The following is a 55,867-nucleotide window of genomic DNA, read 5'->3' on the forward strand; positions in this document are numbered from 1 at the left end:
TCTACCCGTTCGTGTTCCCGACGCACATCGGCGAGGAGTCCGCGCCTGCCGTCGTCGGCGGGCCGACGTGCGACAGTGACGACATCTTCTTCCAGGGACGGCCGGTGGTGCACGTGCCCACGTCGATCCGGTCCGGCGATCCAGTGTGGATTCTGTCCAGCGGCGCCTATTCGATCAGCTACACCACGGTCGGCTTCAACGGTTTCCCGCCGCTTCCGGCGACGTTCGTGCGCCCGTTGGAAGGAGTGGCGTGCTGATCCGTGCGGTGGCCGACGAGGATTGGGACAGCATCGCGACTCTGGAAGCCGGTGCCTACCAGGACCTCGGGCTCTCCGAGGACCTGTCGGTGCTGAAGTCACGCGCGCAGACCGCCTTCGTGCTGGAGCTCGACGGGACGACGGCCGGGTACGTCCTCGCGTTGCCCTGGCGGCCTTTCCACTGCCCTGATCTGGGCCGTCCGGAACGGGAAATCGTCGCTTCCACGAACCTGCACCTGCACGACATGGTGGTCGCCGACGAGCACCGACGGCGTGGGCTGGGACGGCTTCTGCTGTCCCGGCTCGTGCGGGCGGCCAAGGACGCGGGGTACGGGCGGATCTCGTTGGTGGCGATCGGGGGACGCGAGAAGTTCTGGTCGGCCAACGGTTTCCGGCCTCACCCGCAGATCACCGTGCCGAGCTGTTACGGCCCGGGCGCGCTGTACATGTCCACGGCGATATAGGAAGTGGTTCCCATGACACGGCAGTCCCTGCGGGCCGAGATCGCGGTGGCCGCGTTCTTCCTCTGCCTCGGTTTCCAGTACGCCACCTGGACGTCGAGGTTGCCTGCCATCAAAGACACCTTGGGGCTGACCACCGGCCAAACCGGACTGCTGATCCTGGCGTCCGGAGCGGGCGCGGCGGTGTCGTTCCCGCTCGTGACGGTGTTGATGCGCAAGCTCGGTTCCCGGAGCCTGGCAGGCGTTTCGGCGATCACCGTGGCGTTGTGCCTGATTCCGATCGCCCAAACGCCGCCGTACCCGGTGATGCTGGCGATCCTGTTCGTCAACGGGATTGGCTGCGCCTGTCTTGACGTCGCGATGAACGCACAGGGCGCGCTGCTCGAAGAGACCTACGAGCGGACCGTCATGTCCCGGTTGCACGCCGTTTTCAGCGGTGGCGGACTGATCGGCGCGCTGGCGGCGGCCGGAGTCAGCAGTGTGACCCCGAACCTGACGGTCAACTTCGGGATCGCGGCCGCCTTCATCGTAGTGCTTGTCGCGTACGCGTGGCCGCGGCTGTCGCCCGGTGATCTCGCGGGCCAGACGCGATCGTCCGAAAAGGTCAGACGCGGATTCACCCTGCCGACCCGCCTGGCTTTGCTGCTGGGCTTGGCAATGGCTTTCGCCACCGTTGTCGAAGGCGCGATGACCGACTGGTCTGCGGTGTATCTCAAGGATGTCGCCGGGGCGTCCGCCGAACTCGCGCCGATGGGCGTCGCGGTGTTCTCCGGCACGATGCTCGTGGCCCGGTTGTTCGCGGATCGCTGGCGGAGCCGTTGGGGGGACCGGCAGGTCGTCATGGTCGGGTGCACATTGGCTGCCATCGGGTTGTCGATCGGCCTTGTGTTCGGTGGCATCGTGCCGATGTTGGCCGGTATCGCGTGCGTGGGCCTCGGTGTGGCCGCGGCTGGTCCGTGCGTGTATGTCGCGGCGGCCAAGCAAGGTCCGGACGCCCTGACGTTGGTGGCCGCGACGGGCATCACCGGAATGCTGGCCGGGCCGCCGGTCATCGGCTACCTGGCCGAATTCAGCAGCCTCACGTGGGGCATGACGGCGGTCGCCGTCGCGGCGTTGCTCGTGGTGTTCTGTGCCACGCGGATTCCGTGGCCGGTGGCGGAGAAGCAGGATGCCCGAAGCTAGAAACGGCCGATCAGTCGAACTCCCTTCTGTACAACGTTCTCAGGCAAACGTCAACCTGTGGCCGAAGTGCGCCAGGTCCCGGTGTGGTGCAACTGTTCAATCAGACAGTTGAACCCCGGCGGCCGTGCGTCCCGGAAAGTTGCGTGGCCGTAGGCGGCTCGGGATGATCACCGCGGCTCTGGGCGAGCCGGCGCGTCCCGAGAAGTCCGACACGACAGGTTTGGGGAGTTCGGCTGTGACGTTTCCTGGTGCGAAAACGGAGATCCTGGTGTGCAGCCCGCATCCGGTGATCAGGGAGGGGCTCGTCTCGATCATCGACCGCGATCCCGTGCTGACCGTGGCGGGTGATGCCGGGACCGGTGACGCACTGGTGGAACTCGCCAGGACGCTGCGGCCCTCGATCGTGGTGACGGCCCACGTACCGCCGGCGCTGGACGCGATGCGGATCAGCGCGGCGCTCGGCCGGGGCACCGATCCCCGGGGCCGTCCACGGGTGGTCGCGCTGGTCGGCGACCTGGACCACCGGGAACTGCTGGAGATGATCCAGGCGGGAGTGCGCGGGATCGTGCTGGAGGACATGATCTCCAGCGAGCTGACGTCGGCGTTGCGCACTGTCGCGTCAGGACTGATGGTGCTCGGTGTGCCCGCGATCGACAGCACGTTCCAGCAGATCCTGATTCACATGCCCAGTGACGTCCGGGGCCTCGCCGAGGAGTTCCGGATGCTGACCAAACGGGAGCTCGAAGTGCTCGCGCACGTGGCCAGGGGCAAGTCCAACCGCCGGATCGCCGCCGATCTCTGTGTGAGCGAGGCGACCGTGAAGTCGCACCTGTACCACATGTGCCGCAAGCTGAACGTCACAGACCGGGCCCAGATGGTCGTGATGGCGTACGAGTTCGGCCTGGTCAGCCCGGCGAAAGCGGCCGCGTGCTGACCGCCCGGCGGGACATCAGGCCATCAGTCCGGCCGCGACGGTCGCGCCGAGTTCCCAGCACGCTTCCAGGTCTTGTTTGGACGGTGCGCCCAGGACGTTGACCGCGTTGGTGGCCTTGGTCCAGCCGAGCCCGGCGGTGATGGATTCGACCGCGCGGATCGCACCTTCGGTGCCTTCGTTGCCGTGCACGTAGAGACCGTACGGGCGGCCTCGGGTGGAATCGAGGCACGGGTAGTAGATCAGGTCGAAGAACACCTTGAGTGCGCCCGACATGTACCCGATGTTGGCTGGCGTGCCCAGGATGTACGCGTCCGCTTCCAGTGCGTCCGGGACCGAGGCGGCGAGCGCGGCGCGGCGCTCCACCGTCACGCCTTCGATCTCCGGCGCGGTCGCGCCGGAGACGACGGCTTCGAACATCGCCTGCATGCCTGGTGACGGCGTGTGGTGCACGATCAGCAGGCGAGGCATCTCAGGCTCCCAACAGTTCCGTGATCACCGTACGCAGCTCGGTCAACCGTGCTCGGGCCGTTTCGCGTGCACTGTCCAAGCCGGACGACACCGGCTCGACAACCTCCAAGTACGCCTTGAGTTTCGGCTCGGTCCCGGACGGCCGGACGACCACTCGCAGACCTTCGCCGGTGAACCTCAGGACGTCTGCCTGTGGCAGCAGGTCTTCCGAGGTGACGGTCACTCCGGCGAGCGTCGTGGGCGGAGCCGACCTCAGCTGGGCCATCAGCCTGCCGATCAGCGGCAGTTCGGTGACCCGCAACGAAACCTGATCGGTCAGGTGCACGCCGTGCGTCACGGCCAGCTCGTCGAGCACGTCCAGCAACGTGCGGCCGGAGGCCTTGAGTGTCGCCGCCAGATCGCACGCCACGACGGCGGCGGAGATGCCGTCCTTGTCGCGAACGTACGACGGATCGACGCTGTTGCCCAGCGCTTCCTCGTACGCGAAGACAAGGCCGTCGCCCGCGCGGACCAGCCACTTGAAGCCTGTCAGCGTCTCGGCATAGCGGGCGCCGTAGGCCGCGGCGATCGAGCCGAGCAGCGATGACGACACGATCGTCGTGGCGACCAGAGCGTCCGGTGTGCCCAAAGTGGACAGGATGTGGTTGCCCAGCAGGACGCCGGTTTCGTCGCCGCGCAGCATCCGCCACGTGCCGTTGTCGTTCACGCCGAGTGCGCACCGGTCGGCGTCCGGGTCGAGGGCGATCGCCAGATCGGCCGACGACTGCTCGGCCGCGGCGAGCAACAGGTCGGCGGCGCCGGGCTCCTCGGGGTTGGGGAACGTCACCGTCGGGAACGCCGGATCCGGGTCGGCCTGCGCGGAGACCAGTGACACGTCGGTGAAACCGGCTCGCTGCAAGGCTTCCAGTGCCGGTTGGCCGCCGACGCCGTGCATGGGGGTCAGCACGACCTTCACGTCACGCGAGGTGCCACGCGGCAAGGTCGCCACCCGGGCGTAGTAGGCGTCGACGACGTCCTGCCGGGTCGAGGTGGGAATCTCGGTGCGGGGGATGGACACCGCGGCGGGGGCGTCGCGGATCGCGGCCTCGATCAGCCGGTCGTCCGGTGGCACGATCTGTGTGCCGTCCGCGTCGTAGAGCTTGTACCCGTTGTCCGCGGGCGGGTTGTGCGAAGCCGTGATCTGGATTCCCGCGACAGCGCCGAGATGACGTACGGCGAACGCTGTGATCGGCGTCGGCAGCGGCCCGTCGAGCTGGCACACCTGGAATCCGGCGGCGGTCAGGACCGCCACCACGTCACGGAAGAACTCCGCCGATCCGGTGCGGGCGTCCCGCCCGACCACGACGAGCCCACCTCCGTGTCCCTTGTGGACGAGCCAGGACGCGACGCCGTACGTCGTCCGGACGACCACGGACCGGTTCATTCCGTTGACGCCCGCCCGGACCGGGCCACGCAGGCCCGCGGTGCCGAACGTCAGCGGACCGGACATCCGGTCCGCCAGCTCGGTCAACGCGTCCGGCGACCCGCCCATGGCCTGGGCAAGCACCTGTTGCAGCTCGGTGCGGGCCGCCGGATCGACGTCGTCGGCGATCCACCGGAACGTCCGGTCGCGCAGCTCCGACGTGAGCCTCACGCGCGAACCACCAGCTCACGCAACAGCTTGCCCATCTGCGTCGCCGCCTTGCGGCCGGCTTCGAGCACTTCGAGGTGGTTCAGCGGCTCACCGGTCAGCCCGGCGGCGAGGTTGGTCACCATCGACAGGCCGAACACCTCCATCCCGGCCGCGCGGGCGGCGATCGCCTCCAGCACGGTCGACATGCCGACCAGGTCCGCGCCCATCGTGCGCAGCATCCGGATCTCCGCCGGGGTCTCGAAGTGCGGCCCCGGCAGGCCCGCGTACACGCCTTCCTGCAGCGATTCGTCGATGCCACGGGCCACGTCCCGCAACCGCGACGAGTACAGGTCGGTCAGGTCCACGAACTCGGCGCCGACCAGCGGTGACGTGGCGGTCAGGTTGATGTGGTCGCTGATCAGCACCGGCTGTCCGACCCAGTACCCCTCCCGGATGCCGCCCGCCGCGTTGGTCAGCACGACCGTCTGGCAGCCCGCGGCGGCCGCGGTCCGCACGCCGTGCACGACCTGGCTGACCGGGTGCCCTTCGTACCGGTGTGTCCGGCCGAGCATGAGCAGCACGCGCTTGTCGCCGACCTCGACCGACCGGATGGTGGCGCCGTGCCCGGACACCACCGGTGCCAGGAAGCCGGGCAGTTCGGCGACCGGCACCTCGACCCCGCCGGAGCCGATCTCGTCGGCCGCGGGCCGCCAGCCCGAGCCGAGCACGACCGCCAGGTCGTGCGTGGCCGAGCCGGTCCGCTCGGCCAACGCCGTTGCCGCCGATTTCGCGAGGATCTGTGGGTCTTGTCGAGTACCGGTCACGGCCGCGAGCCTACGTCAACCGGCACACCCCGCTCTCCTTTGTCGACGGTCACCGTCCGCACCGCGAGGAACAGCAGGAACCCGATGGGCGCGAGGAGGATCGTGACGAGCAGTATCGGCGCCATCACCAGCGGGTGGACCCGCGAACGCGACTCCAGGTACATCCATCGCCCGACGAAGAGGTCGAAGGCGATGATGTGCGCCCATACCAGCGTCGCGGCGCCGCCTTCGGCCATCGCCTCCTGGAGGCCGGGCAACGTCGGCCCGGTCACCAGCGGCAGCACCTCGGCCAGCCGGGGAATCGCGATGACCAGGTAGAGCACGGCGATCGGGGCGATGATCAGCGGCGAGCCGATCACCCGCCTGGTCACCGACCACCCCGGCGCGAGGATCATCAGCGCCCAGAACGGCGCTGCCAGGGAGAAGCTCAGCTGGAACAGGAAGTCCATCAGACCGACACCTTCTCCTTCGTCCGCAGAGCCGTGGCCCACGCGCCCGCGCAGCCGATCGTCAGCGCCGCCAACACGCCGAGCGTCATACCGTCCGGGGCGATCAGCGACTGACCGCGCAACGCCTGCCACAGCACCAGAGCCAGCAGGCCCGTGTAGAAGATCCCGCCGATGAGGACCAGCCGTGTGCGGACGATCTCCTCGTACCGCCGCCGCAGCACCAGCGCGAGCAGCGGAAGCGCTTGCATGGCATGGATTCCGACGAAGTGCGCGATGCGCAGGTCGCCGCCGACCGTGCTCCAGCCGGTGATCGGCATGCCCGGGCCGCCGTCGGCGACACCGACCGAATGACCGCCGATCAGCGCGGGCTCGACGTCATTGCGCAGCAGTTCCAGCTGCTCAGGCGTGGGCTGCGGCATCAGGAACGCCACGGCCATGCCGACGAGCGCGAGCACGAGGCCGATCCGGATCGCCCACAGCATCGGCGCGTCGAGCACGCGCTGGCGCATCAGCAGTACCGCGACCACGACGTTCGACGTCCACAGCACCACGATCGCGATGCCCATCACCGCGAAGGCGAGCCCGTCGAAGCCCGGTGAGTTGTTGAAGTGGCTCGGCACACCGCGGACGGTCTGCAGAACCAGCACGACCATCTCGACCACCATGGTCACCGTGGTGATCAGGGCCATCCACTGTGCGACGCGCTTCCCCTTGTGCAGCAGGGACGTCATCCACGCGAGGGTGGCGGCGTAGACCGCGATCGACACGCCGAACTTGAACGGCTTGAGCCAGATCGGGTCGCCGATCAGGACGCGGTCGTCGAACAGCAGCCCGCCGGTCGCGATGACCGTCTGCGCCACGGCCAGACCGGCGAGCACGAGTAATGGCCTGTTCCACGTCCGGATTTCTGTTCTCAACGCCATCGTGGGTCCCCTCTGAACGACTGGTAGATAGTGAAGCTATCCGCTATCGATAAGTACACTATCCATCCTGAGATGTTCTAAGCAAGTGTCGGGAGGCCGCGGGATGCGGATGGCTGAGCTGAGCAGGCGGACCGGGGTGCCGGTGCCGACGATCAAGTACTACCTGCGCGAAGGCCTGCTGCTGCCCGGCGAGCGGACCAGCCCCAACCAGGCCATCTACGACGAGTCACACGTGCGCAGGCTACGGATGATCCGCGCGCTGGCCGAGGTCGGCGGCCTGTCGATCGCCAAGGTCAGAGACGTGCTCGACGCGGTCGACTCACCCGACGAGCCGTTCGAGGTGCTGGGCGCGGTGCAGCGGAGCATCGAGCCGCCGGTCGGCGCGACGGACGGCGAACACTGGGCACAGGCACGGGAACGGGTGGCGAAACTGCTGCTGGAACGGGGATGGCGGGCCAAGATCGGCAGCCCGCCCGCGCAGACGCTGATCGCGGCGCTGGCCTCGCTCTACGACGTCGGCCGCGAGGATCTGACGGATCTGCTTGAGCGTTACGCCCCGATGGCCGAGAAGATCGCCGAAACAGACGTCGAGCGGGTCACCCGGGGCCAGGGCATCGAGGACACGATCGAAGGCGTCGTGATCGGCACCGTCATCGGCGAAACCATGTTCGGCGCGCTGCGCCGCCTCGCCCACCAGCACGTCACGGCGATGACCTTGGGCGTGGTCGAGGAGTACGACTTTGGCCCAGGCACAGCCGGAGGCTCAGGGAGTCACCTTGAATGACGGCGCGATCCGGTCGAACAGCGCGCCCTTCCCGGTGTCCTCCTCGACCGTCGGCACGGTCACGCTGACCACCCACAGGTCGACGGTCAGCGGAATGATGTTGCTGTAGGTCGTCCGCCGCAGCGACCCGGCGTCGACGGTGTTGTACTTCCAGTACTGGCCGGGCTCGGGCCCGGTGCCGAACGGCTGCGCCAACGGGTCGCCGCTGACGAACGCGTCCTTCGGCCACGTCGCCTGCACAGCGTCCTTGTACTGGCTGACCTTGTGCCTGTCGAAGAAACCCGGGAACCGCTCGACGGTCAGCGCGTACCGGCCGTCCGGCGACAGGTAGTGCACCCGCGTGCTCGCGGGCAGGTTCTTCGGCTGCCGTTCCTCGACGAACGTCTCCCAGCCGGGCGGCACGTTGATGGTGAACACGCCGCCCTTGGCGCCCTTCAACGTGGCCGCGTCGCCGACGCGGGGCACCAGGTCGCCGGCCTGGATGGACGGCGGCGGCTGCACGACGGGCTGCTCGATCAGCGTGGGTTCGGCCGGCAGCAACGGTTTTCCACCCGCGTACCGGGCCGCGGCGAATCCGCCACCCGCCGCCGCGAAGAACACCAGCGCCGCGGCCGCGTAGACCAGCGTGCGCGGCACGCCACGCCGGACTGGCACCGGCTCCACGGGGGAGGGTGACGGCGTGAACGGCAACGGGCCCGGGTCGGCGGCCAGCGAGGGACCCTCCGGCTCGGCGGCAGGCTGGGGTTGCGGGTCGGGGTCGGGTTCCACGGAACGCGCTGGCTGCGCCGGGATGAAGCGCTCCGCGCCGGTGATCTCCTCCGCGGTGAACGGCGACGTGCCGGGCTCCGGCAGCAGGCCGTACATCCGCCTGCGCACCTCGGCCAGCGTCATCCGGCCGGCGGGCTCCTTGACCATCAGGCCACTGACGATCCCGGCCATCGGGCTGTCCGACGCCGGGCGCGGCACCTCGCCGTTGACCACTTCGAGCAGCGTGGCGATGATGTCGCCGTCCGGGTTGTACGGCGCGTGCCCCTCGATGGTCGCGAACAGCGTCGCGCCGAGACTCCACAGGTCGGCGTTGTGCGTCACCTCGCCGCCGGACGCCACCTCGGGCGCGATGTAGGCAGGCGAGCCGAGCGTGATCCCGGTCTTGGTCAGCGTGTTCTCGGAGATGTTGCGGGCGATGCCGAAGTCGGCCAGTTTGATCCGGCCGTCCGTGGCGATCAGCACGTTCGCCGGCTTGACGTCACGGTGGGTGATCCCAGCCTGGTGGGCGGCCTGTAGCGCGGCCGCGACCGCGTCGGCCACCGCGGCGGCCTGGGTCGTGTCCAACGGCCCTTTCGATCGCAGCAGGTGCGCGAGGCTACTGCCGGGCACGTGCTCCATCACGACGTACGGGTCGCCGTTCTCTTGGGCGATGTCGTGCAGCGTGACGACGTTCGGATGCGACAGCACGCCGATCGCGCGCGCCTCACGTAACGTCCGCTCGCGCACCTCATCGGCCTGGCTCTGCGGCATGCCGGGAGGCAGCCGGATCTCCTTGACCGCCACCGTGCGGTGCAGGAACTCGTCGTAGGCGCGCCACACCGTGCCCATCGAGCCGTGTCCGATCACACTCACAAGGCGATAGCGGCCGGCGATCACGCGCTCGGCCTGCTCCGCCTTGGTCTCGGACACCACGTCCCCCATTGTGCCGACACCCCTATCCACACCCCTGAGATGGTCCGTGTCACAGTCTGCCGCCGGACCGCTTCACTAGCATCGCAAGGTATGAGTCAGGCGCCCGAGCAGGAAGAGCTCGTCCTCGCCGCGCAGTTCCCCACGCCCCGGCGCGAGCAGTGGCAGGAGCTGGTCGCGGGTGTGCTGCGCAAGTCCGGACGAGTGCCTGCCGACTTCACCGGCGACGCTGCCGGGAAGATCGCGACCAGGACCTACGACGACATCCTTGTGCAACCGCTGTATACACGCCAGGACACGGCGCCCGCGGCAGGCATGCCGGGATTGCCGCCTTTCGTCCGCGGCAACCGTCCGGAAGGAGCAGTCGCCACCGGCTGGGACGTACGCCAGCGGCACGCGCATCCGGACCCGTCGGCCGCCAAGCGGGCCGTCCTGACGGACCTCGAACACGGCGTGACGTCGCTCTGGCTGGTCGTCGGCGACGCCGGCCTGCCGATCTCCGCGCTGGCAGACGTGCTCGACGAGGTCTACGTCGACCTCGCGCCGGTCACGCTGGACGCGGGGGCGGACTTCCTCGCCGCCGCCGAGGCCCTGCTGGAAATCCAGGCGGACAAGGCGATCCCGGCCAGTGAGGTGCGCGGCAACCTCGGTGCCGATCCACTTGGCCTGCGCGCGCGGACCGGCACCGCCCAGGACCTCGAAGGTGCCGTCCGGCTCGCGGTACGCGTGTCCGGTGAGTTCCCCCGGCTCCGTGCCCTCGTCGCCGACGCACTGCCCTATCACCAGGCCGGTGGTTCCGACTCGCAGGAACTCGGCCTGTCCATCGCCACGGGCGTGGCGTACCTGCGTGCCCTGACCGACGCTGGACTGTCCGTCGAGCAGGCCGCCGAGCAGCTGGAATTCCGGTACGCGGCGACCGCCGACCAGTTCATCACCATCGCGAAGCTGCGGGCCGCGCGCCGCTTGTGGGCACGGGTGATGGAGGTTTCCGGGGCCCCGGCCGTGCCGCAACACCAGCACGCGGTCACGTCGCCGGTGATGATGACCCGCCGTGACCCGTGGGTGAACATGCTCCGCGGCACGTTGGCGTGCTTCGCCGCCGGTGTGGGCGGCGCGGACGCCGTCACCGTGCTGCCGTTCGACCACGCCATCGGCCTGCCGGACGACTTCGCGCGGCGCATCGCCCGCAACACACACGCGGTCCTGCTCGAAGAGTCCAAAGTGGCCGGTGTGATCGACCCGGCGGGCGGCTCGTACTACGTCGAGCGGCTGACCGACGACCTGGCACAGGCCGGGTGGGCGTTCTTCCAGGCCGTCGAGGGTGCGGGCGGGCTGCCCGCCGCGCTGGACGCCGGCCTCGTCGAGGAGCGGCTCGCGCGGACGTGGGCGGAGCGGTCGCGCAACCTGGCCCGCCGCGAAGATCCGCTCACCGGCGTCAGCGAGTTCCCGAACATCACCGAGCAGCTTCCGGTCCGCGAGCCCGCGCCGCCCGCGCCGTCCGGTGGGCTGCCGCAGGTCCGGCTGGCCGAGGCGTACGAAGAACTCCGTGACCTGTCCGACGCGCAGCCGGAACGTCCGAAGGTCTTCCTCGCCACGCTCGGCCCGATCGCCGCGCACACCGCACGCGGGACCTTCGCGGCCAACTTCTTCCAGGCAGGCGGGATCGAGACACCCCACGTCGGCGCGACGGACACCGCCGCGGAAGTCGCCGAGGCGTTCGCCGCGAGCGGCGCCAGGATCGCGTGCCTCTGCGGCACGGACGCGCTGTACGCCGAGCGCGCCGAAGAGGTCGCCCAGGCGCTGCGCGCGGCAGGCGCGGTGAAGATCCTGCTCGCGGGCAAGGGGGAGTACGAAGGCGTCGACGGATACGTCCACATTGGTAGCGATGTGCTCGCCGTGCTGCGCGATACCCTGAAGACGTTGGGAGTGGGAGCATGACGATCCCCGATTTCAGCGGCGTCCCGCTGGGCGAGCCGTCGCCGGCCGGCGTCGCGGAGTGGCAGGCCGCGCTGGCCGAGGCCACCGGCAAGGGCTCGGACGCACTGGTCTGGGAGACCCCCGAGGGCATCGGGATCAAGCCCGTCTACACCGCCGAGGACCTCGACGGGCTGGACTTCCTGGACACCTACCCCGGCATCGCGCCGTTCCTGCGTGGCCCGTACCCGGCGATGTACGTGACGCAGCCGTGGACCATCCGCCAGTACGCCGGGTTCTCGACCGCCGAGGAGTCCAACGCCTTCTACCGGCGCAACCTCGCGGCCGGGCAGAAGGGCCTCTCGGTGGCGTTCGACCTGGCCACGCACCGCGGCTACGACTCCGACCACCCGCGCGTGACCGGTGACGTCGGCATGGCCGGGGTCGCGATCGACTCGATCTACGACATGCGCCAGCTGTTCGAGGGCATCCCGCTCGACCAGATGAGCGTGTCGATGACCATGAACGGCGCCGTGTTGCCGGTGCTCGCGCTGTACGTGGTCGCGGCGGAGGAACAGGGGGTGCCGCCGGAGCGGCTGGCGGGGACCATCCAGAACGACATCCTCAAGGAGTTCATGGTCCGCAACACCTACATCTACCCGCCCGCGCAGTCGATGCGGATCATCTCCGACATCTTCGCGTACACCTCGCAGCACATGCCGAAGTACAACTCGATCTCGATCTCCGGCTACCACATGCAGGAGGCGGGCGCGACGGCCGACCTGGAGCTGGCGTACACGCTGGCCGACGGCGTCGAGTACATCCGCGCGGGGCTGGCGGCCGGGCTGGACATCGACAAGTTCGCGCCCCGGCTGTCGTTCTTCTGGGCGATCGGGATGAACTTCTTCATGGAGGTCGCCAAGCTGCGGGCGGCCCGGCTGCTGTGGGCCAAGCTCGTCTCGCAGTTCTCGGCACAGTCGCCGAAGTCGTTGTCGCTGCGGACACACAGCCAGACCTCCGGCTGGTCGCTGACCGCTCAGGACGTCTACAACAACGTCGTGCGCACCTGCGTGGAGGCGATGGCCGCGACCCAGGGGCACACGCAGTCCTTGCACACCAACGCCCTGGACGAGGCGCTGGCGCTGCCGACGGACTTTTCCGCGCGGATCGCCCGCAACACCCAGCTTGTCCTGCAACAGGAATCCGGCACCACCCGGGTGATCGACCCGTGGGGCGGCAGTGCCTTCGTCGAGCGGCTGACCTACGAGCTGGCCCGCAAGGCGTGGGGGCACATCGCCGAGGTCGAGGCGGCCGGCGGGATGGCCAAGGCGATCGACGCGGGCATCCCGAAGCTGCGCATCGAGGAGGCCGCGGCCCGGACGCAGGCACGCATCGACTCCGGCCGTCAGCCGGTGATCGGTGTGAACAAGTACCGGCTGGCCACCGAAGAGCGGATCGACGTGCTCAAAGTGGACAACGCGGGCGTGCGGGCGCAGCAGCTGGCGAAACTGGCGCGGTTGCGCGCCGAGCGTGACGCGGCAGCGGTCGAGGAAGCGTTGCGGCGCCTGGAATCCGCCGCGGCCGGTAACGGCAACCTGTTGGCGCTGGCGATCGACGCGGCCAGGGCCAAGGCCACCGTCGGGGAGATCTCCGGCGCGCTCGAACGGGTCTGGGGCAGGCATGCCGGCCAGATCCGTACCATCTCCGGGGTCTACCGCGAGGAGGTCGGAACCGGCGTGTCCAGTGTGGACGCCGCACGGCGGATCGTCGGCGAGTTCGCCGAGGCGGAGGGCCGCAGGCCACGGATCCTGGTCGCCAAGATGGGCCAGGACGGCCACGACCGCGGCCAGAAGGTGATCGCGACCGCCTTCGCCGACCTCGGCTTCGACGTCGACGTGGGCCCGCTGTTCCAGACCCCCGCCGAGGTCGCGCGCCAGGCGATCGAGGCGGACGTGCACGTCGTGGGCGTGTCCTCGCTGGCCGCGGGGCACCTCACGCTGGTGCCCGCGCTGCGCGAGGAACTGGCCGCGCACGGCAGGCCGGACATCATGGTCGTGGTCGGCGGCGTCATCCCGCCGCAGGACTTCGACGCGTTGTACGAGGCGGGCGCGGCCGCGATCTTCCCGCCGGGGACTGTGATCGCCGACGCCGTCGTCGACCTGCTCGGCAAGCTGCGGGTACAACTCGGGCATGCCTGACATCGCCGACTACGTCCGCGGGGTGCGGGCGGGCGAGCGTGCCGTCCTGTCCAGGGCGATCACGCTGGTCGAGTCCACCCGCGCCGATCATCGCGAGCAGGCGCAGCAGATGCTGGTCGAGCTGTTGCCGTACGCGGGCGGCGCGCATCGGGTCGGCATCACGGGCGTGCCCGGCGTCGGCAAGTCGACATTCATCGACATGCTCGGCACGCGGCTGACCGCGGCAGGCCATCGCGTGGCGGTGCTGGCCGTCGACCCGTCGTCCAGCCGGACCGGCGGCAGCATCCTCGGCGACAAGACCCGGATGGCCAAGCTGGCGACCGACCAGAACGCCTTCATCCGGCCGTCGCCCACGTCCGGCACACTCGGCGGGGTCGCGCGGGCGACCCGGGAGACGATCGTGCTGATGGAGGCGGCGGGCTACGACATCGTGCTCGTCGAGACCGTCGGCGTCGGCCAGTCCGAGATCACCGTGGCCGGGATGGTCGACTGTTTCCTGTTCCTGACTCTGGCCAGGACCGGCGACCAGTTGCAGGGCATCAAAAAGGGCGTGCTTGAGCTCGCTGACGTCGTCGCGGTGAACAAGGCCGACGGCGACCACGAGAAGGAAGCGCGCCGTGCGGCCCGTGAACTCGCCAGTGCCATGCGGCTGTTGCGGAGCGGTGACGAGCTGTGGACGCCCCCTGTGCTGACGTGCAGCGGGTTGACTGGAGCGGGCCTCGACGAGTTGTGGAAGGAGATCGAACGGCACCACCGCACGTTGGCGGACGCGGGCGAGCTGGCCGCGAAACGCCGTCAGCAGCAGGTCGACTGGACGTGGGCGATGGTCCGCGACGCGGTGATGACACGATTGCGTGACAGCGCCGAAGTGCGTTCCATAGCGGCTGAACTGGAGCAGGACGTCCGGGACGAGCGGCTGACGCCGACACTGGCGGCGGAGCGGATCCTCAAAGCGTTCGGCGTGCGATAACCTCGAAGAATGATGCGAGCTGTGGTCGCTTGTGTGCTCGTTGTGCTGTTCTGCCTGCCCGTTGGGGCCGCGACGGCCGCACCCGCCCAATTGGCTCCGTACGCCCAGCAGACCGCCACCGCGCCGCCTGGGCCGACGATCGACACGCCGCCGACCGAGCAGGACGCGGCGAACTCGCGGCAGCGTCTGGTGATCGGGATCGCCGCCATCGTGCTGCTCGGCATCGTGGTCCTCGGGCACCGGGCCAGGCGTAAGCGGGCCAAGAAAAGCTCATGATGATCGCCGATTCGGCCTGACTGAATCTTGTCAACCGTTTGGCGCAGCCGCGCTACCGGCGACCGGTTTGATCATCTGATTCGCCGCTCGCGCCCGGGGACGATAGGGCAGGATGGGTGCCGAGTGACACTTCTGTTGCGCCGACCGTGCACGATGTCTACTCAAAGAACCTGAATCTCGAACCCGGTACCACTGATCCGTTCCGTGGTGCTGCCGCGGAGGTGCGGCATGACTGTTCTGGACTCGCACGCCCAGGAGGGCGAACCTGATGTGCTACTGACCGGCTCCGGCGTCAGTATGCCCACTGTGGATGACATCGGTGCCGGTCGCGGCCCGTCCTGGTTGGACGGATGGCTGTCCGGCAACGTCGGCGACATCGTCGCCTGGTACCGGCACATCCACGCGCACCCGGAGCTGTCCAGGCAGGAGTTCCAGACCACCCAGCTGCTCGCCACGATGCTGGCGTCCGCCGGTCTGCAGCCGATCATCGGGCCAACTGGAACGGGCCTGATCTGCGACGTCGGCACGGGCGACCGCTGCGTCGCGCTGCGGGCGGACATCGACGCTTTGCCGCTGCAGGAGGCAACCGGACTGCCCTTCGCGTCCAGGGTGGACGGCGTAGCGCATTCATGTGGACACGATGCGCACACGACCATCCTGCTCGCCGCGGGCCTCGCGCTGGCGTCCGCGCCGGAGCTGCCCGGCCGTGTCCGGCTGATCTTCCAGCCCGCCGAGGAGGTCATGCCCGGCGGAGCCCTCGACATGATCGAAGCAGGCGCGCTGAAGGGCGTCGAACGGATCTTCGGCCTGCACTGCGACCCGCGCGTCGAGGTCGGCCGCGTGGGCACCCGCGTCGGCGCCATCACCTCCGCGACCGACCTGCTCGAACTGCGCCTGACCTCGCCAGGCGGTCACACCTCCCGTCCGCACCTGACGGCAGACCTCGTGCACGCGCTGGGCACGGTGATCACCGGCCTGCCCGCGCTGCTGTCCCGCCGCGTCGACCCCCGCTCCGGCACGGTGCTGGTCTGGGGTGCCGTGCACGCCGGCGAGGCCCCCAACGCGGTGCCGGAGGAAGGCGTGCTGCGCGGCACCCTGCGGACCGGCGACCACGAGGTCTGGGCAGACCTGGAGCCGCTGGTCGCGGGCCTCGTCCAGTCCCTGGTCACGCCCTTGGGCGTGGGGTACGAGCTGCACCACCGCCGTGGCGTGCCGCCCGTGGTGAACGACAGCGAGAGCACGGCCATCCTGCGCGCCGGCATCGAATCGGCCCTCGGCGGCGACGCACTGGCCGGCACCAAGCAGTCCTCCGGCGGCGAGGACTTCGGCTGGTACCTCGAGAACATCCCCGGCTCCTTCGCCCGCCTGGGCGTCTGGCCCGGCGAAGGCGTGATGCGCGACCTCCACCAGCCCACCTTCCAGCTGGACGAACGCGCCCTGCTGACCGGCGCCCGAGTCATGGTCCACACAGCCCTGACCGCCCTCGCCGCCTGAACACCACCACGCCCATCCCCTCGTGAGTGTTTATCGGTGTTCTAACCCTGATAAACACTCACGAGGGCGGGAAGCCCTTCGTGATGCCGGACCTGACGCAATCATCACCAATCACACAGCGTTGGCCCTGTACGGCTGCCAGGCGGCCGACCGGGTGACCGTCCATGTCCTCGTCCCGGACCGGCGCTGAATCCGGTCACGGCCCGGCACAGCCGTGCACCACGGCACCATCCAGCGACATGACGTAGAGACCATCCATGTCCTGAAGGTCCTTGCCGCCGAACGAGCGCTCGCCGAGGTGCTCTGCCGCGACCAGCCTGTGCGCGCTCACGTGCTTCCACGACGCCATGGCGATGCACCCGCCTGATCATCGCGGGCGCTTCCTCGAACGGGTCGCCTGGTGCGTCCGGACCCGCGCCGACCCACGTGGCCAGACGCGGGCTCTGGAGTTGCTGAGGGGGTGTTATCGCCTCATTGGCTGATCACCCCGGCCCGATCCCCTGACAGGGCCTGATCCGCAGGTCGGCGACGTAGTCGGCGGGTGCACCCGCTGCCTCGGCCGCGTCGGCCACCACACCCAGGTAGCGAGCGGAAGGGAGACCACCCTCGTAGGCGTCCAGAACATAGAGCCAGGCGACGACGGAGCCCTCCAGTGTCTGCACCCGCAGCCGGATCTTCTTGTACAGGCCCAGCGCGCCTTCCCAGCGGTCCAGCCGGGATTCGTCGCGGGGACTGACGTCGTAGAGCACGCAGAACACCTGCGACTCGGGATCCTCGACGACGGTGGCGAGAGCGCCCTCCCAGCTGAGGTCCTCGCCTCCGAAGGTCAGACGCCAGCCGACGAGCCACCCGGTACCCGCCATCGGCGAGTAGGGCGCTCGCTCGAGCATTTGGCTGGGATCCATGTTGGACCCGTACGCGGCATAGAGCGGCACGACGGACAGCGTAGCGACCCGACACATCCCCCGAGGGGATGCGGCTCGGGGAGTCACGCGTACGGTTTATACGGACCAGCTCGTGCGGCACAGGAGGAAGTCCGTTGACCCGGATCGTGATCATGGGTGGCGGCGTCGGCGGCTATGAAGCTGCGCTGGTCGCAGCGCAGCACGGCGCCGACGTCACGATTGTCGAGCGCGACGGCCTCGGTGGCGCGTGCGTGTTGTACGACTGCGTTCCGTCGAAGACGTTCATCGCCTCGGCGGGCGCGCGGTCGGCCTTCCGCAACGCCGATGAGCTGGGCATTCGCACCAACGGCTCGGATGCGGCGGTCGAAGTGCCGGTGGTGCACGGGCGTGTGCGCGGCCTGGCGCTCGCCCAGTCGGCAGACATCCGCGCGCGGCTTCAGCGTGAGGGCGTCCGGCTGATCGCGGGGACTGCGCGGTTCGTCGACGAGCAGCCCGGCATGGCCGCGCATCTGATCGGTGTGACCCCGCACAGCGGCGAGCCCGAGGTGCTTCCGGCCGATGTGACGCTGATCGCAACGGGCGCCACCCCCCGTGTCCTGCCGGGTGCGGTGCCGGACGGTGAGCGAATCCTCGACTGGCGTCAGCTGTACGACCTCACCGAGCTGCCCGAGCACTTGGTCGTGGTCGGCTCGGGTGTCACCGGTGCGGAGTTCGCCTCGGCGTACACCGAGATGGGCGTGAAGGTCAGCGTGGTGTCCAGCCGCGACCGTGTGCTGCCGCACGAGGACGCGGACGCCGCCGCAGTGCTGGAGGACGCCTTCGCCGAGCGCGGCACGACGCTGTACAAGCACGCGCGGGCGGAAAAGGTCGAGCGTGTGTCCGACGGCGTTGTCGTGCACCTGCAGGACGGCCGGAAGATCGAAGCCAGCCACGCCCTGATGACGGTCGGCTCCGTCCCGAACACCACCGACATCGGCCTGGAGAAGGTCGGCATCCAGCCGGGCCCCGGCGGGTTCATCTCGGTCGACCGCGTGTCGCGCACGGGCGTGCCCGGCGTCTACGCGGCAGGCGACTGCACCGGCGTGTTGATGCTGGCGTCGGTCGCGGGCATGCAGGGCCGGATCGCGATGTGGCATGCCCTGGGCGAGGGCGTCGCCCCGATCAGGCTCAAGACGGTCGCGGCGAACGTGTTCACCCACCCGGAGATCGCCACGGTCGGCATCAGCCAGCAGGCCATCGACTCCGGCGAAGTGCCCGCCCGCACGATCATGCTGCCGCTGGCGACCAACGCACGGGCCAAGATGGAGGGCCTGCGCCGCGGCTTCGTGAAGCTGTTCTGCCGCCCCGCCACCGGCGTGGTGATCGGCGGCGTGGTGGTCGCCCCTTCGGCCAGCGAGCTGATCCTCCCGATCGCCATCGCCGTGCAGAACCAACTGACAGTCGAGCACCTCGCCCTGACCTTCTCGGTCTATCCCTCCCTGTCCGGTTCGATCACCGAGGCAGGCAGGCGCCTGATGAGGCACGACGACCTGGACTGAGCAACTCAAGCCAACCGTGACTGAGGTCCTTGTACGGCGACACTTCAGCCAAGCGTCGCGGATCGGTCGACCGGGCCGCTCGGCCTGATCGCGGGTGCGAGCCTCTGTGTCCGGGGATGAGCCGGGCGAGGCTGTCAGGCATAGAGATGTCTGAGTGCGGTAGTCGGGTTCGGGTGGCTGGGTCATTCGGCCTGATCGCGGGCGTGAGCCCCTGTGTCGTGGGCGAACCGGGTGGCGCTGCCGGGCATCGTCGTGCCTGGGCGCGGTGATTGGGCTTAGCTTGGGCGGTTGTCGCGCTGAGCGTTGCTGCGAATTGGGTGGCTGGGTTGCTCGGCCTCATGGTGGGTGTGAGCCATGCGCCCAGGGGTGAGACGGGCAGGGTATCGACGTGTCTGGGTGCGGTGGCTGGGCTTGGGTTTGAGTGGCTGTCGGCGTCGAGCGTCGCTGTGGTTCGGAGGCTGGGCCGCTCGGCCTGATCGCGGGCGCGAGCCTCTGTGTCCGGGGATGAGCCGGGCGAGGCTGTCAGGCATGGACATGTCTGAGTGCGGTAGTCGGGTTCGGGTGGCTGGGTCATTCGGCCTGATCGCGGGCGCGAGCCCTGTGTGGGCGAACCGCGGCCAGGCGCGCCGGGCATCGACGTGTCTGGTGCGGTGGTCGGGCTTCTGGTTCGGGCGGCTGTCGGCGCGAGCGTCGCTGTGGATTGGTCGGCCGGGCCGCTTGGCATGATCGGGCGCGTCAGCCATGTGCCCAAGGGTGCACCGAGGCTGCCGGTATCACCATGTCCGGCTTCGCGTTCGGGCGGTTGTCGGCGGCGAGCGTGGGCGTGGCTGCCTGCCATCGTCCCAGCTCTGTGCCCCGATCCGGTTCGCTGAGAATTTCCTCGAAACTCGGGGCAACCCGGAGATCCACTGGGGCGTGTCAGGTGCGAAGGCATGAACCCGCCTGATCGTATGAAAGGTCTCCGATGCGTATTCGCTCCACTGTGGCCGGTCTCGTGCTCGGCGCCGGTGTCCTTGTCCTTGGTGCGCCGATCGCCCTGGCGGACAACAGTTCCCAGCCGCCGGCACCGACGGCCAGCCCGGCGTCCGAGCGGCAGCGGCAGGCTCCCGCCGCCCAGCCGTCCGAGCCGTCGAGCAGGGTCCGGCCCACGGTTCCGACGGCGGTGCCGCCCGCGCCGCAGCGGCCCTCGATCGTCAAGCCGGTCGGCGCGCCGGAAACCGGCGGCGGCATGCAGGATTCGTCCTCGGGCGCCGGTGCGCTGGTGATCGGCGGCATCGCACTGGTCGTCGTGGCCGGTGGCGGCTCCGTGGCCTACCGGCGGCTGCGCAAGCAGAGCTGAGTGCCGATGCGGAAATGGCTTGGTGTCGCGGTTCTCGTCTGCGCACTGACCGGGTGTAGCGGCGGTCAGGGGGAGGAGCAGGCGGGGCAGTCGCAGCCACTGTCCACAGTGCAGTCTGACGCTGCCTCGCCTGCCGCGAACGGCACGACCGCGTTGCCTGCCTCGACACCGACCGAGATCTCCATTCCGAAGATCGGCGCACGGTCGTCGCTGATCCCGCTCGGGCTGAACGCCGACCAGACCATCCAGGTCCCGCCGGTCGACCAGCCCATGCAGGCGGGCTGGTACGACAAGGCGCCGACACCGGGCGAGCTCGGCCCCTCGATCATCCTCGGCCACGTCGACGGGAACAAGAAACCCGGGATCTTCTTCCGTCTCAAGGAGATGGCCGTCGGCGACGAGGTGCTGGTGTCCAGGCAGGACGGCCGGACCGCGCAGTTCAAGGTCACCCACGTCGAGCAGATCGCCAAGCGTGAGTTCCCGACCGACAAGGTCTACGGCGACACACAAGGCGCTGAACTGCGCCTGATCACGTGCGGCGGCCAGTTCGACCAAGCGGCCCACAGCTACAAGGACAACATCATCGTCTATGCGGCACTGGTGCCTCCCGTGTCCTGAGTAGAGGGTCGAGTGGTGATTTGGTGTGGGGCCCCACACCAAATCACGCCGTCGGTGGGCCTTGGTCGACCCGTCTGCGAATCGCGTCGGCGTTGTCGAGCAACTCGCCGAACGGCATGCGCTCGTCCCACCACGTCACGCCTGCCTCGGCCAGCGGCTGAAGCGTCGGCCATGCACCGCCAGGGCTGGAACCGCCGACCACGAAGTCGAACGGTTCGTCTTCCAGCCCCGCTTCGGCACGCGCGGCTTGTAGGAACTTGCCCGCGGCGGTGACCTCGTCCAGGGGTGGCGGTTCCGCCTGCCACGCGCCGGACATGATCGGCACGGCGCCGTCCCACCGCGCCGCACGACGCATCGGCGGCAGGTTCGGCCACCGCCCACCGACCCAGATGGGCACGCGCGGCCGCTGCACGGGCGTCGGCCGGAACATCACATCCCGGACGATCACGTGCTCGCCTTCGTACGTCGTACGTTCTCCCGACCACAACCGGTCCAGCACGGCTAAACCCTCGTCGAGCCGTTCGGCGAGCACGCGTCGAGAAGTCGGCTCACCGAAAGCGCCGTACTCGTCGTCGACCGGATCGCCGAGACCGGCGCCGAGGATCATCCGGCCGCCGGTGAGCCGGTCCAGCGTGGTGACCTCACGCGCCAGTTTCTGCGGGCGGCGGCGGGCGACCGGCGTGATCATCGTGCCGAGCCTGATCCGGCTGGTGACCATGGCCGCGGCGGTGAGCAGGATCCACGGATCGGCGATCTCTCTGACCAGACGCTTCTCGTGCACCACGTGGTCCCACACGAACAACGCGTCCCACCCCGCGTGTTCGACCGCCTGAGCCAGGACGGCCACCGCCTCAGGGTCGGCGAAGTCGCCGAAGTTGGGGATGCTCACCGAGAATCGCATGCCTCACACCATGCACCCACCCACCGACAAAACTGCGAGACTGGCGTCATGACCGCCCGCACGCTGCTGATACTCCGGCACGCCAGCGCCGCGAACGAGCCAGGTATGGCCGACGCCAAGCGTCCGCTGACGCCGATCGGCCGCCAGGAGGCCGCGTACGCCGGTCGGCAGCTCGCGCCGTTCCAGCCGGAACACGTGCTCTGCTCACCCGCGTTGCGCACGCGGCAGACGTGGCAACAGGTCAGCACCGAGCTGGCCACCCAACCGGGCGTCGACTTCGAGTCGAGCATCTACGAAGCCAGCGCGCGCACCCTGCGCGAGCTGATCTGGCAGACCGACGAAGACGTCCGCACCCTGTTGCTGATCGGGCACAACCCAGGACTGCACGAGCTGGCCTGGACGCTGCTGGGAGATCAAGCGCCCCAACAGTTCCCGCCCGCGAGCCTGGCCGCGGTGACGTTCAGCGGATCGTGGACGGAACTGTAGAAAGACGCGTGAGCACCCCCGAGGTTGCTCAGAGATTCCCGTCAGGTGTACGGGGACACCACGAATCCGGAACTGCGCCTGATCACCTGCGGCGGGGAGTTTGACAAGACGGCGAAGAGCTACCAGGACAACATCATCGTCTTCGCCATGCTCAAATAGCAGTCGTCAGACTTCCTTCAGGCGCGCCCGGCCTGTTCTGCCCGCGCTCCACATGGTGTGCTCCCGGGAGATCGTTCCCTCTGCCTCGTCGACAAAAGCGGCCCACTGCTCGCCGTCCATGTCCTTGTCGAGAAGGGAGAGCACGTGCCGTATCTCCCGGGCTGTCAGGTTGTACGACACCGCTTCACTTTGCAGCTGTTTGGCCTGGAGCCAGGCGGTTATGCCGGCCACAGCGGCGCTGGCGACGCCCAGCAGGTCGATCGAAGTCACACCGGAGGCCTTGAGAGCTCCCGCGCCGACACCGACCAGTTCGCCGACAAGCGCGATGGTGCGCCATATCCGTGATTGCCGGTCACGCGTGGCCGCGGTCTTCGAGTACCAGTCGATTTGTTCCATCAGGCGGCCCACCCGGTAGGTCTCGATACGCTGCGCTTTGTCCGCGGCACGGCAGCGTTCCATGGCCTCGTTGATGTCGTCTCCGCTGGAGACGTCGACGATCCGCAGATCCCGGCTGAGTTCCCGCAGCCGCTGGACGAACAGTTTGCGAGCCTCGGCGGCGGGCATGGACTCCGGGAAGGGATCTCCGCAGACGGCATATCGCCATGCGAGCGTCTTGCACGACTCCGCCGCCGTCCGGCATTCGTACCAGCGGTTCTCGTCCTGCTGTTGTTCGATGTAGAAGCGCACGATGAGGGACGCGAGAAAGGCCATCGCCGCGGCGACGCCCGCCCAGTCGACACCTTTGTCGTTGATTTTCAGCGTCGCCGCTCCGCTGGCCGCGGCGACGAAGAGCAGGATGAGGCTGAGGCGTAACTGGCCGAAGTAACGGCGTTTCACCCGGATGGAGCTGGCGTCGGCGTCCTGGAAAAACGGCGGGAGTTGCTGCCAGGTGAAGAGAGGGCTCGTCGGCTCTGTCATGGTGGCGCCTTGCTCCGGCTCTCGTCAGTTCTGTTCGATGGCGTCGGGGTAAGAACATAGCGGGTCGACGAGCCTTTCGACGCTGGTCCAACAGAAGTGGGGCGTCCGGGTCGTACGCTGCGTTCGTGAGTGAACATCGCGGCACCTGGAAGGTCTTCGGCGAGCGGACGGTCTACGACGACAGGTGGGTACGGCTTGGACTCGTGGACGTGGAGGCACCCAACGGTGAGCGCTGGGACTACCACGTGGTCAGTCTGGACCGGATCGCCATCGCGTTGGTCGTGGACGATCAGGACCGGGCACTGATGTTGTGGCGCTACCGGTTCCCCACCGATCAGTGGGGCTACGAGCTGCCGGGTGGCCTGGTCGAGCAGGGCGAGGAACCAGCCGTCGCGGCGTCGCGTGAGGCGCTTGAGGAGAGCGGCTGGCGGCCGGTGGGCGAGCCCGAGCACCTGCTTGGCTTCGAGCCGCTGCCCGGACAGGTCAGGGCTCGTACGGACGTGTACATGTGGCGAGAGGCCGAGTGGGTCGGCGAGCCGACGGAGACCGAGGAAGTCGGTCGCATCGAGTGGGTTCCGCTGAGCCGTGTTCCGGAATTGGCGCGACAGCAGAAAATTCTCGGCGCGGGGGCGCTTGTCGCACTCATGTACTACTTGGCATCCCGCAACCTCTGAGGTACCAGAAACCGCCCCCCAAGGCAGCCCCCACCACTCCCGGGGGGCGACCCCGAGCCCAGTCTACTGGAGACTGGGGGTTTGAGGTGGGGAAACAAGGGTGAAGCCGGTGCGAACGGTCCGTTCGCACCGGCTTCACCGGATCGGGTTACTTGCCGGCTGTCAGTCCGTCACCCAGTCGAAGGTCTTGGTGACGGCCTTCTTCCATTCGCCGAACAGGGATTCCCGCTTGGCCTCGTCCAGCGCCGGGTCCCACTGCTTGTCCTTGGCCCAGTTGTTGCGGATGTCGTCCTCGCCGGACCAGAAGCCGACGGCCAGGCCGGCGGCGTACGCGGCGCCCAAAGCGGTTGTCTCCGCGACGACCGGCCGGATCACCGGGACGTTCAGGATGTCCGCCTGGAACTGCATGAGCAGTTCGTTGGCGACCATGCCGCCGTCGACCTTCAGAGCCGTCAACGGGACACCGGAGTCGGCGTTCATCGCGTCGATGACCTCACGCGACTGGAAGGCCGTTGCCTCAAGCACCGCGCGCGCCAAGTGTCCTTTGTTGACGAACCGGGTCAGGCCGACGATCGCGCCCCGCGCGTCGGAACGCCAGTAGGGCGCGAACAGTCCGGAGAACGCGGGCACGAAGTAGCAGCCGCCGTTGTCCTCGACCTGGCGGGCGTGCTGCTCGATCTCCGCGGCCGTGGTGATCATGCCGAGGTTGTCACGGATCCACTGCACCAGCGATCCCGTCACGGCGATCGAGCCTTCCAGCGCGTAGACCGTGTCGTTCGAGCCGATCTTGTAGCAGACCGTCGTCAGCAGGCCGTTCTCGCTCATCACCTTCTCGGTTCCGGTGTTGAGCAGGACGAAGTTGCCTGTGCCGTACGTGTTCTTCGCCTCGCCGGGTGACAGGCAGGCCTGGCCGAAGGTCGCCGCCTGCTGGTCGCCCAGGATTCCGGCGATCGGCACGCCGGCCAACGCGCCGCGTTCGCGGACGTTGCCGTACACCTCCGAGGACGACCGGATCTCCGGCAGCATCGACATCGGAATGCCCATCTCACCGGCGATCTCGGCGTCCCACTGCAACGTGTCCAGGTCCATCAGCATGGTGCGGGACGCGTTCGTCGGGTCGGTGACGTGCACGCCGCCTTCGGCCCCGCCCGTCATGTTCCACAGCACCCACGTGTCCATGTTGCCGAACAGCAGCTCGCCCCGCTCCGCGCGCTCGCGTGCTCCGTCCACATTGTCCAGAATCCAGCGGATCTTCGGGCCGGAGAAGTACGTCGCCAGCGGCAGGCCCGTCTTCGCGCGGTAGCGCTCCTGGCCGCCGCCCAGCGCGCCGAGCTCGTTGACGATCTTGTCGGTTCGGGTGTCCTGCCAGACGATCGCGTTGTAGACCGGCTTGCCGGTCGCCTTGTCCCACACCACCGCGGTCTCGCGCTGGTTGGTGATGCCCACCGCCGCGATGTCCGAGACGTGCAGGTCCGCCTTGGCCACGGCGCCCGCGGCGACTTCCCGGGTGTTGCGCCAGACCTCCTCCGGGTCGTGTTCGACCCACCCGGCCTTGGGGAAGATCTGCTCGTGTTCCTTCTGGTCGACCGAGACCACCCGGCCGTCATGGCTGAAGATCATGCACCGCGTGGACGTGGTTCCCTGGTCGATCGCGGCCACGTACTGGGCCATGGTGAGCGTCCTTTCCTTGACAGGCCTAGACAGGCAGTACGAGGTACAACAGGCCGGCGAGCAGCGCGCCGATCAGCGGACCGACGATCGGCACCCACGAGTATCCCCAGTCCGCGCTGCCCTTGCCGCGGATCGGCAGGATCGCGTACGCGATGCGCGGGCCCAGGTCACGCGCCGGGTTGATGGCGTAGCCCGTCGGCCCGCCGAGTGACGTACCGATCACCAGCACGACGAACGCGACGGCGGCGTACCCGAGTGCCGAGTTGCCGAACTGCGGCACGCCGTCGGTTCCCGCGGCCTTCGCCGCCGGGCTCAGCAGGATCCAGCCGACCAGCACGAACGTGCCGATCACCTCGGTCACGGTGTTCCACAGTGGATTGCGCACGGTCGGCGCGGTCGAGAAGATACCCAGCGTGTTCGCGGGTTCCGGGTGCGTGTCGAACTGCAGCTTGTAGGTCAACCAGCACAGCGTCGCACCGATGATCGCGCCGACCAGCTGGGCCAGGACGTAGATCGGGACGTCCGCCCACTCGGTCTTGCCGGTGATCGCCAGACCGAGCGTGACCGCCGGGTTGAGGTGCGCTCCGCTCGGCGCCGCGATGCTGGCGCCGGTGAACACGGCGAAGGCCCAGCCGAAGTTCACGAACAGGAAGCCGGTGCCGCTGCCGAGCGTGTCTCTCAGCACATGGTTGGCCACCACACCGGTACCCAGCAGGATCAGTACGGCGGTACCCAGCATCTCCCAGACGAATATCTGGCCCGCGCCCATCGCCACCTCCAACGTTCGGCCACCCGGACCAGGGCAGACGGCGCGGCCCCGACTGGCAACGCTGCCCAACCCCTCGGTGAGCAGCGACGTTAGTGCGCGCTAACACCGATGTCCATGATCCAAACGACGCAATCGGCGTCACGTGTCCGCACGGCGCGGTTGTCGGCGGATGGCGGTAGCGTGAGGGAGGAACACTGGATAGTCGAGTCGGGCAGGGAGGCGTTACGTGGCCAGCCGCATGCCGAGGCAGCCAGTCCGCACCATCGACCCGGTGACCGCTCCGGGCCGCCTGGGACCGGCCGAGCGCGAGGACTCGTGGCGCAGGCTGGGTGAGGAAACGTTCGACCTGGTCGTGATCGGTGGCGGTGTGGTCGGCGCGGGCACCGCGCTGGACGCCGCGACACGCGGCCTGCGAGTGGCCCTTGTGGAGGCTCGCGACCTGGCGTCGGGCACGTCGAGCCGGTCGTCGAAGCTGTTCCACGGCGGCCTGCGGTACCTGGAGCAGCTCGAGTTCGGGCTGGTCCGGGAGGCGTTGCGGGAACGTGAGCTGATGCTCACCAGGATCGCGCCCCATCTGGTGAAGCCGGTGCCGTTCCTCTACCCGTTGACCCACCGGGGCTGGGAACGCCCGTACACCGCGGCCGGACTGTTCCTCTACGACACCATGGGCGGCGCGCGGTCCGTGCCCGGGCAGAAACACCTGACCAGGGCAGGCGCGCTACGGATGGTTCCCGCGCTGAAGCGTGACGCGCTCATCGGCGGCATCCGCTACTTCGACGCGCAGGCGGACGACGCGCGGCACACCATGACCGTGGCTCGGACGGCGGCGCATTACGGCGCGGTCGTGCGGACGTCAACGCAGGTCGTCGGCATGGTCCGGGAGGCGGACCGGATCTCCGGCGTGCGGGTCCGGGACGTCGAGGACGGCCGGGAGACCGAGATCCAGGCCAATGCCGTGATCAACGCGACCGGCGTGTGGACCGACGAGATGCAACGGCTGTCCGGCAGCCGTGGCCGGTTCCGTGTGCGGGCCAGCAAAGGCGTGCACATCGTGGTCCCGCGTGACCGGATCGTGTCGGAAACGGGGCTGATCCTGCGCACGGAGAAGTCCGTGCTGTTCGTGATCCCGTGGGGAAGTCACTGGATCGTGGGAACGACCGACACGGACTGGAACCTCGACCTGGCCCACCCGGCCGCGACGAAGTGCGACATCGACTACATCCTCGAGCACGTCAACAAGGTGCTCGCGACACCCTTGACGCAGGACGACATCGAAGGTGTCTACGCGGGACTGCGCCCGCTGCTGGCCGGCGAGAGCGAGGAAACCTCGAAGCTTTCCCGTGAACACGCGGTCGCGCGTGTCGCGCCGGGTTTCGTGGCGATCGCGGGCGGCAAGTACACGACGTACCGCGTGATGGCGGCGGATGCCGTGGACGCGGCCGCGGTCGACCTGCCTGGCCGGATCCAACCGTCCATCACGGACAAAGTGCCGCTGCTCGGTGCGGACGGTTACCACGCCCTGGTGAACCAGGCCGATCAGCTAGCCGTGAAGGCGAGCGTGCACCCGTATCGCGTACGGCACCTGCTCAACCGGTACGGCTCGATGGTCCATCAGGTTCTGGCGCTGGCCGGGAACCGTCCCGAGTTGCTCAAGCCGCTCACCGCGGCGCCGGACTACCTACAGGTCGAGATCGTGTACGCGACCAGCCACGAAGGCGCGTTGCACCTGGAGGACGTGCTCGCCCGGCGGACCCGGATCTCCATCGAGTACGCGCATCGTGGTGTGGACGCCGCCCAGCAGGTGGCCACGTTGATGGCGGAGGTCCTGGGCTGGGACGAGGCGACCATCAAGCGCGAGGTGGAGCTCTACACCGCGCGCGTACAGGCCGAACGCGACTCCCAGACGCAGCCGAACGACGAAGCCGCGGACGCCTTGCGGTCCAAGGCACCCGAAGTCCGCTCCCAGATCGTCGAACCCGTCAGCTGAAACCCCCTCGTGAGTGTTTATCAGGGTTAGAACGCCGATAAACACTCACGAGTCACGAGGCGATGTCTTCGGAGTGCAGCTCGGTGAGGTGGTGCAGGAGTCGTTTGTGGTCGGCCGGGGAGATCGTCGTCCACGCCTCGGCGCCGCCGGACTCCTTGCGGACCTGGAGGTAGCGGCCTGCTTCGGTGTCGAAGAAGCTGATCACGCGCGGCGTACGGACCCGGTGGCCCCACTTGTCCCTGGCCGCGCCGCCGAACTGGCCTTGCCGGACCACGTCGCCGATCATCTCGCGCAGGGTCTGCGCGTCGCGCTCGCGTACGCCATGACGGCGCAGCGCGGCCTCGAATTCGGGCGGTGTCTTGGCTTCCCGCGCGGCGGCCTCGAACTCCTTGGTGGGCAAGGTGACCGAGTACCCGGGGCCGGCTTTTTCCTGAGGCAGAACGGACAACGCGTGCCTGGGCAGGCCGAGCCCGTCCGCCCGGCGCAGGGTCAGCCGGTCGGTCTCCTGGACCGCCAGCACGCCCGCCTCACCGTCGGCGGCAGCGAGCAGACGGACGCTCCGGCCGAGCCAGAGCCGCCCGTCCAGTTCGCGCCGCGGCCGGGACACGAGGTGCAGCAGGTCGGCCAGCCGTGGGTCGAGACTCACCTGCCTGCCAAGGCCTTTGGCCTCCAGCGACTGCCAGGCGTGGTCGGCCAGCCGCGCCCGTTCGGTATGGGTCTGCCCTGGTGAGGGCACTTGCAGGACGAGCGGCATGTCGCCGAGGCCGAGGTGCTCCCACAGCACGTCGAACTCCAGCGGCGTGAGGGTGAACGGCTCACCGAGGCCGGCTGCGTCAAGTCCGGTGTCGAACATCGTCATGGACGATACGGCCCGTTCCCGATCACGGGTGGGGCAACCTCGGCGTCGGCACCTTCGACACGCTCCGTTATCTTCTCCTCTTCATGCCTGTCCCGCCTGCGCTTCGGCGGCTCCACAGCGTCATCGGCCAACTGCTGCGGAATCAACGGCTCACCACCGAAACGCCGAGACGCGGCACGATCCACGGTGTTGCCGGTTGTTGCAGTGGCGGGCGCGATCGGCGCGGCCGGATGCGCGTCCACCGAAGCTTGGTTACGCGCGGGCGCCCGCCGAATGAGCGAACTTCGTTGCGGCGGAGGGGCAGCGGCCGCGGAACCGCCGCCACCGCCGTTGGTGACAGGCTCGCCGGCGATCGGCCGCGCACGTACTTCGGGCTCGTCGGCCGGCACGCCGAAGAACTCCGCCGAAGCTTGGGAAACAACCTGCGCCGTGCCATCACGCGGGCCATGCGTCGGCGTTCGCAGCACCGTTTCCGTTTCCGGCATGGCGCCGACCGCGACGTGCTGACTCTCGTGCTGGACGTGCACGACTGCTTTCGTGTCAACGTGTTCGTCGAACGTGGACAGGCCGCCCATGGTGGCTGCGGTGTCGTTCTCATACGTCTGCATGACTTCGTACGCGCGGCGTGCGGCGTCCGAAGTGGCCCGCTCAACGGGCTCGTGGTCCGACTGCAACGCCAGCACCTGAGCCGCTGGAGCCGTGGCGGCATCCGGTTGCGGCGTCGGGTTCTCGCCGGGGACGGGCATGTTCGCGCGCGCCTGGCTGACGTGGTCGGCCTGCTGTTCGACGCTCGCCCTCATGCTCGCCGCGTTCTGCCCGACGCGGCTCGCCCACGCGACAACGTCACCCAGTTGAGCGAACGCGAGGGTCGCGGCCTGCCCCTGCCATTCGGCTTTCGAGTCGCTGATGGCCTTGGTCAGGTCCTGGTCGATGGTGGCGAAGATCGACGCCATGTCGGTCCACCGCTGCGCGGGGACGGCGGAAGCGGCGGCCCCGGGACCGCTGTGCAGTTGGGCGTACAGCTCGGCATGGCTGAAGCCGCGCCACCGCGTCATCTCTTCGTGCGCCATTGCTCGCCCCGCATCGTCGCGTCCTTGTCGTCCTCCGTCTGCCGGTACTGGGCCGCGGACGTGCTCAACTTGGCCACCAACGAGTCCAACGCACCCCGATAGGCCAGCAGTGCTTGCAACGCACTGGACTGCTCGTCCAACGCCCGCGCGTTGAACTTCTCGGCGGCGTACACGCTCACCGGATCGCCCGCCCACGCGCTGACCCGCAGGTCGGCCTTGGCAAGCTCGATCTGCCGGTCCACCATGGCCAACGCGTCGGCGAAGGCCGTGTGCAACCGCGGCAGGACCTGGGGATCGAACTGGAATCCGTCCTCGGCCACGTCGTCACCCTCCCTGTCGTGTCCCCTGGGGCCGCCCGGAGGTCACCGGTCAGGGAACGGCAACCCACTGGAGCAACCGCACCCCTTCGTGCACGCTCTCGCCGACGAGCCGGAACCCGCACTTCTCGGCGACCCGGTGGGACGCGGTGTTGTCGGCCTCGTGCTGGTAACCGATGCGTGGCAACTCCAGCGCGCCGAACCCGAACCGGACCGCGGCCCCCAGAGCGGTGCTGGCGACGCCCCGGCCACGGTGGTCAGGATGCGTCCAGCAGGCGGCCTGCGGATCCCCGTCGGCCAACCCTCGAAGATCAACCTCGCCCAGCAACTCCCCGGTGGTCGGTTCGGCAACCGCCCACGAACACCGCACACCCCTGGCCCACTCGTCCGCCCGGCGCCGCACGTACGCACCGGCGTCGGCCAGATCGGCGATCCGGTAGTCGGAGACCCACCGCTTCATCTCGGGGTCCTCGAAGGCACGGACGATCGCCGGCCGGTCGTCGAGCAGATCGTCCGCCCGCAACGCCCGCAGGTAGTACCCGCCGGCATTGATCTCGATCGGCTCCATGAGGAGAACGGTAGCGCGACCAGCCGACACCGCTGGTCGGCAGAACTCCCCACGCCAGAGGTGTGATCCACCACCGCCTCGTCACCTGTTCGGACGCGACTGGGGATGCCCTTCGGCTACCCGTGCGGCAATCTTCCAGCTAGGTTCGTTCGGTGCGGCTGCCCTGGCGGAGCGCCCCTCGCGCGGCGTTGAGCAGCCCTGTGACCGTCGTGGTGAGTGTGGTGACAGGGCTTGTGCTGGCGTTTGTGGCCGCGGCCACCGTCTTCTACACGTCGGCGTCGGGGTCGGCGGCGACGCAGTACGCGGTCGGCCATCGGTGCGCCGTGGAGAACGGTGTCCAGTTCACCGTGTCGAACGCGGACATGCCCGCGGACAACGCCAGGCTCAGGGCGATCGCCGGGAGCCACGGCGCCGAAGTGGCCCGGAGCAGGGTGTACGTCGCCGCAGGCCCGCTCGACCCGGTCCGGTTGGTCAGCCGGGACGGCGCGTTCGACCACGTCGAGGTGCTCAGGGGCGGCGATCGCAACGGTGTCTGGATTCCGCACAACGTGGCCGAGCAGTTCAAGGTGGAGCCCGGTGGCGTCATCAGCATCGCCCGGCAGCCGGTGCCGGTCGGAGCCGTGTACAGGAAGCTGGCGGATCCGGTGCCGGAGTACTGGTGCGCTGACCGCGGTGTCATGGTGCCGCCGCCGCACGGAGGCACGAACGATCCGCCGCAGCCCTTGCTCGTGCCCGAGCGGTTGCTCGACGAGCTGCCGGGGATTCAGCCCCTGGGCACGCACGTCGAGGTGTACACCCGCAAGTCGCTGCGGACCCGGACCGAGATCGAGGACTGGGCCACGGCGACCGGGAAGATGACGCCCGAGGTGATCGCCGCGCTGAACGAGAAACCGGTGATCAAGGACTACGCCGCGGTGAGCGCGAAGACCGCCGGACAGACCCAGGACACCGTCAGCACGGCAGTGCTGCCGCTGACCCTGATCAGCCTGCTGGCCGGGCTGCTCGGTGTGGTCGGGCTCGCCGCGCAGTGGATACAGCGGCGCGGCGCCGAAGTACGTCTCTTGTGGACGCGAGGGGTCAGTGCGCAGGCGATCGGTGGCAAAGCGGTGCTGGAGATGGGCGGGCCGCTGCTCCTCGGAGTCACGCTGGGATGGGCGACGGCCTGGCTGACGAGCCCGGTCCTGGCACCCGCGCCGCAACTCGATCCCTGGGCGCCGTCCCGAGCCGCGATGCTGGCCGCGGCGACATGGCTGGTCGCGTTGGCCGTGCTGGGAACCGTGACATCCCTCAGAGCCAGGCGGGAGTTCACGGCGATCGAGCGGAAGCGCGACGTGCTCAAGAAGATCCCGTGGGAAGTGCTCGCGGGCGCCGGGGCGGTGACCGTGTGGCTGACGGGCGCGGACCACGCGGTGCGGGTGGACCCGGCCAGTCTGCTGCCCGAAGTGAGTCTGGCCGCGTTGGCGTTTCCCTTGCTGTGCATCGTTTTCTTCATCGGCGTCACGGCCAGGCTCGCGGGCTTCCTGTCCAAGGCGAGCCACAGGTTGCGTGGCTGGCGTAATCCGACGGTTCTCTGGGCGCTGAGGCGCACGGCCGCGCAACGGAAGGTCGCGGTCGCGCTGCTGGCGGTCGCAGGGCTGGCGATCGGTGTGATCGCCGCGGGTGTGGGCGTCGCGAAGACCGCCCGCGAGTCCCTGGAGGACAAAGGTTGGATGCGCATCGGCAGCGATCACGCCGTCCCGTTGGTCCGCGGTGCTGGCGAACAGCAGGGTGTGCCGCAAGAGCTGCGAGGACAAGCCACGAGGATCGCCTACACACAGCTCTACATCGAAGGCAACATCGGTGCCCGCATCCTGCTGATCGACCCGGAGACCTTCCAGGACGGCGGCCGGTGGCGTGACCGCTGGGCCGGCACCGGACTCGACGAGTTGACGGCCAGGCTGGCGGAACCGCCCACGGACGGCACGATCCCGGTCATCGTGGCGGGCCGGTATCCGTTGGACCAGTTCATCGGCCAGGCCGACTACTTCCAGCGGATGCGGACCGTGGCCACCGTGCCCAGCTTTCCCGCCATCGGCCAGTACGAAGGCATGATCATCACGTCGTGGCAATGGCTGACGCCGAGCCAGCGCCGGGGGTTCAGCCAGCAGATCCTCACCACCCAGGATCCTCGGCACGCCGTCGACGTCCTCAACGCCGCAGGTGAGCGCACGGGCCCGGTGCTCGACGCGAAGAGCTCGACCGAACACCTGCCGTTCCTCATCGTCGCCTGGATCTTCGCCTTCTTCGTGGTGCTCGGCGCCGCGCTCGCGGCTGTCGCGGTGGTCACGTTGCTTGTCTCGGTCGAAACCAGAAGGCGGTCCACGGCGGTGGCGCACGCCTTGCTGGCCAGAATGGGTCTACGCGCCGGGGCATTGCTGGCGACGCACCTCGTGGAGCTGGCGATCCTCGCGGGCGCGGCCACGGCGGTGGGCGTCGGCGGCGGGTGGGTCGTCCTCGAAGTGCTCACCCAACGCCTTGACCCGTTCCCAGCGCTGTCACCGGTGCCGCAACCAGCGAGCCTGCGAGGAGTTGGCCTCATGACGTCGGCCGTGGCGATCGCCGGCGTCGTGCTCGTCGCCGGATATGCCGTACGAGCCGCGAAAGGCGCCAAAGTGAGGGAGTTGCTCCGTGCCTGACTTGGTGTACTCCGTGCGCGATGTCGTGCACCGCTACCGGACGCCGTCCGGTGACGTCACGGCGGTCGAAGCGGCCACTTTCGACGTTCCCGCCGACGGCCTGACCGTCCTGGCGGGCCCGTCAGGGTCCGGAAAGTCCACTTTGCTCCGCCTGCTGGGCATTCTGGAACGTCCGACCGGCGGCGAACTCACGTTGCACGGCAACGACACCGTCCGGCTGACCGAGCGGGCCCGGCGCGCACTGCGGCGCAAGGTGCATCTGATCTTCCAGAATCCGGTCGACAACCTGTTCGGCTACCTCAACGTCCGTGACAATCTGAAAGCCGCGGCCCAACTCGCCAGAGCGGACGATCCGGACATCGGGATGCTCGACCGGTTGGGCCTGCCGGGCACGGCGGACTGGGCGATCAGCGCACTGTCCGGTGGCCAGCAGCAACGCCTGGCCTTCCTGACAGCCTTGGCGGCCAACGCATCCGTGGTGCTGGCCGACGAGCCGACGTCCCAACTGGACAGCAACTCGGCCGGTCTGGTCATCGAGACCATGCTGGAGTTGGTGGATCTCGGCGTGACGGTGGTCGCCGCGTCGCACGACGACGCGGTGCTGGACGTGGCCACGCGGGTCTATCGGTTGGGGGACAAGTGACACCGGTGCTCAGTGTTTCGGGCGTTTCCCGCCGGTTCAGCACCGACGTGCTCAAGGACGTCGGCCTTGAGCTCAGCGCAGGCGAACTGGTCACGCTCGTCGGACGCTCCGGCTCGGGCAAGAGCGCGTTGCTGGCGCTGCTGGCCGGGTTCGACCAGCCGGACGTGGGCGAAGTCCAGATCGCGGGCGTGCCAACGGAAACACCGCCGCCGTGGTCCACGATGGCCGTGCTGCCCCAGAGTTTCGGCCTGCTGGACGAGCTGACCCTGGAGGAGAACGTCGCCGCGCCGATGTTGTTCGGCGGCGGGCCGGTCGCCGACGCGCTGGCCAGGGCGGGTCAACTGCTGGCACGCCTGGGGATCGGCGAGCTCAAACGGCGTTATCCCACGGAAGTCTCGACAGGCCAACGGCAACGCGTGGCGTTGGCGCGTGCCGTCGCCGGCCGGCCGAAAGTGCTGCTCGCGGACGAACCCACCGCGCACCTGGACCACGCCACGGTCGACCTCGCGGTCCGCCTGCTGCTGGACTTCGTCGGCGAAGGCAGCGCATGCCTGGTGGCGACCCATGATCCGAGGCTCACCGCGCGGGCGCACCGGCGGCTGCGGCTGGTCGACGGACAGCTGTTCGAAGATCAGTAGCGGCCGCGGTGGCGCCGGTGCTCGTTCTTCCAGTGCTCACGCTGACGCCGTTGCGCGCGCCGCTCGTTGTGCCACTCCTCGCCCCAGATCCGGGCACCGGCGATCATCACGAAGACGGGTAACAGGAACACGAACGGGTTCCTGACCGCGAACAGGAACAACAGTGCCGTGGCGACCCAGACGACCGGGATCAACGCGGCATACGCCTTCAGCGCGGCACGCGACGTGGACCAGCGTCGCGGCGCCGGAGCCGCGGTGGCGGGCAGCGCTTGCGCGTGCACCTTGACCTGCGGAAAGAAGGCCGGCTTGGGGTCCGGCAGATCCCGGAACAGCTCGAGGAGCTCGCCACGGGTCTTGGAAGCCGCGACACGTGCGGTGCGCTCGCCATACTCGTCTATGTCGAGGCGCCCGGCACTCATGTGGTCACCCAACGCCTGCAGGGCTTCCTCCCGCTCGGCGTCTCCCACACGGATCTCCGGATCGCTCACGCCACAATCCTACGGCCGGGAACCTGAGAGAACCCCCTTTGTCCGTGCTGTATCTTGCGCTTCTTCGCCGGGTTTGTCCCGGTCAGCGCCACGGTCATCGGCCCGGCGACCGGACCGGGAAGCCAGGATGAATCCCTGGCCAACAGTGCTCGGCAGCCTAAGCCGTGTATCGATGTCCCCGTTCGATGAGAGGCTGCCCCGGCCGGAGGCCGGAGTCGGCTCGGTGGGGTGGTTCCTGGCGTCGCTGCGGGAACGCCGCGAATACTGGTTGTCTTTGGGCTTTTCCGCAGTGGCGCCAGGGGCCGCATCCGGCCCGGCTATCGCGAACGGGGCTTTGATACACGGCCTAGGACGCGATGGCCAGCACGACGACGATCAGGAACGCCGGGATCAGCGCCCACCACTCACCGAGGATCGCGGTCACCGTGATGATCGCGGCCACCGAGAACACCACGAACCCGATGATGATCGCCTTGGCGTTGCCGCCGCTCTTCTCCACCAGCGGGCTGGCTTCGGCGGGGACGGGCACCGGCACGGGCGTGCGCCGGTGTTCGCGCATCGGGTTCGGCTCCGGCAGGTCTTCGAAGATCACCGCCAGTTCGGCCCGCGTCTTCGCGGCCACGACCAGTGCCACGCGCTGGTCGTACTCGGACACGTCCAGGCGGCCTTGCGTCATGTGCTCCGCCAACGCCCGGACGGCTTCCTCGCGTTCCGAGGTGCCGATCCGGACGTTGCCGTCACTCGGTGCCATAGGGCGATTGTAGAAACGTCAGTCCTTGATTTCACACAGGACGCTACCTTGCGTGACCGTTTCGCCGCTCGCCACCGCCAGCCCGGTGACCGTCCCGGACTTGTGGGCGGTGACCGGGTTCTCCATCTTCATCGCCTCGAGGACCACGATCAGATCCCCGGCCTCGACCTGCTGGCCGTCCTCGACCGCGATTTTGACGATGGTGCCCTGCATCGGCGCCGCCACGGCGTCACCGGACACGGCCGACGCGCCCTTCCCGCCGCCGCGCTTGCGAGGCTTCGCCTTCGCGGCACCCCCGCCGCCGCCGACGGTGGAAAGCGCCAGGTCACCGGGCAGGGAGACCTCCAGCCTGCGGCCGCCGACCTCGACGACCACGGTCTGTCGCGGCTCCTCCTCGGCGATTTCACCCGGAGCGGTGAACGGTTCGATCTTGTTGTCGAACTCGGTCTCGATCCACCGGGTGTGCACGGTGAAGTCCTCGGCGAACGCCGGGTCACGCACGATCGTCCGGTGGAACGGCAGCACGGTCGCCATGCCCTCGACCACCATCTCGTCCAGCGCGCGGCGGGCGCGGCGCAGGGCCTCCTCGCGGCTCTCGCCGGTCACGATCAGCTTGGCCAGCAGGGAGTCGAACTGGCCGCCGATCACGCTGCCGGCCTCGACACCCGCGTCCACCCGGACACCGGGGCCGTCCGGCACGACAAACGTCGAGACCGTGCCGGGAGCGGGCAGGAAGTTGCGGCCCGCGTCCTCGCCGTTGATCCGGAACTCGATCGAGTGCCCACGCGGCTCGGGATCCTCGGTGAAGCGCAGCGGCTGGCCGTCGGCGATCCGGAACTGCTCACGGACCAGGTCGATGCCGGTCGTCTCCTCGCTGACCGGGTGCTCGACCTGCAACCGCGTGTTGACCTCGAGGAACGAGATGGTCCCGTCCTGGCCGACCAGGAACTCCACGGTGCCCGCGCCTGCGTACCCGGCCTCCTTGCAGATGCCCCGGGCCGCGGTGTGGATGGTCTTGCGCTGCTCGTCGCTCAGGAACGGCGCCGGAGCCTCCTCGACCAGCTTCTGGTGACGGCGTTGCAGCGAGCAGTCCCGCGTCCCGACCACGACCACATTGCCGTGCTGGTCGGCCAGCACCTGGGCCTCGACGTGCCGCGGCTTGTCCAGGTAGCGCTCGACGAAGCACTCACCACGGCCGAACGCCGTGACCGCCTCGCGGACCGCCGAGTCGAACAGTTCGGGGATCTCCTCCAGCGTGCGGGCCACCTTCAGGCCACGCCCGCCGCCGCCGAACGCGGCCTTGATGGCCACCGGCAGGCCGTGCTCCTCGGCAAACGCGATGATCTCGTCCGGCCCGGCGACCGGGTCCTTGGTGCCCGGCACGAGCGGAGCGCCCGCGCGCGTGGCGATGTGCCGTGCGGTGACCTTGTCCCCGAGGTCACGGATGGCCTGCGGGGACGGCCCGATCCAGATGAGGCCCGCGTCCAGCACGGCCTGCGCGAAGTCGGCGTTCTCGGACAGGAAGCCGTAACCCGGGTGCACGGAGTCCGCGCCCGAGCGCTTGGCCGCGTCGAGCACCTTGTCGAACGACAGGTAGGACTCGCCGGGAGTGGAGCCGCCGAGCGCGAACGCCTCGTCGGCCAGCCGGACGAAAGGCGCGTCCCGGTCCGGGTCCGCGTACACGGCCACACTGGCCAGACCGGCGTCCTTGCAAGCCCGGATGACTCGGACCGCGATCTCGCCGCGGTTGGCGATCAGTACCTTGCGCAGCGACGCCAGATCCCCCGCCCTGCTGATGCTCTCGGGCACGCCCTCTCCTCCTTGTCCGAGAAAACCCGGTGCTCGTCGCAGTTTAGGGCGTGAAAAGCCCGCCCAACTGCGAGCAAGGCCACGCTTTCCCGCCTACTCTTTGACAGGTGGGGTATGGGCGTTCAGTGCTGGTCACGGTACTGCTGTCGTTACTCGTGGCCGCCGGTGCGATCGGCACGTCGGCCTACTTGCGCACCAGGTCAGCGGCTCAGGCGCCGCCGTCGGGCTCATCGGCCGCGCCGCCGGTGACTTCGGAGACGTGCCGGGCCGAGCCGTGCCAGGTTGTGGCGACAGCCACACTGGGCAGCACGAAGATCGACCTGATCACCGACGCCCAGGGGGCACGGCTGAAGATCGGCGACGACCGGGTGGTCGAGTCGAGGCTGCCCGGCCGCGGCGCGAAACTGGCGGCGAATTCACTCGACTGCGTGGCAGGCACCCTTTCGGCGTGCCTGGTCAGGGGAGACCTGGACAACGGCACGGTCGGTGAGGTGATCGTCGGCCGGTCAGGCAAGTGGAACGCGACAACGCCGACGTACTTCTCGAACGCCGACTACCTGTCGTTGGTCAACGTGCTGGGCGACGGCGCACCCGAGGTCGTCACGGTGCAGCGCGGCTATTTCGCGCAGGTGTTCGACGTGGAGAAGGGCAACGACCTGGGGTGCACGGCGAACGTGCCGAAGCCGGACCGGCTGCCGGGCTGGCCGACCGTGAAGCCCGACCAGCACCAGCTCAAGCCCTGCCAGTGACTGCTCTTCCGGCGCGGCGGTTTGTGCGAGCTTTCGCCAAGCCGACCTAGACGGCCACCGGCTCGCGCCGCCGCTGCTCCGCCAGCTCCTCGGCGGGCGTGTTGAGCACCTCGTCGTCCAGCAGGTTCTCCTGCCGGGCCACCAGCACCGGAACGGTGATCTGACCGGCGACGTTCGTCGCGGTCCTGGCCATGTCCAGGATCGGGTCGATCGCGATCACGATGGCCAGCCCGGTCGCGGTCACCTCGGGCGGCAGGTTGATCGCGCTCAACGTGAGCGTGAGCATCGTGAACCACCCGGTCGTGCCCGCCGTCGCGAGCGCGCCGAACACGGCCACCGCGATGATGCCGATGTACTGCGCGATGCTCAGGTCGATGCCCGCGAGGTTGGCGATGAACACCGACGCCAGCGCCGGGTAGAGCGCCGCGCAACCGTCCATCTTGGTCGTCGTGCCCAACGGGACCGCGAACCCGGCGTACCCGGGGTTGACCCCGAGGTCCACCGCGCTCTGCCTGCTCAACGGCAAGGTCGCGCCGGACGAGCGGGACACGAACGCGAACTGCAACGCGGTCCAGGACTTGGCGAAGAACCTCAGCGGGTTGATCCGGCCGACGAACCGCAGCAGCAGCGGGTAGACCACGAACATGATCAGTGCCGCGCCCAGGTACACGGTCCACACCAGGGAGAACAGCGGCTTGATGAACTGGTTGCCGTAGGTCGCGAACGCCTTGCCGATCAGGCCGAGCACACCGATCGGGGCGAGCAGGATGATCCAGCCGAGCACCTTCTGGATCACGTCGAACACGGCCTGGTTGAACGTCACGAACGGCTTGGCGCGGTCACCGAGCGCGTACGTGGCCGCGGCCACGAGCAGCGCCAGGAAGACGACCTGGAGAACCTCGCCCTCGGTGAACGCCTCCAGGAAGTTGGCCGGGACCAGGTCCTGGACGAACGTCCACCAGTTGCCCGCCGCGCGGTCCTCGATCCTGGCGACGTTCGCCTGCGTCGGCGCGACCTGGACACCGCTGCCGGGCTGGAAGATCAGGCCGAGCACGATGCCGAGCACAACCGCGATGAACGACGTGATCGCGAACCACAGCAGCGTCTTGCCGCCCAAGCGGGTGGCTGTCCGTGGTCCGCCGAGGCCGCGCAGGCTGTTCACCCCGACGACGATCGCGGTGAACACCAACGGGATCACGGTGAACTGCAACAGGTTGGTGAAGACGGTCGAGATCGTGGTGAGGGCCTCGGACAGCCACTTGACGCCGGAGTCCTTGGCGACGAAGCCGAGGACGGCGCCGGCGACGAGGGCGCCGAGCGTGACCACCCCGAAGACCTTGGGTTTGGTGTAGGTACGGACAAACGACATGGGTCGCTCCGGAGGATGTGTCGGGACAGGGCTTTCAGAGCTGTCCGGGATGACACATCGAGCTGGCGAGCCGGCCCTGGTCGAGATAACGGCGTTGCGTCAGGAGCAAGGCATGACGCATGGCGACGGCCCCTTCCGGCTGGACGACAGTGGTCTAGAACAGTTGACTGGCCGTCACATCTTCCGCGAAGCCCCAGGTTGTGACCAGGGTTACCAGAATGTGGTCACGCTGAGGCCGACCTCGGCGAGCAGCCTGCGGGTCAACGGCAGGCTGATGCCGATCACGCTGCCGTGGTTGCCGTCGATCCCGTCGACGAACCAGGCGCCCTTGCCGTCGATGGTGAACGCGCCCGCGACGTTGAGCGGCTCACCGCTGGCGACGTACGCGTCCAGCTCGGCCTCGGACGGCTTGCCGAACCGGACGACCGTGCCCTCCCAATCGCTTGCGCGCCCCGTCACGACACCGTTCCGCAGCACGATCACCGCGTGGCCGGTCAGCAGCTCACCGCTGTTGCCCGCCATCACGGCCCACCGCTGCTTGGCGCGTTCCGGCGTGCCCGGCTTGCCGAGGATCTCGCCGTTGATCGACAACATCGAGTCGCACGCCACGATCACCGCGTCCCGCTCGGTGGTTTCCGCGGCGACGGCATCCGCCTTGGCTTGGGCGAGCGCGGTCACGAGTTCCTGGTGGCTCGCGTCCGGCAGGGCGGCGGTCACGGCGTCCTCGTCCACACCGGACACGTGCACGAGCGGATCAATCCCGGCCTGGCGGAGCACACCGAGCCGGGCGGGCGAAGCTGAGGCGAGAATGAAGCGCACACCGAAGCGTAACCGCAGGTCACCCCTCGTGAGTGTTTATCCGTGTTAGAACACTGATAAACACTCACGAGGGATACGCTGGGGGGTTTAGTTGTCGAGGCGGCGTGGGGTGATGTCCTGCTGGACGCGCGCCGCGTTGGGTGCCGTGAACGTCGAGGACTGGGACAGCCAGCCGACGACGGGCAGTTCCACCGAGGTTTCGGCCAGGTGCACGGTCACCTGCGGCAACTCGGCGGGACGGCGCGTCATGCTGGCGTCGTTGCCCGCGATCACCAGTGCCACCCGGTGTCCCTTGGGCACGACGTAGTCCGCACTGGACAGCCGGAAACTCATCTCGTACTTCGTACCCGGGGTCAGCGGGCGTTCCTCGCTGACGGACTTGTAGTTGGCCAGATCCGCCCAGCCGCGGGCGATGATGGTGGCGTCGACGTTCGCGACGGTCGCCTCAGTCTCCAGGTAACAGGCGTCGTCGCCGGTCCGGTTCTCGCCCCAGCACGATTCCGTGGTCAGGTTCCGGACGCCCTCGCCCTGCGTGCCACGGATCGTCGCCGGTCCGTAGTCCACCAGGTAGGCCGAGAGGTGCGTCGTCGGCGTGGACGGCGTGACCGCGACGTTGATCTCCGGCGTGCCCGCGATCCGCACATCGGATGTCAGCTCGGTCGTGCTGTACAGGACGCGCTGCCCGGAAGTGGTGCTCGGCGACGCGATGTACCCGGCAGGCGTGCCGGTGCCGTTGTCCGTGAAGGAGGACGAGGCCGGTCGGCGCGGGAACAGGCTCAGCCCGCCGACGCCTTCGGTCGTCCCAGCGACCGGGTGAAGCCGCTGCGTCCACCGCGCCAACGGCGGCCAGGCGTACGAGTCGGACCACTGGTTCACGCCACGTTCCACCGACACCTGCGGCTCGTGGTCGATGCCGTTGCGGATGTTCAGCAGCCAGCGGTCGAACCAGCGGTGCAGCGTTCGCACCCAGTCCGCCCGGCGGAAGTCGAACGGGTCGACGTGGCCGGTCTGGGAAAGCCACAGCTTGCGCGGCACCGAACGGGGCAACGCCTCCAGCCACTGGCCCCAGTTGATCGGCTTGACGTTCAGGTCGGCGCGGCCGTTGACCGAGAAGACCGCGGCCTTGACACGCTTCGCGTCCGGGACGAAGTTCCGCTGGTGCCACATGGCGGTGTAGTCGCCATTGGCCGGGGCACCGGTGGTCATCTCGTCACGCACCGCCTGGCAGTTGGCCTTGGCGTTGGCGTTCTCGAAGTTGACGGCGAGGGCCGTCGGCGTCCCCCAGTTGCGGAAGGACACGCCGTCGGACCGGAACCAGTCGTACCACGAGCTGATCGCGTCGATCGGCACGATCGTGCGCAGGCCGTCGACGCCGGTCGCGGCCACACCGTGGGCGATGCTGCCGTCCCACGACTTGCCGATCATCGCGGCCGCACCCGTCGACCACGAGGCCTTCACCGGCGAGCCGCCCTCGACCGCCGAGTACCCCGCGACGCGGCCGTTCAGCCAGTCGACCACGGCCCGGCCGGAGGCGATCTCGGACTTCCCGCCGGTGTCCATGCAGCCGGTGGACCGGTTGGAGCCGCTGAAGTCGACGAGCGCGACCGCGTAGCCCCTCGGCACGAAGTAGTTGTCGTAGAACAGCGGGAACTTCACGGGCACGCCGTTGGCGTCGTACGACTTCCGCTCGGCCTCGTTGCCGCGGCCGCTGGTGGAGTAGTACGGGCTCGCGTCGATGATGACCGGCACCTTGCCCTTGGTGTCCGGCCTGATGATGTCGGCGGCCACCCGGTCGCCGACGCCGTTGTTGTCCAGGTCCAGCCCGATGTCCACCCAGACGGTCTCCCGGATGGCGTTCTCGAAGGAGTGGATCGGTTGGGTGACGCCGCCGCGCACCTCGTACGTCTGCTGTGCCGCCTGAGCGGGCACCACGATCAGCCCGGATAGCAGCCCGACCAAGCCGCTGGTCAGAACCCCACGAATCGACATGCCGACGACGCTAGGCGTCACCGGCATGTGCACGTCAGCTCCGAAAGTGCTAAGTCAGCCGTCCAGCCTGCCCGGGAGGATGTCCTGCTGGACGCGGCCGGCGGCCACCGGCGGCTGGGCCGTGGCCTGCGGCAGCGTGCCGACGACCGGCAGCTGGACCGAGGTCTCGGCCAGGTGGACGGTGATCCGGGGCAGCTGGGACGGGCTCGTGGTCATCGAGCTGTCGGTCCCGGCGATCACCAGGGCCAGCCGGTGGTCGCGGGGGACGACGTAGTCCGTCGCGGAGAGCCGGAAGGTCATCGTGTACTTGGTGCCCGGCGTCAGCGTCCGCGGTGTGCTGAGCGACGCGTGGTTGGCGAGGTCCGCCCAGCCGCGCGCGACGACCGTTGCGTCCACAGTGGACGTTGTGGCCACCGTGTCGCGGTAGCAGGCGTCGTCGCCGGTCCGGTTCTCGCCCCAGCAGGATTCCGTTGTCAGCGTTCGGATTCCCTCGCCGGACGTGCTCCGGATCGTCGCGGGCCCGTAGTCGACCAAGAACGCCGACAGGTGCGCGGTCGGTGTGGACGGCGTGACGGCGACCGTGAGGCTCGGTATCCCGGCCAGCCTGACGTCCGACGTCAACGGACCGGTGCTGTAGAGCACCCGGCGTGCGGAAGTCGCGTTCGGCGAGGCGATGTACGTCGCCGGCGTACCGGATCCGTTGTCGGTGAAGGACGAAGTCGACGAACCGGGAACGCCGCTCAGCGTGCCCACCCCCGCGACGGAACCGGCGACGGGATACTGCCGCTGCGACCGCAGGCCCGAAGGCGGCCAGGCCGGGGAGTCGGCCCACTGGTCGACACCACGCTCGACCGACACCTGCGGCTCGTTCTCGATGCCGTTGGGCACGTCCAGCAGCCAGCGGTCGAACCAGCGGTGCAACGTCCGCACCCATTCGGCCCGGCGGAAGTCGAACGGATCGATGTGGCCGGTCTGCGAAAGCCACAGCTTGCGCGGCACCGAAGCGGGCAACGCGGCAAGCCACTGACCCCAGTTGATCGGCTTGACGTTCAGGTCAGCACGCCCGTTCACGGAGAACACGGCAGCCTTGACGCGACTGGCGTCGCGGACGAAATCACGCTGCTGCCACATCACGGTGAAATTACCGTTGGCAGGGGCGCCATTGGTCATCTCGGTACGCACAGCACCACAGCGGGCTCGCGCGTTGGTGTTCTCGAACCCGGAGGCCAGACTCGTCGGCGTCCCGAAACCGCGGAAGGACACGCCGTCGGAGCGGAACCAGTCGTACCACGAGCTGATCGCCGAAATCGGCACGATGGTGCGCAGGCCGTCGACGCCGGTCGCGGCCACACCGTGGGTGATGCTGCCGTCCCACGACTTGCCGATCATCGCGGCCGCGCCGGTCGACCACGACGCCGTTCGCACTGAGCCGCCGGACGCGGCCGAATATCCGGGCGCGCGGCCGTTCAGCCAGTCGACCACGGCCTTGCCGGTCGCGATCTCGGACTTCCCACCGGTGTCCATGCAGCCGGTGGACCGGTTGGAGCCGCTGAAATCGACCAAGGCGACGGCGTAACCCCTTGGCACGAAGTAGTTGTCGTAGAACAGCGGGAACTTCACCGGAACGCCGTTGGTGTCGTACGACTTGCGTTCGGATTCGTTGCCACGGCCGTTGGTGGAGTAGTACGGGCTGGCGTCGATGATCACCGGCACCCGCTCGGTCGTCGCCGGCCGGATGATGTCCGCGGCCACCCGGTCGCCGACGCCGTTGTTGTCCAGGTCCAGCCCGATGTCCACCCAGGTGGTCTCCCGGATGGCGTCCGCCAGCGAGTGAATTGGTTGCGTGACGCCGTTCCTGAGCTCGTAGGCCGGTTGCGCGGCCGACGCGGGCACCACGACCAGCCCTGACAGCAACCCGGCCAGACCACCGGCCAACCAGCCACGAATCGCCATGCCTGGAAAGCTAAGCGGCTGGGCGCGCCGCCATCAGGTCCGAAGGTCGTTCCCAGTTAAACACGACAGGTCCTGCGGCATTCGGACGGACTGATGCCGTGGAAGCGTTTGAAGGCCGCGCTGAAGCCGAACGCGTCCGCGTAGCCGACGCGGTGCGCGACCGCCCCGACCGTCGCGTCGGACTCGGCCAGCAGGTCGGCCGCCACCGTCATCCGCCAGTCGGTCAGGTACGTCAACGGCGGCTTGCCGACGACCTTGGCGAACCGGCTGGCCAAGGTCGTCCGGGACACCCCGGCCTGGTCGGCCAGGGCGGCCAGCGTCCACGGTTTGCCCGGCGCGGCGTGCATCGCCCGCAGGACCGGCCCCACGGTCTCGTCCCGCCAGCCGGGTGGCACGTCACCCTGGCCGTCGAACCAGCTCCGCAGCGTGCAGACCAGGAGCCAGTCGAGCAGCCGGTCCTGGACGACCTGCTGACCCGGCCCGCACTGGGTCTCCAGGAACTGCCACGTGGAGTCGCATCCTTCGCTGTCGGGCACGACCAGCACGCCCGGAAGGATGTCCATCAGCCGCTGCGCCACCGCACCACGCACGGGATACGTCCCGACCAACAGCACCGCTGGGCCTGCTGGATAGGCGACTTCCTGCTCGCGCACGACGGCCGTGTCACCGGCCCGCACGCGCCGCCCGGCGATCCGCACCTCGCCCTGCACCGGCGCCAACAGCGTCAGCGATGCCTTCTCGGTGGACCACGGCGACGTCAGCTCCTTGCGGACGAAGCTCGCGCCGTGCGCGCGGACACCCTGCAGCAGATCGTCGAGCATGTCCTCCACGATACGGACGATCGGACATGAGCCGCGAACGGTGAACCATGGCCGCTTCCGGCGGTGGGCCGTTGACTTGTCCGCATGACGATTGTGGTTGTGGGCGGGACCGGCAAGACCGGCAGCCCGCTGGTTCGCACGTTGCGGGAGCGCGGAGAATCCGTCCGGGTCGCGTCCCGGTCCGCCTCCGGTTTCGACTGGTCCAAGCAGGACACCTGGGCGGCCGCGCTGGACGGCGCGTCGGCGGTGTACCTGATCGCGCCGTACGAGCCGGAATCGGCGGGCCTGTTCGTCAAGCAGGCGACTTCCGCCGGTGTCCGCCGGTTCGTCGTGCTGTCGGCGCGCGACATCGACAAGTTCCCCGCGGAGTACTTCCAGGGCATGGCCGCGGCGGAGCAGGCCGTGCGTGATTCCGGTGCGGAGTGGACGATCATCCGGCCGAACAACTTCTCGCAGAACTTCTCCGATCCGTCGATCTGGCGGAACGAACTGGTCGCGGGCCGCCTCGCGCTGCCGATCGGTGACGTCGCGGAGCCGTTCATCGACGCCCAGGACATCGCTGAGGTCGCCGCGGTTCTGCTCACTTCGGACGGTCATCACGGGCAGGTCTACACCCTGTCCGGGCCTCGTGCGCTGACCTTCGCCGACGCTGTGGCCGCGATGGCCTCGGCTTCCGGCCGGACGATCCGTTACGAGGAGATCAGCCCGGAGGAGTACCGGGAGGCACTGGTGTCCTCCGGTGCGTCCGAGGAGGCCGCCGCCGAGCTCGACGCCCTGTTCGCCGCCATGCGTGCAGGGCTCTACGCCGAACCCCGGGACGGCGTGCGGCAGGTACTCGGCCGCGACCCCCTCGACTTCGACACGTACGTCGCCCGGGAGGTCAGTGCCTGGTCCTAACGCGGCAACCCTGAAGCCCGCCAGGCTCCCGGGCCGGGACGTAGCTGGACGCGCAGTCGTGTCGCCGGGTCGTTCCAGACTGAGCGTTGTTCCGGCTCGGGTTCCGGTGTGGGCCCTGGCAGCGAGGCGACCACCGCTGTCAGGGCTGCCAGTTCGACGTCGTCGGGCGTGCCGCGCACGATCCGCAGCAGAGGCCGCTCGCTCTCGCTCACAGCGGGATGTTCCCGTGCTTCTTGGGCGGCAGCGTTTCCCGTTTGTCACGCAACATCCGTAGCGACCGCGCCACATAGCCACGTGTGTACGAAGGCGGGATCACGGAGTCGACATAGCCGCGTTCAGCCGCGGCGTACGGGTTGAGCAACGTGTCCTCGTACTCCTGCACGAGTTCCGCGCGCAACGCCTCGACGTCCTTACCGTCCTCGGCGGCCTTGGCGAGGGTCTTGCGGTGCACGATGTTCGCGGCGCCCTGCGCGCCCATGACCGCGATCTGTGCGGTCGGCCAAGCGAGGTTCATGTCCGCGCCGAGGTGCTTGGAGCCCATCACGTCGTACGCGCCGCCGAACGCCTTACGCGTGATCACCGTGACCTTCGGGACGGTCGCCTCGGCGTACGCGTAGATCAGCTTCGCGCCGCGGCGGATGATGCCGTTCCATTCCTGGTCCGTGCCGGGCAGGAAGCCTGGCACGTCGACGAAAGTCAGCACCGGCACGTTGAAGGCGTCGCACGTGCGCACGAACCGGGCCGCCTTCTCCGAGGCGTCGATGTCCAGGCAGCCCGCGAACTGGGTCGGCTGGTTGGCCACGACGCCGACCGCGTGTCCTTCGATCCGGCCGAAGCCGATCAGGATGTTCGGCGCGAAAAGCTGCTGCACCTCAAGGAACTCGCCGTCGTCGAGCACGCGCGTGACGACCTCGTGCATGTCGTACGGCTGGTTCGGCGAGTCCGGGATGAGCGTGTCCAGTTCGCGGTCGGTGTCGTTGAGGTTGTCCGCGAGCGACCCGTCGCCGCTGTCCTGGCCGGTGAACACCGGCGGTTCGGACAGGTTGTTGGACGGCAGGTACGACAGCAGGTCCTTGACGTACGCGATCGCGTCGTCCTCGTCGGTCGCCAGGTAGTGCGCGTTGCCGGACTTGGTGTTGTGCGTCCGGGCCCCGCCGAGCTCCTCGAACGTGACCTCTTCCCCGGTCACGGTTTTCACCACGTCCGGGCCGGTGATGAACATCTGGGACGTCTTGTCGACCATCACCACGAAGTCGGTCAGCGCGGGCGAGTAGACGTGGCCGCCCGCGTTCGCCCCCATGATCAGCGAGATCTGTGGGATCACGCCGGACCCGCGCACGTTGCGGGTGAAGATCTCGCCGTAGAGGCCCAGCGAGACGACGCCCTCCTGGATGCGCGCGCCGCCGCCCTCGTTGATGCCGATGATCGGGCGGCCGGTCTTGATCGCCAGGTCCATCACCTTGACGATCTTCTCGCCGTACACCTCGCCGAGCGCGCCACCGAACACGGTGACGTCCTGGCTGAAGACGCACACCGGACGGCCGTCGATGGTGCCGTAGCCGGTCACCACGCCGTCGCCGTACGGCCGGTTCTTCTCCAGGCCGAAGTTCGTCGACCGGTGCCGGGCGAGCTCGTCCAGCTCGACGAACGAGCCGGGGTCCAGCAGCAGATCGATCCGCTCCCGGGCGGTCTTCTTGCCCTTGGCGTGCTGTTTCTCCACCGCGCGGGCCGAGCCTGCGTGCACGGCCTCGTCGTTGCGGCGGTAAAGGTCCGCCAGCTTGCCGGCCGTGGTGTGGATGTCAGCCGACGTGTCTGCACCGGGTGGCGGCCCGAGGGGTTGCGACGCACTGCTCATGGACAGGCAGGGTAGCCACGCACGGACGCGTGCGGTTTCGCGACGTTGTTCACGTCACGCCCTAATGTCTTAGGGGTGAATGGCGAGTACCTTGCCCAGCGCTTGACGCGGCCGAATGGCCCGTACGCGAGTTTGACGGTCGTCGACAGTACGGAGTCGACGAATGTCGACCTGGACCGTATGCGCCCACCGGACCGTACAGTCCTCATCGCACGGCAGCAGACCGCCGGTGAGGGCCGTCGTTCCCGTTCGTGGACGTCACCGCCGGGCGGCCTGTACGTCAGCATCCATTACGTCCCCGGCGTCCCGCCCTACCGCCTGCCGTGGCTGACGCTGCTGGCCGGGGTCGCCCTGGTCAACGTGTCCTTGTCGGTGGGCGTGGCCGCCGTGCTCAAGTGGCCGAACGACCTCCTGCTGGGGCCCGGCCGCCGCAAAGGCGCCGGTGTGCTGGCCACGACCAGCGGAAACGGCGTGGTGCTCGGCATCGGGCTGAACGTCCAGCCGGTGCGGGCGGAGGTGGCGCCCGGCGGGCTTGAGCCGACCTCGCTGGCCGAGGAGGGAGCGGCTGAGCTGGATCTGACCGAGCTGGCTGCCCGGTTGCTGCTGGAACTGGACAGATGGGAAGCGCCCTGGCGTGCCGCCGACGGCGACCCGTTCGCGAGCGGACTGCACGAGGAGTACCGGCGGCACTGCGTGACCCTCGGTCAGGAGGTCCGGGTCGAACTGACCGAGAGCTCCTTCGAAGGCACCGCTCGTTACCTGGAGACCGACGGGACGCTCGTGGTCAGGGACTCCCAGGGCAACGACCGGTCAGTGCCCGCGGGCGACGTCGTGCACCTGCGTACCTCCACTCAGGGCGAGATGCGCCGTCCTTGACACCGGACCGGCCTGACGCGGGTACGGTATGCGCGTCATCGTCGGGTACGGGAGGACACCGTGGCCTATCCAGACGACCTGCTCAGCGAGAGCGAGCGTGTCGTGATCCACAAGCACCCGCACTGGAAGATGCTGCTGGTGCCCTACATCGTGCTGGTCGTCACCATCGGCGTGGGGATCTGGCTGGCGATCCTCGCGCAGGACCTGTCGTGGAGCACGCTCGCGTTCATCCTCATCGGCGCCGTGGGGCTGATCCTGATCGTGTGGCTCTTCCTCGCGCCGTTCGTACGGTGGCGCACCACGCACTTCATCGTCACCACCGACCGCGTGATGGCACGCGAGGGCGTGATCAAGCGGACCGGGATCGACATCCCGCTGTCGCGGATCAGCAGCGTCCGGTTCGAGCACGGGCTGATCGACCGGATCGTCGGCTGCGGGACGCTGATCATCGAGTCCTCCAGCGACGAGCCGCTCGAGTTCGACGACATCCCGCAGGTGGAACGGGTGCACTCGTTGCTGTACCGGGAGATCAACGACAACCCGGACGACGACTTCATCCAGCAGCAGCCGACGCAGCAACAGCAACCCCCGGCGCAGGGCCGCTGAGGTGGTGGCCGCGGGACTGCCGGACCGGGTCGCGTCGCGTGCCGACCTCCCGTCCCACGTGACGATCTGGGAGGTCGGGCCGCGCGACGGCCTGCAGAACGAGAAGTCCGTTGTGGACCTCGACGTGAAGCTGGAGTTCGTCGACCGCCTCGCGGACGCGGGCCTGCGCACGATCGAGGCGACGAGTTTTGTGCACCCCAAGTGGGTTCCGCAGCTCGCGGACGCCGCGGAGCTGCTCGCCGGAATGTCCACACGTGACGGTGTGCGCTACCCGGTGCTCGTGCCGAACGAACGCGGCCTCGACCGCGCGCTGGAGGCGGGCGTCTCGCACATCGCGATCTTCGCCAGCGCCACCGAGACGTTCGCCCGGAAGAACCTGAACCGGACACTGGACAGCCAGTTCGAGATGTTCGACCCGGTGGTCGGCCGGGCCCGCGCCGAGGGCCTGGAAGTCCGCGGCTACCTGTCGATGTGCTTCGGCGACCCGTGGGAAGGCCGGGTGCCTGCGGCGCAGGTCGTCGCGGCCGGCCGCCGGCTGCTCGACATGGGCTGCTCGCAGCTGTCGTTGGGCGACACGATCGGCGTGGCCACTCCCGGCCAGGTCGAAGCCCTCATCGCCGGTTTCGGCTCGCCGGATCAGCTGGCCGTGCACTTCCACGACACCTACGGGCAGGCGCTCGCCAACACACTGGCGGCGCTCCAGTGTGGAGTGTCCACGGTGGATTCCTCAGCGGGCGGCCTCGGCGGTTGCCCGTACGCCGAGTCGGCCACCGGCAACCTGGCGACCGAGGACCTGGTCTGGATGCTCGACGGCCTGGGCCTGTCCCACGGCGTCGACCTGAACAAGCTCGCCGACACCAGCGCCTGGATGGCGACCCGGCTGGGCAGGCCCAGCCCGTCCCGGGTCGTTCAGGCATTGCGCGGCTGACCGTCGAGTTCCTGGGCCGCGCGGGACATCGTTTCGGCAAGCCGACGGGTGCCTCGCTCGGTGAGCAGCAGGCACGCGTCGGTGTTGCTGCCGAGACTGACTGAGACCTGGTCACCTTGGATTTCGTAGCTGATGGTCGAGTCGCCATGAACTTCGATCAGGGTTGAGACCTGCACTGTTCCTTCGCCGATGTACATGTCCAAGACTATCGCAGGTATATATTCTTCTCGCGATTACACAATCGAGTGACATTCATTTACGGGTCATAATCCGGATGTCAGCATGGAACTATGCCGGAATCCGCCACCCTAACCGCGTGGGAGCTCGGGCTGCGCCTGAAGCAGCGCCGCGAGAACCTTGACCTGTCCGTGGCCAGTGTCGCCAAGCAGGTCAAGATGCAACAACCGAACCTGTCGTCCGTGGAGACCGGTCGCAAGCGGATCACCCAGGAGAACCTCGCGAAACTCTGCAAGCTGTACGAGTTCAGTGCCCATGAAAGCAAAGAGCTTCAAGAGTTGAGAATCGCGACTGACAAACGCGAGTGGTACCACAAGTACTCGGGAATGTTCTCCGAGGATTTCGTGCGCTACATCGGTCTTGAAGCCGGGGCGGGCGGCATGCTCGCCTATCAGGGCGCGCTCGTCCCTGGTCTGCTGCAGACCAGGGAGTACGCCAGGGAAGTGATCCGTGGCGGGGCACCCTACATTCGGCTCACCGAGCTCGAACCACGTGTCGAGACGCGGATGCTCCGCCAACAGCGCCTGTTCGGCAAGGACGCGCTGCGGTTCACCGGGCTGCTCGGTGAACCGGTGCTCCGGCAAGAGGTCGGCGGGCGAGAGGTGATGCACCGCCAACTGCGGCAGCTTGTGACGCTGATGAGCACGCCGAACATCGACATCCAAGTGTTGCCCTACAGCGCGGGAGCCCATCCTGCGCTCGGCGGACCCTTTGCCGTGCTCACCTTCGACTCGCCGTGGCTGCCGCCCGGTGTATGGCAGGAGACGCTGAATTCCACCGCCTTCATCGACAAACCGCAGGTGGTGCGTGAGTACACTGTCGCTCTGTCCGAGACCCGAAGTCTGGCGCTCAGTGCGGCCGATTCTCTCGAGCTGATTCGGGAGGTCGCGAAGGAGATGGCATGATCGACAGCAGCGGACCCCGGTGGCGGAAGAGCAGCTTCAGCGACAACGCCGCGAGCTGCGTCGAGATCGCTCACCTCGCCCGAGTGCTCGGCGTCCGTGACTCCAAGAACGTCGACGGACCGTCGCTTTCCTTCCCTCCCAGCTCTTTCGCGATCTTTCTCCGTTCCCTCTAGCCTCGGCGCATGCGTGTCGTCGAGCTGACCGGGAAGACGTGGCCCGCGCAGGAGAAGCTCTTCGGTCCGCGTGGCGCGGTCGAGGGTTGCTGGTGCATGTACTTCCGCCTGCCGAACGCGGATTTCCGCCAGGGGAGCGGCGAGCCCAACCGGCTGGCGGCCCGCGAGCTCGCTCGATCGGGTGAACCTGTCGGGCTGTTGGCGATGGAGGGCGACGACGCGGTCGGCTGGGTCGCGGTCGCGCCTCGGTCCGTTTACCGGCGGCTGGACCGGTCGAAGGTCGCCGCGCCGCCCGATCCGGACGAGGATCTGGCTGGCGTGTGGTCCGTGACGTGCTTTTTCATCCACCGGACGGCACGCAGGAAAGGCGTCGCGGCCGAGCTGCTGGACGCCGCCGTCAAGTACGCCGCCAAGCACGGCGCGAAGACGGTCGAGGCGTACCCGGTCGACACCAAGGGCGCCAAGGCCAGCTCGGCCGACCTTTACCACGGCACCCTGTCGATGTTCCTGGACGCGGGGTTCATGCTGGTAGAACCCCGTGGGGTGCGGCGCGCGCTGGTCCGTAAACCGATCGAATGACGCGGAACCGGATCGCCGGGCGGCGCGTCCAACGCTTGACCGGGCATGTACGCCGAGCCGAACCGGAGGTGGCCGTGGCTTCCGATCATCGGGCGCAGGTCGAGGAACTGCTGGCCGACTACCGGCGCAGCCGGGAGCAGCTCGCGACGATGCAGCAAACGCTTGCTGCCATCAGCGAGTCCGCCAGCAGCTCGGACGGCACGGTCATGGCGACCGTCGGCGGCCGTGGCACGTTGACCGACCTGACCTTCTCCGACGACGCGTACCTCCGGCACCGGCCGTCCGACCTGGCGAAACTCGTGGTCCGCACGGTCTGCGCCGCGGCGGCGAAGGCCTCCGAGACCGCCAACCGGACCGTCAGCCCGCTGTTGCCGGTGCAGACCGATCCGGCCGCGTTGCTGGACGGGCGGGCAGACCTGACCGAGGCCGAGCTGACGCCCAAGCGGCCGTCGCGGCCGCCCGTCGACGACGACAGCTTCGAAGACGTGAGCTGGCTGGACAACCCGAGGAGGAAGATGTGAACGGCGGCTTCCTCACCGACTACGAGCGGCTGACCCGGCACGCGGGCGAGTTCGGCGGCCTGGCCGAGCGCGCCGCGTCGATCGCGGGCGACCTCAACCGCACGCTCGACGCGCTGGGCCAACCGTGGGGGAACGACGAAGTGGGCCAGAGCTTCTCGGCGGTCCACTCGGGACCGTCGCGCGACATCCTGGGCAGCCTCGACGCGGCCGCCGGCAGGCTGCGCGACATGGGCGACCGGCTGACCGCGATGGCCAAGGCCTACCGCGACGTCGACACGTCCACCGCCGACGGCTTCGGCAAGGTCTGACATGGGCATCGAACTGCCCGCGGAACTCGCCGGCATCGCGGCCCGGACCGGAGTCAAGTGGCCGGCCGCCGACGAGGACAAGATGCGCGAGGCCGCGCAGGCCTGGCGGGACACCGGCCAGAAGATCAACGCGCTGATCAGCGAGGCCGACACCACGGCCCGGAGCGCGCTGAACACCACCCAGGGCGCGGGGGCGGACTCGGCCCGGCAGCACTGGGGCAAGTTCGTCCAGCCGGACACCGGCCATTTGACCAGGATCGCCAAGGGCTGCGCGGCGAACGCGGACAGGCTCGACCACGCGGCCAACCAGATCGGCCAGGCCAAGGTGGCGATCGTGCGCGAGCTGACGCCGTTGGCCAAGAACGTCGACGTGGCCGAACGGTCCGGCGACCCGACGGCCCTGCTCGGCCTGGACACCGCGATCAAGGGCGCCGCGGCGAACATCGCGAACGTCCAGTCCACTTTGGTCACCGCGGTCCAGCCGGCCAGCGGCGTGGTGATGGACACGGTCGAGCCGATCGTGAACACCAACCCAGGCGCACACGGTGGCAGCCTGGTCGATACGGCGTTGCTGGGTGGTCAGGGCCCGTTGGCGCCGGTGCAGGATGCGGTGTCCGGTGTGGTGAATCCGGGTGGGCAGGGTCCGCTTGGGCCTGTGCAGGATGTGGTGAATCCCGGTGGTCAGGGCCCGCTCGCGCCGGTGCACGATGCGGTATCTGGGGTGGTGAATCCGGGTGGGCAGGGTCCGCTTGGGCCTGTGCAGGATGTGGTGAATCCCGGTGGTCAGGGCCCGCTCGCGCCGGTGCACGATGCCGTGTCCGGCGTGGTGAACCCCGGTGGTCACGGTCCGCTGCCTCCCGGCGTGGTCGATCCGGGTGGTCACGGGCCAGGGCTTCCTGGTGTGCCTGGCGTGACGGACCCCGGTGGGCGCGGTCCGGGCGTGCTGCCTGGCGAGGTGCCCGGCGGCGGCTTCGGACCTGGTCACGGCGGCGGTGGCGCACCCGGCCACGCCGGTCCTGACCCGGCGCCAGGCGTCGTGCCTCCGGGCGGACCGGGCATCCTTCCCGCGCCCGCGGACCCCGTCACCGGCCCGCTGCCTCGCATCGACCACGACGCGATCACCCCGCCGTCTGGTTTCCAACGGCCTGACCATGGCGTGCAGATCGCGGGTGCGGCGGCTGTTCTCGACGCCCCACCGCCCACTCAAGCGCCTGCCGCCCAGGCATCTCCGGCGATCCCCGCGCAGCCGCCGGTCAACCAGCCGCCCGCGGCCGGGTCGCCCTTCGTGAGCGGTGGTGGCGCGCCACCACCGCCTCAGGCGCCGTCGCCGCCTCCTCCGGCCGCTTCGGCGCAGCCGGCCGCTCCACCGCCGCCGCAGCAACAAGCCCAAGCACAGCAACAGGCTCCGCGTGGACCGGTCCCGATCGCTGTCACGGCCGAACCGGTCCGGCAGCAAGCGCCGCAACCGGCGCCCATGGCGGCGCCGGCCAAGCCGCAGGAGGACCAGGAGTCCACGATCGCGCTCTGGCTGGTGCGGATGTTCCCGCTCGGGCACATGCCGGTCGCGGCGGCCCGTCCGGCCCGGCAACTTCCGCCGCCACCGGTCGAGTTCGACTACGCCGCGGGCATGCGTTTCGAACCGCACGACCACCCCGAGTCGGAGCTGATCGACGACGCCGAGGCGTTGGCGTGGGCCCTCGAAGGCGGGGACGCGGTCACGTCAGGACCGCCCGTGCCCGCCGACGACGTGACCGCCGACCACGATCCCCTTGCGGGACAGAACGAACGCGACTGGTCACGCCGGTTCGTCGTCCGCGCGGGAAGCGGGCGAGACACAATGGACACCGAGTACGCGTGGCCACCGAGTGAGCTTTTCCCTGAAGGCGCAACGGCTCCAGGCGAACCCGAAGTTCTCGGCCCGGGTACGGTCATCGACCGCTTCGGCACGCCGGAAGGCCGCGTCTTCGCCGCCGCCGACACGTCGTTCGCCCAACGCGCGCTGCCCCCTTCGCACGTCCATGCCGAGTACCGCCGATACCGAGTGCTCAAGCCACTTCCGGTGTGGCGCGGGATATC

General features: G+C 68.7%; 57 protein-coding genes and 1 pseudogene (2 of these 58 only partly in view). 31 read left to right on the forward strand and 27 right to left on the reverse strand.

Going from position 1 to position 55,867, the window contains the following annotated elements:
- The 4 genes from GC106_RS10020 to GC106_RS49250 all read left to right on the forward strand — a co-directional run.
- Window positions 1–257 carry the final stretch of a type III PLP-dependent enzyme gene (locus GC106_RS10020; RefSeq protein ID WP_173127308.1) on the forward strand. The gene continues 928 nt to the left of window position 1, outside the view, so only the last 257 of its 1,185 coding nucleotides appear in the window; the start codon falls outside the window, past its left edge; it ends in the stop codon at window positions 255–257.
- The gene (locus tag GC106_RS47640; protein ID WP_173127311.1) at window positions 251–721 is read left to right on the forward strand and encodes a GNAT family N-acetyltransferase; all 471 of its coding nucleotides are present in this window, start codon (window positions 251–253) and stop codon (window positions 719–721) included. The genes GC106_RS10020 and GC106_RS47640 overlap by 7 nt, the downstream gene beginning before the upstream one ends.
- Window positions 722–733: 12 nt before the next feature.
- A complete protein-coding gene (locus GC106_RS10030; RefSeq protein ID WP_173127314.1) occupies window positions 734–1,900 on the forward strand; it encodes an MFS transporter in 1,167 nt (388 codons plus the stop codon).
- A gap of 235 nt (window positions 1,901–2,135) precedes the next feature.
- Window positions 2,136–2,834 carry a response regulator transcription factor gene (locus GC106_RS49250; RefSeq protein WP_173127317.1) on the forward strand — a complete coding sequence of 233 codons (699 nt, stop codon included), beginning with the start codon at window positions 2,136–2,138 and terminating at the stop codon, window positions 2,832–2,834.
- A 15-nt stretch (window positions 2,835–2,849) separates the two neighbouring features.
- On the opposite strand, the gene GC106_RS10040 is transcribed toward GC106_RS49250, so the two are convergent.
- The 5 genes from GC106_RS10040 to GC106_RS10060 are packed head-to-tail and all read right to left on the reverse strand — an operon-like array spanning window position 2,850 to window position 7,110.
- Window positions 2,850–3,302 (reverse strand): flavodoxin family protein, encoded by a 453-nt coding sequence (locus GC106_RS10040; protein ID WP_173127320.1) that lies wholly within the window; start codon window positions 3,300–3,302, stop codon window positions 2,850–2,852.
- A gap of 1 nt (window position 3,303) precedes the next feature.
- The gene (locus GC106_RS10045; RefSeq protein WP_173127323.1) at window positions 3,304–4,935 is read right to left on the reverse strand and encodes a phospho-sugar mutase; all 1,632 of its coding nucleotides are present in this window, start codon (window positions 4,933–4,935) and stop codon (window positions 3,304–3,306) included.
- Window positions 4,932–5,738: a purine-nucleoside phosphorylase gene (locus GC106_RS10050; protein WP_376777719.1), complete on the reverse strand. Its 807-nt coding sequence runs from the start codon at window positions 5,736–5,738 to the stop codon at window positions 4,932–4,934. Before GC106_RS10050 ends, GC106_RS10045 begins: the two co-directional genes overlap by 4 nt.
- Window positions 5,735–6,187 carry an ABA4-like family protein gene (locus tag GC106_RS10055; protein WP_217280288.1) on the reverse strand — a complete coding sequence of 151 codons (453 nt, stop codon included), beginning with the start codon at window positions 6,185–6,187 and terminating at the stop codon, window positions 5,735–5,737. The genes GC106_RS10050 and GC106_RS10055 overlap by 4 nt, the downstream gene beginning before the upstream one ends.
- Entirely contained in the window at window positions 6,187–7,110 is a 924-nt protein-coding gene (locus tag GC106_RS10060; RefSeq protein ID WP_173127326.1) for a hypothetical protein, read from the reverse strand. The genes GC106_RS10055 and GC106_RS10060 overlap by 1 nt, the downstream gene beginning before the upstream one ends.
- A gap of 103 nt (window positions 7,111–7,213) precedes the next feature.
- Here GC106_RS10060 and GC106_RS10065 point away from each other — a divergent pair, with 103 nt between their 5' ends.
- The gene (locus GC106_RS10065; protein ID WP_173127329.1) at window positions 7,214–7,894 is read left to right on the forward strand and encodes a MerR family transcriptional regulator; all 681 of its coding nucleotides are present in this window, start codon (window positions 7,214–7,216) and stop codon (window positions 7,892–7,894) included.
- Here GC106_RS10065 and GC106_RS10070 read toward each other — a convergent pair.
- Entirely contained in the window at window positions 7,874–9,583 is a 1,710-nt protein-coding gene (locus tag GC106_RS10070; RefSeq protein WP_173127332.1) for a serine/threonine-protein kinase, read from the reverse strand. The genes GC106_RS10065 and GC106_RS10070 overlap by 21 nt on opposite strands.
- Before the next feature lie 81 nt (window positions 9,584–9,664).
- On the opposite strand from GC106_RS10070, the gene GC106_RS10075 reads away from it, so the two are divergent.
- The 5 genes from GC106_RS10075 to GC106_RS10095 all read left to right on the forward strand — a co-directional run bounded on the left by GC106_RS10075 (window position 9,665) and on the right by GC106_RS10095 (window position 16,423).
- A complete protein-coding gene (locus GC106_RS10075) occupies window positions 9,665–11,509 on the forward strand; it encodes a methylmalonyl-CoA mutase family protein (RefSeq protein ID WP_173127334.1) in 1,845 nt (614 codons plus the stop codon).
- Window positions 11,506–13,683 (forward strand): methylmalonyl-CoA mutase, encoded by a 2,178-nt coding sequence (scpA, locus tag GC106_RS10080; protein ID WP_173127337.1) that lies wholly within the window; start codon window positions 11,506–11,508, stop codon window positions 13,681–13,683. Before GC106_RS10075 ends, scpA begins: the two co-directional genes overlap by 4 nt.
- Window positions 13,676–14,653, forward strand: a complete 978-nt coding sequence (gene meaB, locus GC106_RS10085; protein ID WP_173127340.1) for a methylmalonyl Co-A mutase-associated GTPase MeaB — start codon at window positions 13,676–13,678, stop codon at window positions 14,651–14,653. The genes scpA and meaB overlap by 8 nt, the downstream gene beginning before the upstream one ends.
- A gap of 9 nt (window positions 14,654–14,662) precedes the next feature.
- A complete protein-coding gene (locus GC106_RS10090; protein WP_173127343.1) occupies window positions 14,663–14,929 on the forward strand; it encodes a hypothetical protein in 267 nt (88 codons plus the stop codon).
- A gap of 228 nt (window positions 14,930–15,157) precedes the next feature.
- Complete coding sequence (locus tag GC106_RS10095) at window positions 15,158–16,423, forward strand: M20 family metallopeptidase (protein ID WP_173127346.1); 1,266 nt, start codon at window positions 15,158–15,160, stop codon at window positions 16,421–16,423.
- A gap of 196 nt (window positions 16,424–16,619) precedes the next feature.
- On the opposite strand, the gene GC106_RS10100 is transcribed toward GC106_RS10095, so the two are convergent.
- Both GC106_RS10100 and GC106_RS10105 read right to left on the reverse strand, forming a co-directional pair.
- Window positions 16,620–16,772 (reverse strand): hypothetical protein, encoded by a 153-nt coding sequence (locus tag GC106_RS10100; protein WP_173127349.1) that lies wholly within the window; start codon window positions 16,770–16,772, stop codon window positions 16,620–16,622.
- Between the two features lie 133 nt (window positions 16,773–16,905).
- Window positions 16,906–17,358, reverse strand: coding sequence for a gamma-glutamylcyclotransferase family protein (locus GC106_RS10105; RefSeq protein ID WP_173127352.1), 453 nt, complete (start codon window positions 17,356–17,358; stop codon window positions 16,906–16,908).
- A gap of 104 nt (window positions 17,359–17,462) precedes the next feature.
- Here GC106_RS10105 and GC106_RS10110 point away from each other — a divergent pair, with 104 nt between their 5' ends.
- The 3 genes from GC106_RS10110 to GC106_RS10120 all read left to right on the forward strand — a co-directional run bounded on the left by GC106_RS10110 (window position 17,463) and on the right by GC106_RS10120 (window position 20,823).
- Window positions 17,463–18,866, forward strand: coding sequence for an NAD(P)H-quinone dehydrogenase (locus tag GC106_RS10110; protein ID WP_173127355.1), 1,404 nt, complete (start codon window positions 17,463–17,465; stop codon window positions 18,864–18,866).
- Between the two features lie 964 nt (window positions 18,867–19,830).
- Window positions 19,831–20,205 carry a Tat pathway signal sequence domain protein gene (locus GC106_RS10115; RefSeq protein ID WP_173127358.1) on the forward strand — a complete coding sequence of 125 codons (375 nt, stop codon included), beginning with the start codon at window positions 19,831–19,833 and terminating at the stop codon, window positions 20,203–20,205.
- Window positions 20,206–20,211: 6 nt separating this feature from the next.
- The gene (locus GC106_RS10120; RefSeq protein WP_173127361.1) at window positions 20,212–20,823 is read left to right on the forward strand and encodes a class F sortase; all 612 of its coding nucleotides are present in this window, start codon (window positions 20,212–20,214) and stop codon (window positions 20,821–20,823) included.
- A gap of 43 nt (window positions 20,824–20,866) precedes the next feature.
- Here the strand turns inward: GC106_RS10120 and GC106_RS10125 are convergent, their stop codons facing one another.
- The gene (locus GC106_RS10125; protein ID WP_173127366.1) at window positions 20,867–21,724 is read right to left on the reverse strand and encodes an LLM class flavin-dependent oxidoreductase; all 858 of its coding nucleotides are present in this window, start codon (window positions 21,722–21,724) and stop codon (window positions 20,867–20,869) included.
- A 48-nt stretch (window positions 21,725–21,772) separates the two neighbouring features.
- Between GC106_RS10125 and GC106_RS10130 the strand changes: the two genes are divergently transcribed.
- The gene (locus GC106_RS10130) at window positions 21,773–22,210 is read left to right on the forward strand and encodes a SixA phosphatase family protein (RefSeq protein ID WP_173127368.1); all 438 of its coding nucleotides are present in this window, start codon (window positions 21,773–21,775) and stop codon (window positions 22,208–22,210) included.
- A gap of 45 nt (window positions 22,211–22,255) precedes the next feature.
- Window positions 22,256–22,369 (forward strand): annotated as a pseudogene (locus GC106_RS10135) (class F sortase); the annotation flags it as partial.
- 6 nt (window positions 22,370–22,375) lie between these two features.
- Here the strand turns inward: GC106_RS10135 and GC106_RS10140 are convergent.
- Entirely contained in the window at window positions 22,376–23,287 is a 912-nt protein-coding gene (locus GC106_RS10140) for a DUF4231 domain-containing protein (RefSeq protein WP_173127371.1), read from the reverse strand.
- Window positions 23,288–23,412: 125 nt separating this feature from the next.
- Here GC106_RS10140 and GC106_RS10145 point away from each other — a divergent pair, with 125 nt between their 5' ends.
- Entirely contained in the window at window positions 23,413–23,961 is a 549-nt protein-coding gene (locus GC106_RS10145; protein ID WP_173127374.1) for an NUDIX hydrolase, read from the forward strand.
- Window positions 23,962–24,123: 162 nt separating this feature from the next.
- Here the strand turns inward: GC106_RS10145 and glpK are convergent, their stop codons facing one another.
- Window positions 24,124–25,632, reverse strand: a complete 1,509-nt coding sequence (gene glpK / locus GC106_RS10150; protein ID WP_173127377.1) for a glycerol kinase GlpK — start codon at window positions 25,630–25,632, stop codon at window positions 24,124–24,126.
- A gap of 25 nt (window positions 25,633–25,657) precedes the next feature.
- Window positions 25,658–26,401 carry an MIP/aquaporin family protein gene (locus GC106_RS10155; RefSeq protein WP_173127380.1) on the reverse strand — a complete coding sequence of 248 codons (744 nt, stop codon included), beginning with the start codon at window positions 26,399–26,401 and terminating at the stop codon, window positions 25,658–25,660.
- A 238-nt stretch (window positions 26,402–26,639) separates the two neighbouring features.
- On the opposite strand from GC106_RS10155, the gene GC106_RS10160 reads away from it, so the two are divergent.
- Window positions 26,640–28,388, forward strand: a complete 1,749-nt coding sequence (locus GC106_RS10160) for a glycerol-3-phosphate dehydrogenase/oxidase (RefSeq protein ID WP_173127831.1) — start codon at window positions 26,640–26,642, stop codon at window positions 28,386–28,388.
- 52 nt (window positions 28,389–28,440) lie between these two features.
- Here GC106_RS10160 and GC106_RS10165 read toward each other — a convergent pair whose 3' ends face one another.
- From GC106_RS10165 to GC106_RS10180, 4 genes are read right to left on the reverse strand one after another with little or no spacing between them, the layout of a single operon-like run.
- Window positions 28,441–29,241, reverse strand: a complete 801-nt coding sequence (locus tag GC106_RS10165) for an ESX secretion-associated protein EspG (protein WP_246365312.1) — start codon at window positions 29,239–29,241, stop codon at window positions 28,441–28,443.
- A 2-nt stretch (window positions 29,242–29,243) separates the two neighbouring features.
- Window positions 29,244–30,317, reverse strand: coding sequence for a PPE domain-containing protein (locus GC106_RS10170; RefSeq protein ID WP_173127386.1), 1,074 nt, complete (start codon window positions 30,315–30,317; stop codon window positions 29,244–29,246).
- On the reverse strand, window positions 30,299–30,637 hold the full coding sequence (locus GC106_RS10175) for a PE domain-containing protein (RefSeq protein WP_173127389.1): 339 nt from the start codon (window positions 30,635–30,637) through the stop codon (window positions 30,299–30,301). Before GC106_RS10175 ends, GC106_RS10170 begins: the two co-directional genes overlap by 19 nt.
- Window positions 30,638–30,686: 49 nt before the next feature.
- Window positions 30,687–31,202: a GNAT family N-acetyltransferase gene (locus GC106_RS10180; protein WP_173127392.1), complete on the reverse strand. Its 516-nt coding sequence runs from the start codon at window positions 31,200–31,202 to the stop codon at window positions 30,687–30,689.
- Window positions 31,203–31,423: 221 nt separating this feature from the next.
- Between GC106_RS10180 and GC106_RS10185 the strand changes: the two genes are divergently transcribed.
- From GC106_RS10185 to GC106_RS10195, 3 genes are read left to right on the forward strand one after another with little or no spacing between them, the layout of a single operon-like run.
- Window positions 31,424–33,877 (forward strand): ABC transporter permease family protein, encoded by a 2,454-nt coding sequence (locus GC106_RS10185; protein ID WP_173127395.1) that lies wholly within the window; start codon window positions 31,424–31,426, stop codon window positions 33,875–33,877.
- Window positions 33,870–34,520, forward strand: coding sequence for an ABC transporter ATP-binding protein (locus GC106_RS10190; RefSeq protein WP_173127398.1), 651 nt, complete (start codon window positions 33,870–33,872; stop codon window positions 34,518–34,520). Before GC106_RS10185 ends, GC106_RS10190 begins: the two co-directional genes overlap by 8 nt.
- The gene (locus tag GC106_RS10195; RefSeq protein ID WP_173127401.1) at window positions 34,517–35,158 is read left to right on the forward strand and encodes an ABC transporter ATP-binding protein; all 642 of its coding nucleotides are present in this window, start codon (window positions 34,517–34,519) and stop codon (window positions 35,156–35,158) included. The genes GC106_RS10190 and GC106_RS10195 overlap by 4 nt, the downstream gene beginning before the upstream one ends.
- Here GC106_RS10195 and GC106_RS10200 read toward each other — a convergent pair.
- The 3 genes from GC106_RS10200 to GC106_RS10210 form a co-directional block, all read right to left on the reverse strand.
- Window positions 35,152–35,646 carry a DUF1707 SHOCT-like domain-containing protein gene (locus GC106_RS10200; protein ID WP_173127404.1) on the reverse strand — a complete coding sequence of 165 codons (495 nt, stop codon included), beginning with the start codon at window positions 35,644–35,646 and terminating at the stop codon, window positions 35,152–35,154. The genes GC106_RS10195 and GC106_RS10200 overlap by 7 nt on opposite strands.
- Window positions 35,647–35,992: 346 nt before the next feature.
- Window positions 35,993–36,397, reverse strand: a complete 405-nt coding sequence (locus GC106_RS10205) for a DUF1707 SHOCT-like domain-containing protein (protein WP_173127407.1) — start codon at window positions 36,395–36,397, stop codon at window positions 35,993–35,995.
- 18 nt (window positions 36,398–36,415) lie between these two features.
- Complete coding sequence (locus GC106_RS10210) at window positions 36,416–38,206, reverse strand: acetyl/propionyl/methylcrotonyl-CoA carboxylase subunit alpha (protein ID WP_312872576.1); 1,791 nt, start codon at window positions 38,204–38,206, stop codon at window positions 36,416–36,418.
- A gap of 107 nt (window positions 38,207–38,313) precedes the next feature.
- On the opposite strand from GC106_RS10210, the gene GC106_RS10215 reads away from it, so the two are divergent.
- Window positions 38,314–38,955, forward strand: coding sequence for a hypothetical protein (locus GC106_RS10215; RefSeq protein ID WP_173127410.1), 642 nt, complete (start codon window positions 38,314–38,316; stop codon window positions 38,953–38,955).
- Window positions 38,956–39,001: 46 nt separating this feature from the next.
- Here the strand turns inward: GC106_RS10215 and GC106_RS10220 are convergent, their stop codons facing one another.
- From GC106_RS10220 to GC106_RS10240, 5 genes are all read right to left on the reverse strand, one after another.
- Window positions 39,002–40,324, reverse strand: a complete 1,323-nt coding sequence (locus GC106_RS10220; protein WP_173127413.1) for a dicarboxylate/amino acid:cation symporter — start codon at window positions 40,322–40,324, stop codon at window positions 39,002–39,004.
- Between the two features lie 210 nt (window positions 40,325–40,534).
- The gene (locus GC106_RS10225) at window positions 40,535–41,143 is read right to left on the reverse strand and encodes a Maf family protein (RefSeq protein WP_173127416.1); all 609 of its coding nucleotides are present in this window, start codon (window positions 41,141–41,143) and stop codon (window positions 40,535–40,537) included.
- An 87-nt stretch (window positions 41,144–41,230) separates the two neighbouring features.
- On the reverse strand, window positions 41,231–43,132 hold the full coding sequence (locus GC106_RS10230; RefSeq protein WP_173127419.1) for a Xaa-Pro dipeptidyl-peptidase: 1,902 nt from the start codon (window positions 43,130–43,132) through the stop codon (window positions 41,231–41,233).
- A 54-nt stretch (window positions 43,133–43,186) separates the two neighbouring features.
- The gene (locus tag GC106_RS10235) at window positions 43,187–45,085 is read right to left on the reverse strand and encodes a Xaa-Pro dipeptidyl-peptidase (protein WP_173127422.1); all 1,899 of its coding nucleotides are present in this window, start codon (window positions 45,083–45,085) and stop codon (window positions 43,187–43,189) included.
- Window positions 45,086–45,141: 56 nt separating this feature from the next.
- A complete protein-coding gene (locus GC106_RS10240; RefSeq protein WP_173127425.1) occupies window positions 45,142–45,906 on the reverse strand; it encodes an AraC family transcriptional regulator in 765 nt (254 codons plus the stop codon).
- 84 nt (window positions 45,907–45,990) lie between these two features.
- On the opposite strand from GC106_RS10240, the gene GC106_RS10245 reads away from it, so the two are divergent.
- A complete protein-coding gene (locus GC106_RS10245) occupies window positions 45,991–46,803 on the forward strand; it encodes an NmrA family NAD(P)-binding protein (RefSeq protein ID WP_173127428.1) in 813 nt (270 codons plus the stop codon).
- Here the strand turns inward: GC106_RS10245 and GC106_RS10250 are convergent.
- Both GC106_RS10250 and GC106_RS10255 read right to left on the reverse strand, forming a co-directional pair.
- Window positions 46,800–47,015, reverse strand: a complete 216-nt coding sequence (locus GC106_RS10250; protein WP_173127431.1) for an acyl-CoA carboxylase subunit epsilon — start codon at window positions 47,013–47,015, stop codon at window positions 46,800–46,802. The two genes, GC106_RS10245 and GC106_RS10250, sit on opposite strands and share 4 nt — an antisense overlap.
- Window positions 47,012–48,658 carry an acyl-CoA carboxylase subunit beta gene (locus GC106_RS10255; protein ID WP_173127434.1) on the reverse strand — a complete coding sequence of 549 codons (1,647 nt, stop codon included), beginning with the start codon at window positions 48,656–48,658 and terminating at the stop codon, window positions 47,012–47,014. Before GC106_RS10255 ends, GC106_RS10250 begins: the two co-directional genes overlap by 4 nt.
- Before the next feature lie 75 nt (window positions 48,659–48,733).
- Between GC106_RS10255 and GC106_RS10260 the strand changes: the two genes are divergently transcribed.
- The 3 genes from GC106_RS10260 to GC106_RS10270 are packed head-to-tail and all read left to right on the forward strand — an operon-like array spanning window position 48,734 to window position 51,068.
- On the forward strand, window positions 48,734–49,534 hold the full coding sequence (locus GC106_RS10260; protein ID WP_312872577.1) for a biotin--[acetyl-CoA-carboxylase] ligase: 801 nt from the start codon (window positions 48,734–48,736) through the stop codon (window positions 49,532–49,534).
- Between the two features lie 60 nt (window positions 49,535–49,594).
- Window positions 49,595–50,140, forward strand: a complete 546-nt coding sequence (locus tag GC106_RS10265) for a PH domain-containing protein (RefSeq protein WP_173127440.1) — start codon at window positions 49,595–49,597, stop codon at window positions 50,138–50,140.
- Between the two features lies 1 nt (window position 50,141).
- The gene (locus GC106_RS10270) at window positions 50,142–51,068 is read left to right on the forward strand and encodes a hydroxymethylglutaryl-CoA lyase (protein ID WP_173127442.1); all 927 of its coding nucleotides are present in this window, start codon (window positions 50,142–50,144) and stop codon (window positions 51,066–51,068) included.
- Here the strand turns inward: GC106_RS10270 and GC106_RS10275 are convergent.
- Window positions 51,050–51,265, reverse strand: a complete 216-nt coding sequence (locus GC106_RS10275; RefSeq protein ID WP_173127445.1) for a hypothetical protein — start codon at window positions 51,263–51,265, stop codon at window positions 51,050–51,052. The genes GC106_RS10270 and GC106_RS10275 overlap by 19 nt on opposite strands.
- A 93-nt stretch (window positions 51,266–51,358) precedes the next feature.
- Here GC106_RS10275 and GC106_RS10280 point away from each other — a divergent pair, with 93 nt between their 5' ends.
- The 6 genes from GC106_RS10280 to GC106_RS10305 all read left to right on the forward strand — a co-directional run.
- A complete protein-coding gene (locus GC106_RS10280) occupies window positions 51,359–52,210 on the forward strand; it encodes a helix-turn-helix domain-containing protein (protein WP_173127448.1) in 852 nt (283 codons plus the stop codon).
- Window positions 52,207–52,383 (forward strand): DUF397 domain-containing protein, encoded by a 177-nt coding sequence (locus GC106_RS10285; RefSeq protein ID WP_173127451.1) that lies wholly within the window; start codon window positions 52,207–52,209, stop codon window positions 52,381–52,383. The genes GC106_RS10280 and GC106_RS10285 overlap by 4 nt, the downstream gene beginning before the upstream one ends.
- Before the next feature lie 9 nt (window positions 52,384–52,392).
- Window positions 52,393–52,962: a GNAT family N-acetyltransferase gene (locus GC106_RS10290; RefSeq protein WP_173127454.1), complete on the forward strand. Its 570-nt coding sequence runs from the start codon at window positions 52,393–52,395 to the stop codon at window positions 52,960–52,962.
- Between the two features lie 74 nt (window positions 52,963–53,036).
- Window positions 53,037–53,483, forward strand: coding sequence for a YbaB/EbfC family nucleoid-associated protein (locus GC106_RS10295; RefSeq protein WP_312872579.1), 447 nt, complete (start codon window positions 53,037–53,039; stop codon window positions 53,481–53,483).
- Window positions 53,480–53,791: a WXG100 family type VII secretion target gene (locus GC106_RS10300; RefSeq protein ID WP_173127460.1), complete on the forward strand. Its 312-nt coding sequence runs from the start codon at window positions 53,480–53,482 to the stop codon at window positions 53,789–53,791. The genes GC106_RS10295 and GC106_RS10300 overlap by 4 nt, the downstream gene beginning before the upstream one ends.
- A 1-nt stretch (window position 53,792) precedes the next feature.
- Window positions 53,793–55,867, forward strand: the 5' portion of a protein-coding gene (locus GC106_RS10305; protein ID WP_173127463.1) for a TNT domain-containing protein. Its footprint extends 112 nt past the window's final position; only the first 2,075 of its 2,187 coding nucleotides appear in the window; its start codon is at window positions 53,793–53,795; its stop codon lies beyond the right edge, outside the window.

This window comes from Kibdelosporangium persicum (assembly GCF_013280595.1).
GTDB classification, from domain to species: domain Bacteria; phylum Actinomycetota; class Actinomycetes; order Mycobacteriales; family Pseudonocardiaceae; genus Kibdelosporangium; species Kibdelosporangium persicum.

Excerpts from the sequence above, each read along its gene's own strand:
- GC106_RS10115 (WP_173127358.1), top strand. The coding sequence starts at position 19,831 with ATGCGTATTCGCTCCACTGTGGCCGGTCTCGTGCTCGGCGCCGGTGTC.
- meaB (WP_173127340.1), top strand. The coding sequence starts at position 13,676 with ATGCCTGACATCGCCGACTACGTCCGCGGGGTGCGGGCGGGCGAGCGT.
- GC106_RS10100 (WP_173127349.1), bottom strand. The coding sequence starts at position 16,772 with ATGGCGTCGTGGAAGCACGTGAGCGCGCACAGGCTGGTCGCGGCAGAG.
- GC106_RS10275 (WP_173127445.1), bottom strand. The coding sequence starts at position 51,265 with ATGTACATCGGCGAAGGAACAGTGCAGGTCTCAACCCTGATCGAAGTT.
- GC106_RS10170 (WP_173127386.1), bottom strand. The coding sequence starts at position 30,317 with ATGGCGCACGAAGAGATGACGCGGTGGCGCGGCTTCAGCCATGCCGAG.
- GC106_RS10075 (WP_173127334.1), top strand. The coding sequence starts at position 9,665 with ATGAGTCAGGCGCCCGAGCAGGAAGAGCTCGTCCTCGCCGCGCAGTTC.
- GC106_RS10070 (WP_173127332.1), bottom strand. The coding sequence starts at position 9,583 with ATGGGGGACGTGGTGTCCGAGACCAAGGCGGAGCAGGCCGAGCGCGTG.
- GC106_RS10240 (WP_173127425.1), bottom strand. The coding sequence starts at position 45,906 with ATGCTCGACGATCTGCTGCAGGGTGTCCGCGCGCACGGCGCGAGCTTC.
- GC106_RS10235 (WP_173127422.1), bottom strand. The coding sequence starts at position 45,085 with ATGGCGATTCGTGGCTGGTTGGCCGGTGGTCTGGCCGGGTTGCTGTCA.
- GC106_RS10160 (WP_173127831.1), top strand. The coding sequence starts at position 26,640 with ATGCCGAGGCAGCCAGTCCGCACCATCGACCCGGTGACCGCTCCGGGC.
- GC106_RS10165 (WP_246365312.1), bottom strand. The coding sequence starts at position 29,241 with ATGTTCGACACCGGACTTGACGCAGCCGGCCTCGGTGAGCCGTTCACC.
- GC106_RS10220 (WP_173127413.1), bottom strand. The coding sequence starts at position 40,324 with ATGTCGTTTGTCCGTACCTACACCAAACCCAAGGTCTTCGGGGTGGTC.
- GC106_RS10065 (WP_173127329.1), top strand. The coding sequence starts at position 7,214 with ATGCGGATGGCTGAGCTGAGCAGGCGGACCGGGGTGCCGGTGCCGACG.
- GC106_RS10040 (WP_173127320.1), bottom strand. The coding sequence starts at position 3,302 with ATGCCTCGCCTGCTGATCGTGCACCACACGCCGTCACCAGGCATGCAG.
- GC106_RS10255 (WP_173127434.1), bottom strand. The coding sequence starts at position 48,658 with ATGAGCAGTGCGTCGCAACCCCTCGGGCCGCCACCCGGTGCAGACACG.
- GC106_RS10280 (WP_173127448.1), top strand. The coding sequence starts at position 51,359 with ATGCCGGAATCCGCCACCCTAACCGCGTGGGAGCTCGGGCTGCGCCTG.
- GC106_RS10290 (WP_173127454.1), top strand. The coding sequence starts at position 52,393 with ATGCGTGTCGTCGAGCTGACCGGGAAGACGTGGCCCGCGCAGGAGAAG.
- glpK (WP_173127377.1), bottom strand. The coding sequence starts at position 25,632 with ATGGCCCAGTACGTGGCCGCGATCGACCAGGGAACCACGTCCACGCGG.
- GC106_RS10120 (WP_173127361.1), top strand. The coding sequence starts at position 20,212 with ATGCGGAAATGGCTTGGTGTCGCGGTTCTCGTCTGCGCACTGACCGGG.
- GC106_RS10055 (WP_217280288.1), bottom strand. The coding sequence starts at position 6,187 with ATGGACTTCCTGTTCCAGCTGAGCTTCTCCCTGGCAGCGCCGTTCTGG.
- GC106_RS10180 (WP_173127392.1), bottom strand. The coding sequence starts at position 31,202 with ATGGAGCCGATCGAGATCAATGCCGGCGGGTACTACCTGCGGGCGTTG.
- GC106_RS10030 (WP_173127314.1), top strand. The coding sequence starts at position 734 with ATGACACGGCAGTCCCTGCGGGCCGAGATCGCGGTGGCCGCGTTCTTC.
- GC106_RS10285 (WP_173127451.1), top strand. The coding sequence starts at position 52,207 with ATGATCGACAGCAGCGGACCCCGGTGGCGGAAGAGCAGCTTCAGCGAC.
- GC106_RS10155 (WP_173127380.1), bottom strand. The coding sequence starts at position 26,401 with ATGGGCGCGGGCCAGATATTCGTCTGGGAGATGCTGGGTACCGCCGTA.
- scpA (WP_173127337.1), top strand. The coding sequence starts at position 11,506 with ATGACGATCCCCGATTTCAGCGGCGTCCCGCTGGGCGAGCCGTCGCCG.
- GC106_RS10205 (WP_173127407.1), bottom strand. The coding sequence starts at position 36,397 with ATGGCACCGAGTGACGGCAACGTCCGGATCGGCACCTCGGAACGCGAG.
- GC106_RS10130 (WP_173127368.1), top strand. The coding sequence starts at position 21,773 with ATGACCGCCCGCACGCTGCTGATACTCCGGCACGCCAGCGCCGCGAAC.
- GC106_RS10140 (WP_173127371.1), bottom strand. The coding sequence starts at position 23,287 with ATGACAGAGCCGACGAGCCCTCTCTTCACCTGGCAGCAACTCCCGCCG.
- GC106_RS10230 (WP_173127419.1), bottom strand. The coding sequence starts at position 43,132 with ATGTCGATTCGTGGGGTTCTGACCAGCGGCTTGGTCGGGCTGCTATCC.
- GC106_RS10095 (WP_173127346.1), top strand. The coding sequence starts at position 15,158 with ATGACTGTTCTGGACTCGCACGCCCAGGAGGGCGAACCTGATGTGCTA.
- GC106_RS10125 (WP_173127366.1), bottom strand. The coding sequence starts at position 21,724 with ATGCGATTCTCGGTGAGCATCCCCAACTTCGGCGACTTCGCCGACCCT.
- GC106_RS10060 (WP_173127326.1), bottom strand. The coding sequence starts at position 7,110 with ATGGCGTTGAGAACAGAAATCCGGACGTGGAACAGGCCATTACTCGTG.
- GC106_RS10245 (WP_173127428.1), top strand. The coding sequence starts at position 45,991 with ATGACGATTGTGGTTGTGGGCGGGACCGGCAAGACCGGCAGCCCGCTG.
- GC106_RS10090 (WP_173127343.1), top strand. The coding sequence starts at position 14,663 with ATGATGCGAGCTGTGGTCGCTTGTGTGCTCGTTGTGCTGTTCTGCCTG.